This window comes from Methylomonas methanica (assembly GCF_001644035.1).
GTDB classification, from domain to species: Bacteria; Pseudomonadota; Gammaproteobacteria; order Methylococcales; family Methylomonadaceae; genus Methylomonas; species Methylomonas methanica_A.
In genome coordinates this window covers 1-57,547 of record NZ_LUUG01000139.1, presented here as the reverse complement: position 1 = coordinate 57,547, position 57,547 = coordinate 1, and the positions used below count along the sequence as shown (strand labels likewise).

At 50.4% G+C, this 57,547-nt stretch carries 56 protein-coding genes; 24 read left to right on the top strand and 32 right to left on the bottom strand.

Features of this window, described 5'->3' with window-relative positions; genetic code table 11:
• The first annotated feature begins 15 nt into the window (after positions 1-15).
• The 7 genes from A1332_RS24280 (at position 16) to A1332_RS26405 (ending at position 6,655) form a co-directional block, all read left to right on the top strand.
• Positions 16-810 carry an outer membrane protein OmpK gene (locus tag A1332_RS24280; RefSeq protein ID WP_064010955.1) on the top strand — a complete coding sequence of 265 codons (795 nt, stop codon included), beginning with the start codon at positions 16-18 and terminating at the stop codon, positions 808-810.
• A gap of 84 nt (positions 811-894) precedes the next feature.
• A complete protein-coding gene (gene pssA, locus A1332_RS24275) occupies positions 895-1,635 on the top strand; it encodes a CDP-diacylglycerol--serine O-phosphatidyltransferase (protein WP_064010954.1) in 741 nt (246 codons plus the stop codon).
• A gap of 3 nt (positions 1,636-1,638) precedes the next feature.
• Positions 1,639-2,514: a CHAD domain-containing protein gene (locus A1332_RS24270; RefSeq protein WP_064010953.1), complete on the top strand. Its 876-nt coding sequence runs from the start codon at positions 1,639-1,641 to the stop codon at positions 2,512-2,514.
• 214 nt (positions 2,515-2,728) lie between these two features.
• Entirely contained in the window at positions 2,729-4,273 is a 1,545-nt protein-coding gene (locus A1332_RS24265) for a 2-isopropylmalate synthase (RefSeq protein WP_064010952.1), read from the top strand.
• Between the two features lie 13 nt (positions 4,274-4,286).
• Positions 4,287-5,093, top strand: a complete 807-nt coding sequence (locus tag A1332_RS24260; protein ID WP_064010951.1) for a uracil-DNA glycosylase — start codon at positions 4,287-4,289, stop codon at positions 5,091-5,093.
• 4 nt (positions 5,094-5,097) lie between these two features.
• Positions 5,098-5,652, top strand: coding sequence for a ribosomal protein S18-alanine N-acetyltransferase (gene rimI, locus A1332_RS24255; RefSeq protein WP_064010950.1), 555 nt, complete (start codon positions 5,098-5,100; stop codon positions 5,650-5,652).
• A gap of 874 nt (positions 5,653-6,526) precedes the next feature.
• A complete protein-coding gene (locus tag A1332_RS26405; RefSeq protein WP_269454677.1) occupies positions 6,527-6,655 on the top strand; it encodes a hypothetical protein in 129 nt (42 codons plus the stop codon).
• A gap of 607 nt (positions 6,656-7,262) precedes the next feature.
• On the opposite strand, the gene A1332_RS24245 is transcribed toward A1332_RS26405, so the two are convergent.
• Positions 7,263-8,873, bottom strand: coding sequence for an alkaline phosphatase (locus tag A1332_RS24245; protein ID WP_331709889.1), 1,611 nt, complete (start codon positions 8,871-8,873; stop codon positions 7,263-7,265).
• Complete coding sequence (gene lnt / locus A1332_RS24240; RefSeq protein ID WP_082879865.1) at positions 8,815-10,338, bottom strand: apolipoprotein N-acyltransferase; 1,524 nt, start codon at positions 10,336-10,338, stop codon at positions 8,815-8,817. The genes A1332_RS24245 and lnt overlap by 59 nt, the downstream gene beginning before the upstream one ends.
• Before the next feature lie 237 nt (positions 10,339-10,575).
• Here lnt and A1332_RS24235 point away from each other — a divergent pair, with 237 nt between their 5' ends.
• Positions 10,576-11,979 (top strand): hypothetical protein, encoded by a 1,404-nt coding sequence (locus A1332_RS24235; protein ID WP_157204112.1) that lies wholly within the window; start codon positions 10,576-10,578, stop codon positions 11,977-11,979.
• Here the strand turns inward: A1332_RS24235 and A1332_RS24230 are convergent.
• From A1332_RS24230 to A1332_RS24215, 4 genes are all read right to left on the bottom strand, one after another.
• The gene (locus A1332_RS24230) at positions 11,957-12,856 is read right to left on the bottom strand and encodes a 5'-nucleotidase (RefSeq protein WP_064010946.1); all 900 of its coding nucleotides are present in this window, start codon (positions 12,854-12,856) and stop codon (positions 11,957-11,959) included. The genes A1332_RS24235 and A1332_RS24230 overlap by 23 nt on opposite strands.
• 2 nt (positions 12,857-12,858) lie before the next feature.
• Complete coding sequence (locus A1332_RS24225; protein ID WP_064010945.1) at positions 12,859-14,580, bottom strand: SPOR domain-containing protein; 1,722 nt, start codon at positions 14,578-14,580, stop codon at positions 12,859-12,861.
• 62 nt (positions 14,581-14,642) lie between these two features.
• Positions 14,643-15,374, bottom strand: a complete 732-nt coding sequence (locus A1332_RS24220; RefSeq protein ID WP_064010944.1) for a class I SAM-dependent methyltransferase — start codon at positions 15,372-15,374, stop codon at positions 14,643-14,645.
• The gene (locus tag A1332_RS24215; RefSeq protein ID WP_064010989.1) at positions 15,371-15,676 is read right to left on the bottom strand and encodes a DUF1244 domain-containing protein; all 306 of its coding nucleotides are present in this window, start codon (positions 15,674-15,676) and stop codon (positions 15,371-15,373) included. Before A1332_RS24215 ends, A1332_RS24220 begins: the two co-directional genes overlap by 4 nt.
• 136 nt (positions 15,677-15,812) lie before the next feature.
• On the opposite strand from A1332_RS24215, the gene A1332_RS24210 reads away from it, so the two are divergent.
• From A1332_RS24210 to A1332_RS24190, 5 genes are read left to right on the top strand one after another with little or no spacing between them, the layout of a single operon-like run.
• Positions 15,813-16,118: a hypothetical protein gene (locus A1332_RS24210; protein WP_064010943.1), complete on the top strand. Its 306-nt coding sequence runs from the start codon at positions 15,813-15,815 to the stop codon at positions 16,116-16,118.
• A gap of 27 nt (positions 16,119-16,145) precedes the next feature.
• A complete protein-coding gene (locus tag A1332_RS24205; RefSeq protein ID WP_026601926.1) occupies positions 16,146-16,688 on the top strand; it encodes a septation protein A in 543 nt (180 codons plus the stop codon).
• Positions 16,688-16,990, top strand: a complete 303-nt coding sequence (locus tag A1332_RS24200) for a YciI family protein (RefSeq protein ID WP_064010942.1) — start codon at positions 16,688-16,690, stop codon at positions 16,988-16,990. Before A1332_RS24205 ends, A1332_RS24200 begins: the two co-directional genes overlap by 1 nt.
• Positions 16,987-17,250 carry a BolA family protein gene (locus tag A1332_RS24195; RefSeq protein ID WP_020482975.1) on the top strand — a complete coding sequence of 88 codons (264 nt, stop codon included), beginning with the start codon at positions 16,987-16,989 and terminating at the stop codon, positions 17,248-17,250. Before A1332_RS24200 ends, A1332_RS24195 begins: the two co-directional genes overlap by 4 nt.
• A gap of 14 nt (positions 17,251-17,264) precedes the next feature.
• Complete coding sequence (locus tag A1332_RS24190; RefSeq protein WP_064010941.1) at positions 17,265-18,245, top strand: peptidylprolyl isomerase; 981 nt, start codon at positions 17,265-17,267, stop codon at positions 18,243-18,245.
• Positions 18,246-18,332: 87 nt separating this feature from the next.
• Here the strand turns inward: A1332_RS24190 and A1332_RS25155 are convergent, their stop codons facing one another.
• Positions 18,333-18,524 carry a (2Fe-2S)-binding protein gene (locus tag A1332_RS25155; protein ID WP_082879864.1) on the bottom strand — a complete coding sequence of 64 codons (192 nt, stop codon included), beginning with the start codon at positions 18,522-18,524 and terminating at the stop codon, positions 18,333-18,335.
• A gap of 238 nt (positions 18,525-18,762) precedes the next feature.
• Between A1332_RS25155 and A1332_RS24185 the strand changes: the two genes are divergently transcribed.
• The 5 genes from A1332_RS24185 to A1332_RS24165 are packed head-to-tail and all read left to right on the top strand — an operon-like array spanning position 18,763 to position 24,727.
• Positions 18,763-19,239, top strand: a complete 477-nt coding sequence (locus tag A1332_RS24185) for a formate dehydrogenase subunit gamma (protein WP_064010940.1) — start codon at positions 18,763-18,765, stop codon at positions 19,237-19,239.
• The gene (locus tag A1332_RS24180; protein ID WP_064010939.1) at positions 19,239-20,783 is read left to right on the top strand and encodes a formate dehydrogenase beta subunit; all 1,545 of its coding nucleotides are present in this window, start codon (positions 19,239-19,241) and stop codon (positions 20,781-20,783) included. The genes A1332_RS24185 and A1332_RS24180 overlap by 1 nt, the downstream gene beginning before the upstream one ends.
• A 22-nt stretch (positions 20,784-20,805) precedes the next feature.
• Entirely contained in the window at positions 20,806-23,658 is a 2,853-nt protein-coding gene (fdhF, locus tag A1332_RS24175; protein WP_064010938.1) for a formate dehydrogenase subunit alpha, read from the top strand.
• Positions 23,659-23,671: 13 nt separating this feature from the next.
• Positions 23,672-24,511, top strand: coding sequence for a formate dehydrogenase accessory sulfurtransferase FdhD (fdhD, locus tag A1332_RS24170; RefSeq protein ID WP_064010937.1), 840 nt, complete (start codon positions 23,672-23,674; stop codon positions 24,509-24,511).
• Between the two features lie 3 nt (positions 24,512-24,514).
• Positions 24,515-24,727 (top strand): formate dehydrogenase subunit delta, encoded by a 213-nt coding sequence (locus A1332_RS24165; RefSeq protein ID WP_064010936.1) that lies wholly within the window; start codon positions 24,515-24,517, stop codon positions 24,725-24,727.
• A 134-nt stretch (positions 24,728-24,861) separates the two neighbouring features.
• Here A1332_RS24165 and A1332_RS24160 read toward each other — a convergent pair whose 3' ends face one another.
• The 16 genes from A1332_RS24160 to accA all read right to left on the bottom strand — a co-directional run bounded on the left by A1332_RS24160 (position 24,862) and on the right by accA (position 41,387).
• A complete protein-coding gene (locus A1332_RS24160; RefSeq protein WP_064010935.1) occupies positions 24,862-26,154 on the bottom strand; it encodes a TolC family outer membrane protein in 1,293 nt (430 codons plus the stop codon).
• 32 nt (positions 26,155-26,186) lie between these two features.
• Positions 26,187-26,834: a response regulator transcription factor gene (locus tag A1332_RS24155; protein WP_064010934.1), complete on the bottom strand. Its 648-nt coding sequence runs from the start codon at positions 26,832-26,834 to the stop codon at positions 26,187-26,189.
• 21 nt (positions 26,835-26,855) lie between these two features.
• Positions 26,856-28,214: an HlyD family type I secretion periplasmic adaptor subunit gene (locus tag A1332_RS24150; RefSeq protein ID WP_064010933.1), complete on the bottom strand. Its 1,359-nt coding sequence runs from the start codon at positions 28,212-28,214 to the stop codon at positions 26,856-26,858.
• A 1-nt stretch (position 28,215) separates the two neighbouring features.
• Positions 28,216-30,366 carry a type I secretion system permease/ATPase gene (locus A1332_RS24145; RefSeq protein ID WP_064010932.1) on the bottom strand — a complete coding sequence of 717 codons (2,151 nt, stop codon included), beginning with the start codon at positions 30,364-30,366 and terminating at the stop codon, positions 28,216-28,218.
• A 111-nt stretch (positions 30,367-30,477) separates the two neighbouring features.
• On the bottom strand, positions 30,478-31,515 hold the full coding sequence (gene truD, locus A1332_RS24140; protein ID WP_064010931.1) for a tRNA pseudouridine(13) synthase TruD: 1,038 nt from the start codon (positions 31,513-31,515) through the stop codon (positions 30,478-30,480).
• 139 nt (positions 31,516-31,654) lie between these two features.
• Positions 31,655-32,128, bottom strand: coding sequence for a 2-C-methyl-D-erythritol 2,4-cyclodiphosphate synthase (gene ispF, locus A1332_RS24135; protein ID WP_064010930.1), 474 nt, complete (start codon positions 32,126-32,128; stop codon positions 31,655-31,657).
• Complete coding sequence (gene ispD, locus A1332_RS24130; RefSeq protein ID WP_064010929.1) at positions 32,125-32,820, bottom strand: 2-C-methyl-D-erythritol 4-phosphate cytidylyltransferase; 696 nt, start codon at positions 32,818-32,820, stop codon at positions 32,125-32,127. Before ispD ends, ispF begins: the two co-directional genes overlap by 4 nt.
• Before the next feature lie 5 nt (positions 32,821-32,825).
• Entirely contained in the window at positions 32,826-33,095 is a 270-nt protein-coding gene (locus A1332_RS24125; RefSeq protein WP_026146944.1) for a septum formation initiator family protein, read from the bottom strand.
• A gap of 104 nt (positions 33,096-33,199) precedes the next feature.
• A complete protein-coding gene (gene eno / locus A1332_RS24120; protein WP_064010928.1) occupies positions 33,200-34,483 on the bottom strand; it encodes a phosphopyruvate hydratase in 1,284 nt (427 codons plus the stop codon).
• Positions 34,484-34,492: 9 nt separating this feature from the next.
• Entirely contained in the window at positions 34,493-35,326 is an 834-nt protein-coding gene (gene kdsA / locus A1332_RS24115) for a 3-deoxy-8-phosphooctulonate synthase (protein WP_064010927.1), read from the bottom strand.
• 12 nt (positions 35,327-35,338) lie between these two features.
• Entirely contained in the window at positions 35,339-36,976 is a 1,638-nt protein-coding gene (locus tag A1332_RS24110; protein ID WP_064010926.1) for a CTP synthase, read from the bottom strand.
• Positions 36,977-37,105: 129 nt separating this feature from the next.
• The gene (locus A1332_RS24105) at positions 37,106-38,578 is read right to left on the bottom strand and encodes a diguanylate cyclase domain-containing protein (RefSeq protein WP_064010925.1); all 1,473 of its coding nucleotides are present in this window, start codon (positions 38,576-38,578) and stop codon (positions 37,106-37,108) included.
• A gap of 13 nt (positions 38,579-38,591) precedes the next feature.
• Entirely contained in the window at positions 38,592-38,789 is a 198-nt protein-coding gene (locus A1332_RS24100) for a hypothetical protein (RefSeq protein ID WP_064010924.1), read from the bottom strand.
• A 2-nt stretch (positions 38,790-38,791) separates the two neighbouring features.
• A complete protein-coding gene (locus A1332_RS24095; protein ID WP_020482996.1) occupies positions 38,792-38,986 on the bottom strand; it encodes a hypothetical protein in 195 nt (64 codons plus the stop codon).
• 31 nt (positions 38,987-39,017) lie between these two features.
• Entirely contained in the window at positions 39,018-40,346 is a 1,329-nt protein-coding gene (gene tilS / locus A1332_RS24090; protein WP_064010923.1) for a tRNA lysidine(34) synthetase TilS, read from the bottom strand.
• 66 nt (positions 40,347-40,412) lie between these two features.
• Entirely contained in the window at positions 40,413-41,387 is a 975-nt protein-coding gene (gene accA / locus A1332_RS24085; RefSeq protein ID WP_064010922.1) for an acetyl-CoA carboxylase carboxyl transferase subunit alpha, read from the bottom strand.
• Between the two features lie 88 nt (positions 41,388-41,475).
• On the opposite strand from accA, the gene A1332_RS24080 reads away from it, so the two are divergent.
• Positions 41,476-42,786 carry a replication-associated recombination protein A gene (locus A1332_RS24080; RefSeq protein ID WP_064010988.1) on the top strand — a complete coding sequence of 437 codons (1,311 nt, stop codon included), beginning with the start codon at positions 41,476-41,478 and terminating at the stop codon, positions 42,784-42,786.
• A gap of 229 nt (positions 42,787-43,015) precedes the next feature.
• Here A1332_RS24080 and A1332_RS25800 read toward each other — a convergent pair whose 3' ends face one another.
• Complete coding sequence (locus A1332_RS25800; RefSeq protein ID WP_197491552.1) at positions 43,016-43,177, bottom strand: hypothetical protein; 162 nt, start codon at positions 43,175-43,177, stop codon at positions 43,016-43,018.
• Positions 43,178-43,556: 379 nt separating this feature from the next.
• Here A1332_RS25800 and A1332_RS24075 point away from each other — a divergent pair, with 379 nt between their 5' ends.
• Positions 43,557-44,204, top strand: a complete 648-nt coding sequence (locus A1332_RS24075) for a DUF2959 domain-containing protein (protein ID WP_064010921.1) — start codon at positions 43,557-43,559, stop codon at positions 44,202-44,204.
• 103 nt (positions 44,205-44,307) lie between these two features.
• Here the strand turns inward: A1332_RS24075 and A1332_RS24070 are convergent, their stop codons facing one another.
• From A1332_RS24070 to A1332_RS24055, 4 genes are all read right to left on the bottom strand, one after another.
• The gene (locus tag A1332_RS24070; protein ID WP_064010920.1) at positions 44,308-45,015 is read right to left on the bottom strand and encodes a dinitrogenase iron-molybdenum cofactor biosynthesis protein; all 708 of its coding nucleotides are present in this window, start codon (positions 45,013-45,015) and stop codon (positions 44,308-44,310) included.
• A 10-nt stretch (positions 45,016-45,025) separates the two neighbouring features.
• A complete protein-coding gene (locus A1332_RS24065) occupies positions 45,026-45,334 on the bottom strand; it encodes a rhodanese-like domain-containing protein (protein ID WP_020483003.1) in 309 nt (102 codons plus the stop codon).
• A 36-nt stretch (positions 45,335-45,370) separates the two neighbouring features.
• Complete coding sequence (locus A1332_RS24060; protein WP_064010919.1) at positions 45,371-45,946, bottom strand: hypothetical protein; 576 nt, start codon at positions 45,944-45,946, stop codon at positions 45,371-45,373.
• A gap of 254 nt (positions 45,947-46,200) precedes the next feature.
• The gene (locus A1332_RS24055; protein ID WP_064010918.1) at positions 46,201-47,010 is read right to left on the bottom strand and encodes a TOBE domain-containing protein; all 810 of its coding nucleotides are present in this window, start codon (positions 47,008-47,010) and stop codon (positions 46,201-46,203) included.
• Positions 47,011-47,268: 258 nt separating this feature from the next.
• Here A1332_RS24055 and A1332_RS24050 point away from each other — a divergent pair, with 258 nt between their 5' ends.
• From A1332_RS24050 to A1332_RS24035, 4 genes are read left to right on the top strand one after another with little or no spacing between them, the layout of a single operon-like run.
• Positions 47,269-48,765 carry an alginate export family protein gene (locus A1332_RS24050; RefSeq protein ID WP_064010917.1) on the top strand — a complete coding sequence of 499 codons (1,497 nt, stop codon included), beginning with the start codon at positions 47,269-47,271 and terminating at the stop codon, positions 48,763-48,765.
• A 36-nt stretch (positions 48,766-48,801) separates the two neighbouring features.
• Complete coding sequence (gene modA / locus A1332_RS24045) at positions 48,802-49,575, top strand: molybdate ABC transporter substrate-binding protein (protein WP_064010916.1); 774 nt, start codon at positions 48,802-48,804, stop codon at positions 49,573-49,575.
• Between the two features lie 30 nt (positions 49,576-49,605).
• Positions 49,606-50,034: a TOBE domain-containing protein gene (locus A1332_RS24040; RefSeq protein ID WP_064010915.1), complete on the top strand. Its 429-nt coding sequence runs from the start codon at positions 49,606-49,608 to the stop codon at positions 50,032-50,034.
• 56 nt (positions 50,035-50,090) lie between these two features.
• Complete coding sequence (locus A1332_RS24035; protein WP_064010914.1) at positions 50,091-51,272, top strand: molybdenum ABC transporter ATP-binding protein; 1,182 nt, start codon at positions 50,091-50,093, stop codon at positions 51,270-51,272.
• Between the two features lie 12 nt (positions 51,273-51,284).
• Here the strand turns inward: A1332_RS24035 and A1332_RS24030 are convergent, their stop codons facing one another.
• The 4 genes from A1332_RS24030 to A1332_RS25150 all read right to left on the bottom strand — a co-directional run bounded on the left by A1332_RS24030 (position 51,285) and on the right by A1332_RS25150 (position 57,163).
• A complete protein-coding gene (locus A1332_RS24030; RefSeq protein WP_064010913.1) occupies positions 51,285-52,052 on the bottom strand; it encodes an HAD family hydrolase in 768 nt (255 codons plus the stop codon).
• 268 nt (positions 52,053-52,320) lie between these two features.
• Complete coding sequence (locus A1332_RS24025) at positions 52,321-54,108, bottom strand: S8 family serine peptidase (RefSeq protein WP_082879863.1); 1,788 nt, start codon at positions 54,106-54,108, stop codon at positions 52,321-52,323.
• Positions 54,109-54,351: 243 nt separating this feature from the next.
• A complete protein-coding gene (locus A1332_RS24020) occupies positions 54,352-56,169 on the bottom strand; it encodes a S8 family serine peptidase (RefSeq protein WP_231890407.1) in 1,818 nt (605 codons plus the stop codon).
• Between the two features lie 286 nt (positions 56,170-56,455).
• Positions 56,456-57,163 carry a PEP-CTERM sorting domain-containing protein gene (locus A1332_RS25150; protein ID WP_157204111.1) on the bottom strand — a complete coding sequence of 236 codons (708 nt, stop codon included), beginning with the start codon at positions 57,161-57,163 and terminating at the stop codon, positions 56,456-56,458.
• Between the last annotated feature and the right edge of the window lie 384 nt (positions 57,164-57,547).

Genomic DNA, 57,547 nt, shown 5'->3' with positions numbered 1-57,547 from the left:
GCAGGGTTTTGCCAAATGCCTAATCGCTATCGCTTAAACCGGTTTTATCTCGGCATCGTAACCGCAGCCCTGGCATTAGCTGCATCACCCCCCTGCTTCGCCGAATTTTTTGACTGGAGCAGCAGCGAGATTCAATATCTGCACGGCAGCAATTACGCCGAACCTTTCAATCCCAAAGACGTTAGCCAGTCTATCATCACCGTCACCCACGTCCATGGCTGGGCGTATGGCCGCAACTTTATCTTTATGGATGCGCTGTTTACCGAATCGGGGCAACCCTCGCAAACCAATCTTTACGGCGAGGCATACAGCACCCTCAGCTTGAGCAAAATCAGCGGACTGAATCTGTCATATGGCATATTCAAAGACTTTGGAGCCACCGGCGGCATTAACTTGGGCGAAAACATGGATAGCCCGCAGAGCGGCACGCGGGCGTGGCTGTATGGTGTCACATTGGATTTCGATCTACCCGGCTTCGATTATTTCAATGTAGACTTCTTACGAATGCGGGTAACGGAGCCAGCGGACATCGGCACCTCCTGGCAAATCACGCCAACATGGAAACTGCCGTTCGAAATCGCCGGCAGCAAATGGAGTTTTGAAGGCTTCGCCGACTTCATCGGCAAAAAAGGCGACCGCGCCGATCGCCAGGCCTTGGCGCAACCACAGTTACGGCTGGATATTGGCGATTTATGGGGCAACGGCAATCATCTATATTTGGGTATCGAATATCAATACTGGCACAATAAATACGGCATTAAAGGCCTGCACGACAACGTGCCGCAAGCCTTGCTTTTGTGGAAATTTTGATGCCAATCGCCCGGTATTTAGTTAAGCAGCTGTCATATTCAGCATGTACAATGCCGCCAACTTTTCAACCTTTGTAGACACATTATGATCAAGAAGCAACCGCTTACGCGTCATCGTGGCATTTACCTACTGCCCAATCTGTTCACCACGGGCGCCATGTTTGCCGGGTTTTATGCGATCACGTCAGCGATTAACGGCCGGTTTGAAACAGCGGCTATTTCCATGTTCATCGCGATGGTGCTGGATGGGCTGGACGGCCGGGTTGCCCGTCTGACTAACACGCAAAGCGAATTCGGCGTGCAGTACGATAGTTTGTCCGACATGGTCTCGTTTGGTGCCGCTCCTGCTATCGTCATGTATCTTTGGACCCTATCCAGTATGGGTCAAGCCGGCCTGTTCGCCGCATTTGTACATATGGCCGGCGGCGCGTTACGCTTGGCGCGTTTCAATACCCAAGTGGAAGTGGCTGATAAGCGTTATTTTCAAGGCCTACCCAGCCCGGCGGCAGCGGCTATTCTAGCCGGCGGTTTATGGTTCTGCGTTGAAAACGGCTATGACGTGGAAAACATCAAATATCTGGTCTTGCTGACCACCATCAGTACCGGCTTGCTGATGGTTAGCAATTTCCGCTATTCCAGTTTCAAGGAAATCGATTTTAAAAACAAAGTACCGTTCATTGTTGCCATCATCGCCATGCTGGTGATTAGTTTCATATTGGCCCAACCACAGCGAATGCTATTTCTGTTGTCGGTCGGTTACGCCGCATCCGGCCCCATCGTGACGTTGGTGATGCGTAAACGTAAGCTGCAAAGCCGTAAAAGTTAGCTGATGCAAAATACTGGCGGCGAACCCTTGCTCGACGCGCTGGAAAGGCACTGGGGCCAGTATCGCAAGCGGTTGAGAGCCTGCCGCCAAACTGCCAACGAAGATAACGTCCACGAATTACGCGTCAGTACCCGGCGCTTAATGGCGCTGATCGAATTGCTTCACGCTTTGGCACCGCAGGCCACGCTGCTAAGAATCCGCAAATCCCTAAAAAAACAGCTCGACGGTTTCGACCAATTGCGCGACACCCAGGTTATGCTGTTCGAATCAGCCAAGTCCCTGCCTATACTTCCGGAGCTAGAACCTTTTTTAGCGCAAATGCATTGCTGCGAACAGCGCTTATTGCTGGAAAACCAGTCGTTCATCGTCAGCTTGTATCAACCCAAGCTGCGGCGCAAGCTGAAAAAAGCCGGTAAACACTTCAAAACTCAAACAGCCGACATCGATCTCAAACAAGCATTGCCAAGCGCCATTGACAAGATTTATAGCGTGGTGATCAATCGCTATGAAGCGCTGGACCCAGCCAATCCTGCCAGCATTCACCACCTGCGCATCGCCGTTAAGAAATTGCGCTACACCCTTTTGGCGACACAATCCATTGATTCCGCCCTACCTGAAACGAACTCAAGCCGGCTGAAAAGCTATTTAACTCGCATGGGCGATATTCAAAATTCGGTGGTAATGTTGCAAACGTTGGAGCTATTTTTTGAGCACCGGATACCGGCGGAAATAGCGCAGCATTATCGGCATCAACAGCAAGAATTAATCGACGCATTTATGAAATGCTGCTCGGAGATTTTGGAGTTTCGGCAAAAACCCGGAAACGAACTGTTCAGCTCAAATGTAACGCATCAATCTGCAACAACATCGGACGCTTGAGCCATAGTCGGCAATCAAGTATAGTTTCCGACCATGAACAATCAGACGATCATTTTTCATCAAATCTTAGTTTTCATGCCAGCCATTGGCAGACGGTTGTTCGGCCTATCTTTAAGATTGCTGCCCTGAGGGGCGCACTCTATCCTCATCTAAACAATACAACCCTTTTCTGTTTCTCGGCCTTAGCGCCGAACATTTCATGAACGGAGTTCTCATGAAAGACAAATTAATTATATTCGACACTACTTTGCGCGATGGTGAGCAAAGTCCCGGCGCATCCATGACCCGCGATGAAAAAGTCCGCATCGCCCGGGCGCTGGAGCGCATGAAAGTAGACGTCATCGAAGCGGGTTTCCCGGCAGCCAGCCAAGGCGATTTCGAAGCAGTGCAAGCCGTGGCGGATGCGATCAAAGACAGCACAGTTTGCGGTTTGGCACGGGCGCTGGATAAAGACATCGACAGAGCCGGCGAAGCCTTGAAAGGTGCGAAGCGCTCCAGAATCCATACGTTTATCGCCACCTCGCCGATCCATATGCAAAAGAAGTTGAATATGCAGCCGGATCAGGTGATCGAATACGCAGTACGAGCGGTAAAACGCGCCCGTCAGTTCACAGATAATGTCGAGTTCTCGCCGGAAGATGCCGGCCGTTCAGAAGAAGATTTCTTGTGTCGTATCCTGGAAGCGGTTATCGATGCCGGCGCGACGACGCTGAACATTCCGGATACGGTCGGTTATAGCATGCCGCAGCAATTCGGTGCGACCATTGCCAATTTGATCAAACGGATCCCCAACTCCGACAAAGCGATTTTCTCGGTGCATTGCCACAACGATTTGGGCTTGGCGGTTGCCAACTCCTTGTCGGCGGTAATGAACGGTGCTCGGCAGGTGGAATGCACCATCAACGGTTTGGGCGAACGCGCCGGCAATGCTTCATTGGAAGAAGTGGTGATGGCCGTGCGCACCCGGCAGGATTTCTTTGGTTGCGATACCGGCTTGGATGCGCGTGAGATTGTCACCTGCTCGAAGCTGGTTTCGTCTATTACCGGTTTTCCGGTGCAGCCCAACAAAGCCATCGTCGGCGCGAACGCCTTTGCCCACGAATCCGGGATTCACCAAGACGGTGTGCTTAAAAATCGTGAAACCTACGAGATCATGCGTGCAGAGGATGTGGGTTGGACAACTAACCGGATGGTGCTCGGCAAGCATTCCGGCCGTAACGCGTTCAAAACCCGGATGGCGGAGCTGGGCGTGGACTTTGCCGGCGAAGCCGATTTGAACGATGCGTTTTTTCGCTTCAAACAATTGGCCGACAAAAAACACGATATTTTCGACGAAGACTTGCAGGCCTTGATTTCCGAGCAAGGTTTCGAATCGGAAGACGAGCATATCAAGTTGGTAGCCTTAAAAGTCTGTTCCGAAACCGGCGAAGTGCCGAACGCCACCGTCACGATACGCGTCGACGGCAAAGAAGTAACCGGCTCAGGCCAAGGTGGCGGCGCAGTGGATGCCAGTTTGAAAGCCATCGAAAGCCTGGTGAAAACCGGCGCGACTTTAGCGCTGTACTCGGTTAACAACATCACCACCGGCACCGATGCCCAAGGCGAAGTGACTGTCAGACTGGAAAACGCGGGCCGGATTGTCAACGGCTCCGGGGCCGACACCGACATCGTTATCGCCTCGGCCAAGGCTTACATCAACGCGGTTAACAAACTGCAAACACCCGACCAGCGTCAGCATCCGCAAAAAGGCGATGTCTGATTCTTGAGCCGGAATGGATAACGCGACCCGCTTGCAATATTTGGAGGCGATGGGTATTGATGTCTGGGTACCTAGGCATCGACCTGTCGCCTTTCCGCCAGCGTCCGATCATGCTGAAAATACTGTCGAAAACGTAGGATGGGTTGAACCACGTGAAACCCGTCAAGATAAGCTTAGCAAGCAAGGTCAATCAATTCCCATCGAAACCGCTAATACCGGATTCTCGCAACATTCGGGTTCATTGCAATCTTCCCACACCAATGATCAGATTTGGAAAGACCTGCAACACGAGGTTTCACTGTGCCAAGCCTGCTCGCTGTGTAAAACCCGCACCCAAACCGTGTTCGGTGTAGGTAATAGACAAGCAAGCTGGATGCTGATCGGTGAGGCACCCGGCCAGAATGAAGATTTACAAGGCGAACCGTTCGTCGGCAAAGCCGGTCAGTTGTTAACCGAAATGTTGCGGGCGATAGGTTTAAAGCGGGAAGAAGTCTATATAGCCAATATGTTGAAGTGCCGGCCGCCGAACAACCGCGATCCGCAAGCCGAAGAAGTCGCCGCTTGCAATCATTTTCTGCAACAGCAAATCGAATTGATACGGCCGAAAATAATTTTGGCCGTGGGCAGGATTGCCGCACAAAACTTACTCGCCACCCAACAACCGTTGGCAAAATTGCGCGGGGTTCGGCACCAATTGCACGATATTCCCCTGATTGTCATTCACCACCCGGCTTACCTATTGCGCTCGTTACTGGAAAAGGCTAAAGCCTGGAGCGACTTGCAGTTTGCATTGTCGGTTTATCAAAAACTAGAAAAATAAAACCATGTGGAAGCTGTTACATAAACTGAAAGATGCTGTGATTTACGATGCGGACCGCGAATTTTACGCCAAGGTGTTTCCCGATTCGGTAGATAGCAAAGACTTAATGCGGATACGTAAAATGGATCATGCCGATTTAGTCAGCGTTCTGAAGATCGAAGAGTTAAATTACGAATTCCCTTGGTCGGAAGGAATATTTAAAGATTGTTTCCGCACCATGACTTACACCAGTTGGGTTTGCGAGGCACCAGACGACAACATAGTCGGCTATTGCATCATCAATGTGGCCGCTGGCGAAGCTCATATTATGAACATCAGCGTAAACCCTCGCTTTCAACGCCAGGGAGCCGGCCGAAAAATGTTGGAACACTTAATCGAATACGCCCGACCTCGCGCGGAGAAAATATTCCTTGAGGTGCGTCCCAGCAATCCTGGCGCGATCAATTTATACCGAAAAACCGGCTTTCGCGAAATCGGCACCCGTAAGAATTATTATCCCGCAAAAAACGGTCGCGAGGACGCGATTATGTTTGAATTGGATCTGGTTCCTATGCTGTAAGCCGGATTTTGTCGATTGACTATCCGATTGAATTGTCCGCCAACACCTTTGCTTGGAAACGGCAACTGACTCGATTAATGCAGTACCTAGAGATTCATCGGGCCTTTGCAAAGGCCTTATGCTATTGGATATTTTTTCAATCTATTTTGCAATTGTTGAATATCTTGCTTTAGCCAATTTGCGGTTTGGACTCTCAGATCAATTTCGTAAAGATAAATTGGGTTTACTTGAAAACCAGCATTACGGGTTTTAAGCGAGTTGGATTTGCCGAATTTAGTTATCATTATAATCCCCTAATGTGCAGTTTATCTATAAAGGCAAAAAACTTGTTCAAATCTTATAAACAATTGAATTCGTTAGCTTACAAACACTGGTCAAACGAGTATCTAGCTGTACCGGAATGTATGTCGCTAGCATTTGGCAATAGATACAAAGCAAATAGCGCACCATTTTCCAACAACGGAATTTTGTTCGCCTCTTCGAACGATCTGTCCGGAAATGACTACTTTTTTGTCAGCACAGTATTGCCATAATTGACAGTCATCTGACATTTTTGGTCAATAACGGAAAAGATCGTTTATCTCTGTCCAATACGGCGATGCGTCATTATCAAAGGTTAATCTGTTAGCCCGTTAGCCGAGCCAATAAGCAGATATTTCCATTGTGCATGCACAGCGACACCACCAAGCTCCGGCAGTTAAAATGAAACATTTGTAAAATTTAATTGACTTTAAGAAAGTGAATCAAGGTTTTGTTTTGGATGATTTTGTTTAACTTTTTAGAAGCGCCCCGTCTAAGAGAGGGACCAAATCACTATTGAGTTTTAGTAAAAAGATGGCAGAATCCGGTAAGGCTTGAGCTTTTGGGAGGTCTTATGAAAATACTTGCAGTGCTGATATTCGCCGCAATTGCTTATGGTTTTGCGTTGTTCTTACTCGGAATACTCAAAGAACTGGCGCAGTTCGCCGTTGAGGCATGGCGGGACATTGAGATCGGACGATAAGTCTATTTAATTCACTTAAACCAGAATACTTAATTTGCGAAAATCGACCAAATTATCAATTGGACAATCAGAGCCGGGAATAATACCCGGCTTTTTTGTGAGCGTGGTTTTCTACTGTACGTGCCTAAACTATAAATACTGGCAATCTTAAAGGTGACGTGGTTTTTATTGACGCGGCATTCGGGACCGATGCTATCTGCCGGGTGGCCGATGTGGATAATAGTCGCCCACATTCCATACAGATAAAATTCCCGGTTGGCGACCCATAGGCGAATTCCATGGTCAAGGCGGGGTGGTCACAATAAGTAACGTCAGTATTGTTGGCTATTGGTATCGCTTTTATATTGTCCATAATTTTTTCCTTATAACCGTCTAAGCTAGATTTGTGTGTCGTTACTTTATTCAGACTTCCTTAAATCTAGATTATGTGCAAATTAAGATTTCATTATTAATGGCCCAAGCAAATCCGGCCAAACGGTAATTTGCCATGAATTTTTAAATTTGCCGACATAGCTCGGTTCGTACGCTTAACAAGTACCACGGTCTTAATGCCTTATCTTAAGCTTAAATTTGCGCTGAGAACCCTATATTCACAATTGGTGAGATTTTACCGCCCGGCCTTAAAATTCAAAGCATGCGCCATCACCTGATAGATGTAACTTTGCTCTTGTACTCCATGAAATAAGTGCGCTTTGGGACCGAACGCGAAAATCGCCACATCTTCGGCACCGTGAGTTTCATTGCTAAGCGGTACGATGGCTTCCTGCAGGAAATCGGGATGCGTGGTATCGACAGTGCTTAGATCGGGGCGACCATTTTGACCTCGATACCCCGGACCATTGGCATATCCCAACGTCGCGTAAGGCAATCCGTTACTGTCTTTGGCAAAACCGGTTTCACCAGTTTGTTTTACCAAGCCCATGATCGGATTACCGCGTTGCGGGTAACCGGCAATGGTAAAGGTATGACTGTGATCGGCGGTAACGACAATTAACGTATCTTTAGGATTAGTTTTTTCCAGCGCCTTGCGCACAGCATTGGATAGCTGGATTGTTTCCGTCAAGGCTCTGTAGGCATTACCGGCGTGATGGGCATGATCGATGCGGCCGGCTTCCACCATCAGCACATAGCCTTTTTTATTTTTCGACAATATGTCTATGGCTGTTTCGGTCATCTCGGTCAAGGACGGCTCTCCGCCTTTATCGTTCGGTCTATCATGTTCATATTCCATGTGCGAACGTTCGAACAAACCCAGTAAATGCTCGGTTTGCTTAGGATCTATCGCGTCGAAGCCGGCTTTGTTATAAACGTAGGCCGATTTCGGATATTGGGCTAGCCAACGCCGGGTCAAATCCATACCGTCTTTGCGACCGCCAAATTTGTCGCTATCTTCCGGATCGGGTGTGGTATCGGGCAAAAACATGCTGCGCCCGCCACCCAAAACCACTTCCAGGCCATTACCGTAACCGAACTCCAGCAGTTGCTTGGCAATATCGCTGACAGTGGCGCCAGCTGGAACGTGCGCATCGGACTCCCAATCACGCTCGGAGGTGTGGGCGTAACAAGCTGCCGGAGTAGCATGAGTGACTCGTGCAGTAGAGACCACTCCAGTCGATAGGCCTTTTTCCTCGGCTTGTTCGAGTAAGGTTTTCACCTTGTAGGTATTGATAACATCTGCGCTTTTTTCCTGGCGAGCCACCTGTATCCCCACCGACAACTCACCATCGTTGGTTTTTACACCGGTAATCATGGCAGACATGGTTGGTGCGGAATCCGGGGTTTGCTGATTGGCGCTGTACGTTTTCGACAGCGCCACATAAGGCGCTGTTTCGAAACTCAGCGAATTCTCCTCGCCGCCACGATTACCCGGTTTGCGTTGCCCTTCCAAAATACGCGCGGCGGTAATAGTCGAAATGCCCATGCCGTCGCCGACAAACAGAATCACGTTTTTGGCGAATGCTTGATTGGCTTTAAGCCGCTCAGCAGCCTTGATGCTGTTTTGCCCCGATTCCAACCAGAACGCGGGCGTTTCTAAAACTTGTTCTGCCTGAGATGTTCCAAAAGCTAAGATCAGCGTACCAATCAGAATTACGGATTTACATTGCTTAAAGGCCATAAAATTCCATGCAGTGGTTTTTTCAAAATCAATCGGCGCGATTCTAAACGGCTTCAGCACCTTGCTTGAAAAAGCCCGCACTGAACCAGCGATTCCAGGCATACGTCAGCAGCTGCAATACCGCCAACACCCCGAAAAAACCTTTATCACCCAAGATGACATAAGGCGTAAGACCACGCATCGGCACTATATAGTCGGTTAAAGTAGTCGTAGTAAACAAAGGCGCCTGCTTACGTAATGCACCGTCCGGACCTACAAACCCGGTCACACCAGTATTGGTGGCTCGTGCCAAATAGCGGCCGGTTTCCAGCGCCCGCATTTGCGCCATTTGCATGTGTTGATGCGGCTGCGACGAATCGCCGAACCAGGCGTCATTGGTCATATTGACGATGTAGCCGGCATCCGCAACCTGCCTGGCAACTAACTCGCCGAAGGCATCTTCATAACAAATAGTAGTGACAAACGCATGACCGCCCGCCGTCAACAACGTTTGCCGGTCGCCACCGGCAGCGAAATCGCCCAGAGGTATTTGCAATTTATCCAATACCCAGCCCGATAACGGCTGAAGCGGTAAATATTCGCCAAAAGGCAGTAGGTGATTTTTGTGGTAAAGGGCTTGATTTTCGCCCAAGGTCATGACGCTGTTGTAATAATCCTTGCCCTGCCCGCTGCTGGGTAGTCCTACCACCAAATCAACCCCATGCGCTTGCGCGGCTGCTTGCAGCGGATCAATGTAAAACTCTTTCACTTGCGATAGAAAGGCCGGAATCGAGGTTTCCGGCCAGATAATCACATCGGAATCCCAATGCTGTTCTGTGAGCTCTTGATAAAGCCTGAGCGTGTTAAGTTTCTGATTTTTTTGCCACTTCTGATCCTGGCCGATATTACCTTGCACCAATGTTACCTTGATCGGCGCGCCGGCTGCTTGAGTCCATGACACGGTTTGCAAATAGCCACCGCCAGCCCAAATTAACCCTAAAACGAGCAAGCCCTGTAGCGCCGGCAATTTGCCACGCAGCATCTCCACGACTGAAAAAGCCGATACAGTCAACAAAAAGCCTACCCCATAAACCCCGGCCAATGGCGCGTAACCAGCCAAAGGCGTGGAAAGTTGACTGTAGGCGATTTGCAGCCAGGGAAAACCGTTCAACAACCAATAACCGCGAAAGTACTCGACCGCTACCCAAGCAATAGCGGCGGCTATTATTCGTAACCATTCCCCGGACCACACCGAGGTTTTGGCGATAAACCAGCCGGTTAACGCCGGGAATAAAGCCCAAACCGCTACCAGCAAAGCCGTCAGCGCTATCGAGCTATACGGGTCGCCGCCGCCAAAATCGTGAATACTGATATAGGTCCACCAAATACCGGAACCGAACAAGCCCAAGCCAAACAAATAACCACTGAGCGCCGCCCTCTTCGGCACCTGCCGCTGCCAAACCCAGTAAATGAAAACTAATGCGACGATTGCGGCGTAGACATAATCGTACGGAGCAAAGGCCATGGTGAGCAATGCCCCAAAAACCGGTGCGGCAAGTTCCCATTTACAATTCAATATTCGCTTCATTACTCTGCTGTGTTTATTCGATGGAATCGGCATTTTATGCAGCTGCCGGGGTTTCGTAAAATTGCCAGCTGCCTATAGCCGCCAATCTGAACTAAACTGAGGTAATGTTTTCAATACAACTTAACTCGCAAGTACATGACCGATAACGCATCGCTGCCTTTTGAGCTGTCAACGGAATCCCTCGGCGGATGGATTAATTCATTAAGCGCGCTACCGGCGGCGAATGCTGCAAATCAGTTGAATCTAGTCCTTAAACAACTGACTCGCAGCAGCGCCACAGCCGCAAACGTGTTGCCGATACTCGTCAATTTAACGCCGCTGACCTTGCATTTATCCAACGGTTTAACCAACGCGGCGCGTTCCGAAACAGACATAGCCACCAACAGCAAAGCGCTTAAAATCGCGAAATTAGCCATCCAGTTACTCAGGCACTTGAGCCTGGCCTTTTGCCGTACTGTCGAGACCAAACAACTCGATACATTGCTGACCCAACAAGCGATATTTTATGCCTTGCAACTCGTGGGGTATTGTCTGCGCAGCACGGCGCTGTTTTACGAAATGCCGTCCACAACCTTGTGGAAAAAGAGTGGCCTGCTTTACACCATAGCCGGCGAACTGCAACTGTTAAAAAAGCCGATTTCGCCCAAACCTCAGGAGTTCAAGTTACAAAACACCATTGAAGCCGTCGTCAAACGCAATCTATTGTTTGCACTCAGCACACCCAACCGCTACTCAACAACTGAAATCAGTCAATTATTTCAGTTGGTCAATCGACATCAGGATCGCCTGGAGATCAGCAAAAACCCTAATCCAGATTGCGGTTTTTTTTGGAATCTGGGCAGCGAACCAAGCCCGGTACCGCGCACTAACGGCACATTGCCGCGCGGCTCGGTATACATCAACTGCTTAAGTTTCGGCCATGCCTTGCAACTCGGCGAAATCGAGACAGAGCTGAATTCCAATATGCAAACCAAACTGGCCTCGCACTTAACCGGATACAGCAATATTTTCGCGTCGGTAGCTATCGGTCCGCCAATGCCGGCCCACCTTCTTGAAGGCTTCGTTGCGGTCAGCGCCCATCTGCAAGGTGAAGAAAAATTATCGAAAATCATGAACCTTAGCTCGCAATTATCGCGCGGTAGGTCCCTGGCCCGCGATATGTCTTTGGTGCCGTTGGAACATGAAAAAAGTTTCTACAAACCGCTCAATGCCAGTATTGTCAGTTTCCCTGAACACGGCACTAGTCTGAGTCTGTTACGCAACGTCAGCAAACAATTTTTGGTGGCGGAAAGCCCCGCGCCCAATTGTTCAACCGGCGATATTGGCTTACTGTGTAGGGAGCAACAACCCGCCAAACTGGTAATAGTTCGCCAGCAAACCCTATACGAAGATGTGACGCTAATTTTGCTGGAACCCATTATCGGCAACGTCGCAATCCACGACATCGAAAATGCCGGCGGCGGCAGCCAAAAAGCAATAGTCATCGGGATGGAAACCGATCACCCCGAGGTGTTGTTAGCTAACAGCAAATACACGGTAGGCAGTAAAATCAGTCTACTGTACGGCCACACCCTATATTTGAAAGCTTGCGTGGAAAGCACACCCTGGCTAGTGCGCTTCAGGGTCGGTGTTGATTTGTGACACCATGAGGGACGTGGGCGGCAGCGATTTGATGGGACTCTGCGGAATCGCAATGACCTTTTTGATCATCGAAGAAAATATCGGCCCCAAACGCTTTTAAAAACGCACCCTTGGGCATGCCGCCTAAAAACAAGGCTTCGTCTATTCTAATCCCCCAGGCCCGCAAGGTTCTCACCACCCGTTCGTGAGCGGGAGCGGCCCGAGCGGTGACCAACGCGGTGCGGATCGGCGACAACTCCTGGTCAAAATGCGTCTGAATGCGGTGTAAGGCGCTTAAAAATTCTTTCAATGGTCCGTCGGATAGCGGCCTATGCGCTTCACTGCGCTCGTTAGCGGCAAAAGCTGCCAAACCGTGTTGTTGATAAATCCGCTCGGACTCGTCTGAAAACAACACCGCATCGCCATCAAAAGCAATCCGCAACTGCGGCGACGGATTGGCTACCGCGCCGGAGACAATGGTCGCTGCGGCATAACCGGCCGCCAAGGCTTTTCTGACATCGTCACCGTTAGCGGATAAAAACAGATGCGCTCCAAAAGCCGGTATGTATTCGTAGGGTGACACGCCACTGGTAAATGCCGCCCGGCTAATCGCCAGTTCGTAATGATTAATCGAGTTAAAAATGCGCAAGCCGGTATCGGCGCTGTTTTGCGACAGCAGGATAATCTCTACCAGCGGGGCGCCGGGAAAAGCTTTGTTAATATCCAGAAACTTCTTCACCAAGGAAAATCCAAAACCCGGCGGCAGAATTTCGTTTTCGTGCTCGATCTGATAACGACAGAACGCTTCCTTGCCCTGGGTTTCGAAAATCGCATGCGATTCATCCAGATTGAATAAGGCCCTGGACGATACTGCAACCACAAGTTTCTGATTATCCATGGCTATTCTTTATTGCGGGTAACCCAGACCGAATCGAGATTGAGAGTTTTCTTGATTTTCGCCGCATAAGCTGCCGCTTCGTACTGGGTTTTAAATCCGTCCACAAACAAACGATACCAGTTTTCGCCCTTGGATTCGGTTTTGATTACTTTGGCCGGCACACCTTTGCCCGCGAACTCTTGGGCTTTGCTCTTGGCATACCAATCCTGTTTAAACGCTATTAAATTGACCGCCCAATTTTCCTCGACCGGTACCGGCTTTTTCTTCTCCGGCTTAGGGGCCGGCGCGGCAGCTACCGCTCGACCTTTTTCCAAGGCGCTCACCTTGTTTTGCAACGTTTCTATGGCAGCGCCGATTTGCATGATCTGGCTGCCGATTTCGGCAGAAGGCTTGGCCTGATCGCCGTTCACTTTTGCCGCACCAGTATCAGCATGCCCCGCCTTACTTAGTTCCGCAATCTGAGTGGCCATCACCCCATTGCTCACCGTCAATTCGTCCAACTGCTTGCGCAACATCTCCTTGTCAGCCGCGTCGCTGGCAGGCGCGGCATTCACTTGTTCCTGCAATTTCCCGATAATGGTGACCAACTCGCCAACTTGCGACTTGGCAATCATGCCTTGTATTCCTAATCCGGTGCCGATCAGCAGCGCCGCAGCCGCGATTCCAATGGCCACATAGGCAGCAACCGGCTTTTTAGCGGCCAGGGCATCCAAGGCCCGCTTGGTTTTTTTCTGTTCAGTCTGCAGGCTTTCCAAACTATCCAGGCAAGCGAGCAACTCATTCTTGCCTGCTGCCTCGGTCAGGTCGTGGCGAATCTGCTGTTGATGTTTCTTGAGGTCGACGATATTCCGATTCAACGCGGCAATTTCGCTACTATGATCGATGACTTGGATCGGCGCCGCCGGGGCAGCCCGAACTTGTTCGACTACCTCAATCGGCGCTACTTCCGGCTCATTGCTCTGGACTACGACTAATTCTTCTTCGCTATCTTGCTCACTGACCGCTGCCGCAAATATCTGATCCAAATCTGGCTCCGGTTCCGGCGCACTTGCTTGGACGCTGTTATCGGGTTCTTCCAAATCGGCAAAATCATCGACGATTGGCGGTGGCGCTGGTGCATATTCGTCATCAGCCGAAATATCGAAATCCGCGATTAGAAAATCGGCATTGCCACCAGCCAACTCAGCGTCATCGGAAAACTCGTCTATCTCGGCCATATTCTCCAGTTCGTCCACCACGGTTTCCGGCAAATCCACTGCTGCGACCGGGGTGTCTTCGGGGAAATCGTCGATTTGACCGACCCGCTCTAACTCTGCTACTTCTTCAAATACATCATCAACCGGCAAATCTAAAGGGTTCCCCTGATTTTCGGCATCGACGATATCGGCAAACTCATCGTCGATAACTTGCTGCTCGCGTCCGGGATTAATGCCGATGTCGGCGTTGAAATCGTCGCCAAACTCATCAATATCGTCGGCTAAACTCGATACTGCCTTAGGCTCATTTGCACTCAGCAATTCATCGATATCCGCGAACTCGTCAATCTCCTGTTGCGCCTCAGGCTCGAATGTCTCGTCGCCCACCAGCAAACGGTCAATGGCTTCGTCATCGTCTATCGTGCCAACCTGTTGTTCGGAGGGATCGCCAATATTGAGCATGGCATCCAGATCGTCGGCGAACGCATCCAAGGTTTTTTTGTTTTTACTACCAGTCGATTCAGCCATGTTTTTTCTCGTTTAAGCCGCACATAGTTCAGTAAATCCTGACTCGCAAGCACCGCAAGGTATCATTTAACCGCAGTTACCAAGGCATTGACCTCCATGCGTTGCTGCAAATCGATGTCCCGAAAACCGGCCTCAGCCATCTGCGCCAACGCGACGGATTCGCGCATAACATGATTTTCCGACTCGTCGTTAAACAGATGGACTATCCAATGCTCAAGTAAATCCAATCGGTTGATTTCGGTCAACACCTTAAAATAGCCGCCGACTTCTTGCTGAATGCTGCGGGTATGCGCGCTGATATCATCCAAGGCATAACGGTCACCGTTGACGAATTTTCCACCCGGCTTTAACACCCGATATATTTCTGCCAACACTTGACGCCGGTAATCGATATGGAAATTATGCAAAGTATATGCCGACGCCAAAATATCGACACTGTCACTCGTTAACGCTTGCAACGCCGCCAGCGCATCTTCGCCGGAAAAACTCAATCTGCCTGCTGCAACCCAATCCCGCAAACTCTGCTTCGCCTGGTTTTGCATGGTGGGTTCGTTATCGACACTTAATATATTCAGGTTGTCCGCGGCAGACAGGATCGCCAGCGTGGTGATACCCGTACCGCCCCCGAGCTCAACCACTGTCTGGGGCGTGTTCCGCCCCTCACAGTAAGCGCCAACCATTTCACCGACTAAGCGGCTCATTTCCGTCGCAAATGGGCATATCAAGTTTAGCATTTGATATTCTTGACCAATCACACTGGAGAACATCGCGTCGAAAGGTTTTTCATCCGTCATGATTGCGCTTTCAGTTTTTGTTTTGCGTCGTACGCCGCCAACTGCTCTGGAGTGGCTTCGCGTTGATATTTTTCCTTCCATTCGCTGTAAGGCATGCCGTAGACAATTTGCCGCGCTTGCTCGTAATCGATGTCGATTGCGCGTTCTGCGGCTGCCGCTGCATACCATTTCGCCAGGCAATTCCGGCAAAAATCGGCGAGCACCATCAGTTCGATATTTTGTACTTCGGTATGTTGTTGCAAATGAGTAAGCAATTGCCTGAAAGCCGCGGCTTCCAGCTCGACATTATTAGACTGAACCATGAAATCCTCCTTTAAAACCGGCATTTTAGCAGCAAAGCCGCGAGGCTCATGTACAATTGCTGCCAAAGATTCTACAATGAAGTAATTGATACTTGGGCTCTAATAACGCTTCGTGAACACCATACACAGTTCATCTTTGGCTTTTTATCCGGTCGGTTATAACCAGCCGAGAGCCGTACGGCCAGATAATAATCTTGAACAAAAGCAAAAGCCTAATAGTGACGAAACCGGAATACCCAGGCAGAATCCTGATTTACCTAAAACCTCATCAACCGCGCAAATTAAGGCAGCTTTGGCAGATAACGGGTTGACGGTAAGCAATAACGACCAACCAAGCAATTCGCGTACGTTGAAAGCATTGAACGCCTACACAGAAAACCGCAATCAACCCGCCCAAACACGGGTTGCCGAAATGATTTCCGGTATCGATCTTTACGTCTAACCTCCCTCCCATCTTTAAACGTCAATCATGAAACCGCTTTTAGAGTTTTTCCCTATCGTTCTATTCTTTGTCGCCTACAAACTGTACGACATTTACATTGCCACTGCCGTCGTAATCGCCGCCACGGTTGTGCAGGTCATCAGCTATTGGCTGCTATATCGCAAAGTTGAAACCATGCAGTGGATTACACTGGGATTAATTTTGGTCATGGGTGGTGCGACACTATATTTGCAGGACGAGCAATTCATTAAGTGGAAGCTAACCATCATTGAGTGGCTATTCGGCGGTGCATTTTTGGTCAGCCAATTCGTCGGCAAAAAAACCTTTATAGAACGTATGATGGGCGCAAACCTCGAATTGCCTGACCGTATCTGGAAACGCCTTAACCTTAGCTGGTCCATGTTTTTTATCGGGGTCGGCTGTTTAAATTTATATGTGATGGCGAACTACAGCACCGACGACTGGGTCAGCTTTAAAACTTTCGGCGTTCCCGGTCTGATGCTTATTTTTATTGCCGTACAAATAGTGTTCTTGTATAAGTTTATTCCCGCTCCAGAGGCTAAAGAGTAATGTTATATGCCATCATGGCCGAAGATGTCGCGGGCAGCCTCAGCAATCGCCTAGCCGCCCGTCCGCAGCATCTGGAACGCTTAAATAAATTGCAAGACCAAGGCCGCTTGGTATTGGCGGGTCCGCATCCTGCAATAGATAGCGACAACCCTGGCGATGCCGGGTTTAGCGGCAGCCTGATTGTTGCCGAGTTTGCCAGTCAGCAGGACGCCCAAGACTGGGCCAATGCCGATCCTTATATCTGTGCGGGCGTATATGCTCGCGTTACCGTTAAACCTTTCAAACAAGTGTTTCCCCAATGACAGCCGACCATATCAGACAGAAGCTGGAAGAAGCTTTTAAGCCAGAATTAATCGAAATCATCGACCATAGCGCCGCACATGCCGGCCACGCCGGTAACAAAGGTGGCGGTCATTTCCATGTCACTCTCATATCCACTCAATTCGAAGGTAAATCGCTGGTACAAAGACATCAGCTGGTTTATCAGGCCTTGGGCGACATGATGAAGGATGAAATCCATGCCCTGGGCATAAACGCTTTAACCCCCTCTGAAAACAGCTAAAGGAAATTCTTAAGATGAAACTGAAACTTATTCCCCTGATACTAGCCAGTAGCGTACTGTTACCCGGTTGCTTCGAAGAAAAAGCCAAGGAAGCGGCTGCACCTGCGGCGCCGGCTGTCAGCAAAGAGGACGCGGTTGCTTCGGTTAACGGCACCTATATCAGCAAGAAAACCTTGGAAACCTTGGAAAAGGAAATTGCAGAACGCAGCCAAGGCCAAACATTCCCAAAAGAACAGCTATTGGAAGAACTGATTCAACGCGAATTGCTGATTCAGCAAGCGGTACAAAAACAACTGGATAAATCGCCGGAAGTGATCGAACGCATGGCGACCGTTAGAAACTCCTTATTGTCGCAAGCAGCCCTGCAAGACTATCTGAAAGCCAATCCAGTCACCGACGAAGAAATCAAAGCGGAATACGACTCCAAAATGGCTAATATGGGTAGCGAATACAAAGCCCGCCACATTTTGGTCAAAACCGAAGACGAAGCAAAAAAACTGATCGCAGAACTGGAAAAAGGCGGCGATTTTACCGCGCTGGCTAAAAAACATTCCATCGACCCGATGGGATCGGAAGGTGGAGATTTAGGTTGGTTTACCGCCGACCGCATGGTCCCGCCCTTCTCTGAAGCAGTTGTTGCGCTGGAAAACGGCAAATTCAGCAAACAACCCGTGCAAACTCAGTTTGGCTGGCACGTAATCCTGCGTGAAGAATCCAGAGCTCTGACACCGCCGCCATTTGATTCAGTTAAAGAACAAATTCGTCCAATGTTACAGCGCCAAAAAGCGCAAACCATGATAGAAAATTTGCGCAAAAATGCTAAAGTTGAAGTCTTGTTGCCGCCGACACCGCCAAAACAAGAAGAAGCTCAACCGGCAGCACCAGCTGATCAGGCTGCACCTGCGCCTGCTGCTGAAGCTACTCCTGCGGAACCAGCCAGCGCTGCGCCAAATGCAGACATAAAACCTGCCGAACCAGCAGCTACTGCTAAGTAATCTTTCAACACAAAACAGGGCGGCGTGTTCGCTCTGTTTTGTGTAATTTGAACCATCAAATCCCGATAAGCTCAGCTAACAAACTGGCTATGCCGCGTGAGCTTGCATCGTCCGATTCTGCGTATTTTCATCCAGCAGCGCTTTAATACTCGCGGTGCATTTTCCACACACACCACCCGCGCCCGTGCATTGCATCAACTGCCTACGATTACATACACCTTGACTAATTGCCTGCGTAACCTGTCTATCGGTGACTGCTTTACACACACATACGTACATAACACCCTCTCTTAATTCATATGCGCATTAATGATAACAATTATCATTTAAAAGTAAAGCATCCACCATCACATTTTTTCCACGCGAACTTCCCAAACTAATCAGAGTCCGATGTTGCAATTACCTTGCTTTGCTTAGGAAATACGCGGGATTGAGGCACGAACCCGAATTGCAAATCCAGGTTTGTTCATGATTAAATAGGACGATAACCTTTTCGTCATTTATTACAGAGCCAATGATGCAAGACTATCAAACCCAAAAACCCACCGTGTTGGAAATACTGAACACTCATCAAGCAATGCCGGGTAATCTGTTGCCCATTTTGCATGGTATTCAGGACACTCTGGGCTACATCCCGCCGGCCGCCGTAGTAGACATTGCCAAGGCGCTCAATCTTTCACAAGCGGAAGTCCACGGGGTTATTAGTTTTTATCATTATTTTCGGGAGACACCGCCCGGAGAGCACACGATACGAATTTGTCGAGCCGAATCATGCCAAGCCATGAACGGAAAAGCTTTGGAAACCCATGTTAAACAACAACTTGGCATCGATTTTCACGAAACCACAGCCGACGGAATTTTTTCACTAGAACCTGTTTATTGTTTGGGTAACTGTGCTTGTTCGCCATCAATCACCATAGACGACGAGGTGATGGGTCGCGTCACAACTGAAAAATTTGATCGTTTGCTAGCCACTTATAAAGGTGCCAAATAATGACACGCGTATTTATTTCTCGTGATTCCACCGCACTTTCTCTCGGTGCTGAGCAAGTTGCCAAGGCCTTGGATCAGCAAGCTAGCAGCAAAGGCTTATCAGCTGAAATCGTCCGCAATGGCTCTCGCGGATTGTTCTGGCTGGAGCCCCTCATCGAAGTCGAAACCAGCCAAGGCAGAGTTGCCTATGGCCCCGTTCAAGTGGAAGATGTGGCCTCTTTACTCGATGCCGGCCTGCTGGACGGCAAGCAACACCCCCTCTTTTTAGGTAACATTGAAGAAATAGCTTATTTCAAAAATCAAAACCGTCTTACCTTCGCCCGCGTAGGCTTAACCGACCCGGTTAACATCGACGACTACTTGGCTCACGACGGATATCGCGGTTTGAAAAATGCGTTGGCCTTGCAACAAACCGAGATCGTCAAACAAGTGACTGACTCAGGCTTGCGCGGTCGTGGCGGCGCGGCGTTTCCGACCGGCATCAAATGGAATACGGTGTTAAACGCTCCTGCGGATCAAAAGTACATCGTCTGTAATGCGGACGAAGGCGACTCCGGTACATTTTCCGACAGAATGATCATGGAAGGCGACCCCTTCGTATTGATTGAAGGCATGACTATCGCCGGCTTGGCCGTGGGCGCTACCCAAGGTTATATTTATCTGCGCGTCGAATACCCGCATGCCAAGATTGCCCTAAATCAAGCCATCGAGGCAGCTTACAAAAACGGCTATTTGGGCGAAAACATCCAAAACAGCGGCAAAACATTCCACCTGGAAGTACGCAGCGGCGCCGGAGCCTATATTTGCGGCGAAGAAACCTCCCTATTGGAAAGCCTGGAAGGTAAACGCGGATTGGTGCGTTTTAAGCCGCCACTACCCGCTATCGTTGGCCTGTTCGGCAAACCCACCATTGTCAACAATGTCATTTCGCTGGCCTCGATTCCGGTGATCCTGGACAAAGGCGGCGAATATTATAAAAACTATGGCATGGGCCGCTCTCGCGGCACCCTGCCTCTGCAACTCGCTGGAAATATCAAGCACCCCGGTCTGTTTGAGGTGGCTTTCGGCATGACCTTGCGCGAGCTGCTTTACGATTACGGCGGCGGCTCAGCCAGCGGCCGACCGATACGCGCGGTGCAGGTCGGCGGACCGCTGGGTGCTTATCTGCATGAGGGCCAATTCGATACACCGTTGGATTACGAAGCCTTCGCGGCTATTTCAGCGGTATTGGGTCATGGCGGCATTGTGGTTCATGACGACACCGTCAACATGGCCGACATGGCGCGTTATGCTATGGAATTTTGTGTGGAAGAATCCTGCGGCAAATGCACACCTTGCCGAATAGGATCAACACGTGGCGTCGAAGTAATTGATCGCATCGTCGAGGGCGTGCAACAGGACAAAAACACCGTGTTGTTGCGCGATTTATGCGACACCATGACTTACGGATCTTTGTGTGCAATGGGCGGCATGACACCTTTCCCGGTGTTAAGCGCGCTGAATCATTTCCCTGAAGACTTTGGCTTACTATCCGCCAAAGCCTGATCGCGATTACCAGGAGATAAATATGTCTGCCAATAACGAAATAGATTACGGAACTCCCGCAAGTTCGTCTGCAAATCAAGTCACTCTGGAAATCGACGGCCACAAGGTCACTGTCAATGCCGGCAGTTCCGTGATGCGCGCCGCCGCCGAAGCGGGGATCAGCATTCCTAAATTGTGCGCCACCGATAGCCTCGATCCGTTCGGTTCTTGTCGGATGTGCCTGGTGCAAATCGAAGGCGCGCGCGGCTACCCGGCGTCCTGCACGACCCCAGTTGCCGAAGGCATGAAGGTCTGCACCCAGAATGACAAATTGGCCAGCATCAGACGCGGTATCGCCGAACTGTATATCTCCGATCATCCTTTAGACTGTTTAACCTGCGCCGCCAACGGCGATTGCGAATTGCAGGATACCGTCGGCCAAGTCGGCTTGCGCGAAGTGCGTTACGGCTTCGACGGCGAGAACCATCTGGATTCCGAAAAAGACACCAGCAACCCTTATTTCAGCTTCGACCCGGCAAAGTGTATCGTTTGTTCGCGATGCGTACGCGCCTGCGAAGAAGTACAAGGCACCTTCGCATTGACCATCGACGGCCGCGGTTTTGACTCTAAAGTCTCTCCAGGGCAAAACCAGCCATTCATGGAATCGGAATGCGTGTCCTGCGGCGCTTGCGTACAAGCCTGCCCGACCGCAACCTTGATGGAAAAATCGGTGATCGACAACGGTGTACCGGAACACAGCACCATCACCACCTGCGCCTACTGCGGCGTCGGCTGCTCGTTCAAAGCCGAAATGAAAGGAGAACAACTGGTGCGCATGGTGCCGGACAAAAACGGCCAGGCCAACCATGGACACTCTTGTGTTAAGGGCCGTTTCGCGTTCGGCTATGCAACCCACAAAGACCGCATCATCACACCGATGGTCCGCGAAAAAATTTCCGATCCTTGGCGCGAAGTCAGCTGGGAAGAAGCCATCGGTTTTGCCGCCAACAAATTGAAAGGTATCCAAGCTAAATACGGCAAAGACTCAATCGGTGGCATTACGTCTTCGCGTTGCACCAACGAAGAAACCTATCTGGTGCAAAAACTAATCCGCGCCGGCTTTGGTAACAACAATGTCGATACCTGCGCCCGTGTCTGCCATTCACCTACCGGCTACGGCTTGAAAAGCACTTTTGGTGAATCATCCGGCACCCAGACCTTTGACTCGGTAATGCAGTCCGATGTGATTATGGTGATAGGCGCCAACCCGACCGACGGCCACCCGGTATTCGGTTCGCTGATGAAACGCCGCTTACGTCAAGGCGCGAAACTGATCGTGGTCGATCCGCGCAGTATCGACTTGGTTAGTAACAGCCCACACGTGAAAGCCGACTATCATCTGAAACTGCGCCCCGGCACCAACGTTGCTGTGGTAACCGCCTTAGCTCACGTGATCGTTACCGAAGGCTTGGCCGATGAGAAATTCGCGTTGGAACGTTGCGATGTCGAATCATTTGGCAAATGGAAAACCTTCGTTGCCCTACCCGAACATTCACCGGAAGCCGTCGCCGAATTAACCGGTGTACCCGCTGAGACCATGAGAGCCGCGGCTCGCCTTTATGCAACGGGGGGTAACGGCGCAATCTATTACGGCTTGGGCGTCACAGAACATAGCCAAGGTTCTACAACCGTCATAGGCATCGCTAATCTGGCAATGGCCACCGGCAATATCGGCCGAGATGGTGTTGGCGTCAACCCGTTGCGCGGTCAGAACAATGTCCAAGGCTCTTGCGATATGGGCTCGTTCCCGCATGAATTCGTCGGCTATCGCCATGTTTCCGATTCGCAAACCCGCATGCAATTCGAGTCAGCTTGGGGTGTAACTCTTTCATCAGAGCCAGGCTTGCGCATCCCCAATATGTTTGGCGCCGCTATCGACGGCAGCTTCAAAGGCCTATACGTACAAGGCGAAGACATAGCCCAATCCGACCCCGACATCACCCACGTACATCACGCACTGCGTGAATTGGAATGTTTGGTAGTACAAGACATTTTCCTGAACGAAACGGCTAAATTTGCCCACGTATTTTTGCCAGGCTCCTCGTTCCTGGAAAAAAACGGCACCTTTACCAATGCTGAGCGGCGGATTTCACCGGTCCGTAAAGTCATGACCCCACTGGGCGGCAAGGAAGACTGGGAAGTAACGCAGGACTTGTCCAACGCACTGGGTTATCCGATGAATTACAGCCATCCTTCGGAAATCATGGACGAAATCGCGGCGCTGACTCCACAATTCGCCGGTGTCAGTTACGAAAAAATCGATGAAATGGGCAGTATTCAATGGCCTTGCAACGACGAAACCCCTGACGGCACGCCGATTATGCATGCAGACCATTTCGTGCGCGGTAAAGGCCGATTCATGCTGACCGAATACGTTGCTACCGAAGAACGTACCAGCAGTAAATATCCGCTGATTCTAACTACCGGCCGGATCTTGTCGCAATACAACGTTGGCGCCCAAACGCGCCGCACGGAAAACGTCGCCTGGCACGAGGAAGACCGCCTGGAATTGCATCCGCACGATGCCGAAGTACTGGGTATCAGCGATGGCGACTGGTGCGGCGTGAAAAGCCGTTCCGGAGAAACCGTTTTGCGAGCCTTGATTACCGACCGCATGCAACCGGGTGTGGTTTACACCACGTTCCATTTCCCGCATTCAGGCGCTAACGTCATCACCACCGACAACTCGGATTGGGCAACCAACTGTCCGGAATACAAAGTTACTGCGGTGCATGTCGCCAAAGTCGCACAACCGTCGGCATGGCAGCAGGAATACCAAGACTTTTCCGACAATCAGTTATCTTTGCTGGAAAACCGCATCGCGGTCAACGAGTAAACAGCAACACGTTATGGATGCAATCTCAAGCGAACTGGGCTGGACCAGCTATCGAACCGGTACGTTCGATAGCTGGCGAGGGCCTGTGCATACCGCGAAAGAAGATTATGTAGCCGAAGAAGTGCCGGTGGTGTTGGTGTACAACACTATTCCGCATGTGGTGATGCTGACGACTCCTCTGAATCTGGAAGATTTTGCATTGGGTTTTAGTCTGACCGAGGAAATCATCGGGCAACCATCAGAATTGCAATCGGTACGCGTCGTACAACGCTCCAAAGGCGTAGAAGTTAGAATGACGATTCCAGAAGAGCGTTTTGAGAAACTGCACGGCAAGGGAAAAAACATGACCGGCAGAACCGGTTGCGGTTTGTGCGGAGCCACCACACTGGAGCAAGCCATTCGGCGTCCGCATCATGTCGGCCAAGGTTTGGCTTTAAGCGCAGGTCTATTGAGCGGCGGTTTCGCCGATATGGCGCAAAAACAATCCCTGAACTTACTGACCGGAGCCGTCCATGCGGCGGCATGGCTGCATCCGGAGCGCGGCATCGTTACTGTAAGGGAAGATGTCGGCCGCCACAATGCACTGGATAAACTAATCGGCTCATTAGCCAAGGCCAACTGCGATTTTGAAAATGGCTGGCTACTAGTGACCAGTCGCGCCAGTTACGAAATGGTACAAAAAGCAGCCAGCGTTGGCATCACCTTGCTCGCGGCCATATCGGCACCTACCGCCTTAGCGATTCAATTGGCGGAAGAGTGCGGACTGACCCTGGTCGGCTTCGCCCGCCACGAAAATCACATGATCTACACTCACCCTCATCGTTTACAACATTACCAAGAATCAGCCGCATAAATCATGGATACCCAAAATCTCATAAAAATGGCCAACAACATAGGCGCTTTTTTCAAATCCGAGCCTGACCGGGAATTGGCTATTAAAGGCGTTGAACAACATATCAGAAACTTTTGGGAACCACGGATGCGTAAAGCTATTGTGGAGTATGTGCAACAAGGCGGTACGGAGTTGATGGATATCGTGTCGGAAGCCGTATTGCATATTGCCAAATAAGGCTTGAGATCAACGCCTTTGATGGCTTAAATTTCTTGAATCATTTTCCGCTGAACTAGAGACGAAGCTAATCCGAAAATCCCCCCCGAATACAACCACTTCGGGGGGCTAGTTAAAAGCCTTAGCCGTTCGGCTTAATTGGCGGAACTAAGAGGTTGAACTTCAGTTGGCAAAGTCGTACCCAAATACTTATTCAGTTGGCCTTTGCTAGCTAAAATCCGAAATTGCGAAAACAGCTCGTCGTATTTGGCGTTGATATACGAGCTTTTGGCGATATAGGCCTCGTTGAAGGTATCCAACAAGTCTAATAACGTCCGTTGACCGATATTGAATTGCTGCTGATAAGCACTGATGGTCTTCTCACTTGAATCGACGTGCTGTTTAAAAAACTCTAGCTGGCTTTTCACGGTTTGATGAGCCACCCACGACAAACGCATGCTCTCGATCACCTGCCTATGGGTATTATCGCGAATATCCTTGGCCTGATTGATTAACTGCGCGGTTTGTTCGCGGCGGGCTATGTCTTTGCCGCCATTAAAGATGTTGTAGCGCATACGCAGCATTGCCGTCATATCCGAGTTGGTGCCACGAATCCCATCCAGGTTGTAATTGTGACTGGCACCGGCCTCAATATCGAAACGCGGGAAATAAGGCGCCATAGCCGTAGCATGTTGGGCAAATGCGGAATCAATATCGGAATTGGCGGATTTCAAAATGGGATGGTCGGCCAACGCTTCTTCTATCGCTTGATCCAGCGACTGCGGCAGCGCGGTTCCCGGCGATTGAATCGGCTGAATACCCTCCGGCAATATGCCGATGACTCGCAAGAAACTGGTCTCGGCGTCTTTCAAATTACCGATTTCGGACAACACGTTTTTTTCCGCCAAGGCTACCCGGCCCATAGACTGGTCGACGTCGGCCCGCTTACCGACGCCTCGGTCGCTACGCAGTTTGATTTGATCGTTAGTACCTAGATGTCGTTGCAGGTTTTCCTTAGCCAGATTCAACAACTCCTGACGCCGCAACACCTTGATATAGGCTTCAACACCATCGAGCGCGGTAATTTCCGATTGGCCGAATACCGTGTAAGCCCTAGAGTCGGTTCGTGCTTCCTGCCTCTCCACTTCGTTGGGCGTAGCCAGGCCGTCAAACAACATTTGTCTGGCTAGAATCGCCCCTTCCTCTCTATGATAAAAAACTGATCCGTCACCGCGGCCACGGGTGGTAGGGTTATTCGATTCTTCCCAGCCGATGCCCGCCGTGACATCCACCGTAGGGAAATAACCGGCCTTGGCTTGCCCGATTTCCTCTTCAACGGCGCGGCGTTCTGATTTGGCAGCTTGGATTTTGGGATTTTCATCCAGAACTTTCTGAATAGACTCTTGCAAACTCAACGCCTGACTCGTTGACACACAGGCCAAATGCATTGCTATTCCTAAACTCAAACTCCTGCTGACTCTCATGACATTCCTCTCTGATATTGGTCGATTTCTTTTAACAATATGGCTAGTCTTAAGCGGTCATCGACATTTAATTTCCTGAAAATCGACGACAAATGCGCTTTCACCGTCCGTTCGGAAATATTCATTGCCAAGGCGATACGCTTATTACTTTCTCCCTGCCGTATCATGTCCGCCACTTCCACCTCCCGGGCGGATAAACTAGCAAGCTTCTTTAGCTTTAATTCGGTGTCGACAGTATTTGGCGCAAGTTGCGGACGCCTGGCACTGGTCAACACACCAATTACTTTGGGCACTAACGCCCGACGAATCCAAATATCGCCCGCCAAAATACAGGCTACAGCCCGGGTTAAAAGCTCCGGCGCTTCCGATTGGTCGCAATAGCCGGCCGCGCCGTTAATCAACACCTCTATCTGCTTGTTCTCCGGCCAATCCGAGCCCATGACCAAAAATCGGGCTTTTTTGTTGGCAAAAACCGATAACAAACTGGCATCGTCGTCCAGTTTTTTGGCATCGAAAATCACTGCGTCAGCCGTATAATCACTGCGAATACTATGCAGCATACTTACGTTATATTCCGCGATCAGCGCATGAGTCCACTGCGCCGTCAGCTGAGGATTGTTGGAATAAATCAGTATGTTAGCCACAAATGTAATTGTTGTTATGAGTTATCGTTCTCTTAAAGCCCTATCCCTGGCTTTCAATATCGGCTTCAAGAGGTAATCAAGCACTGTTTTTTTTCCGGTTAAAATATCAACTTCCGCTGTCATCCCGGCAATGATCTCCAAGCGTTCGCCACCTTTTTCCAGATAATTTTTGGCGGTGCGCAAACGAATCAAATAGTAATTGTCCTCGTCTTTTTTCTCGCCGGGTATGCTGTCTGCGCTGATATGTTCCAAAGCGGCATCCAGGCCGCCGTATATCGAAAAATCATAAGCGCTTAGTTTTACCACAGCTTTCTGCCCAGGGCGAAGAAAAGCAATGTCCGCCGGCCGAATTTTAGCTTCAATCAACAGTTGATCTTCCAACGGCACAATTTCCAACAAATCCATGCCCGGTTGAATCACGCCGCCGACAGTTGCCACTTTGATGCGTTTTACCGTACCTTTTACCGGCGACAACACTCTGGTACGGCTAACCCTATCTTCCAAAGCCACCGCTGACTCGGAGGTGCGATCCAGCTCCGCCTTGACTTCGTTCAATTCTTTCAAGGCCTCGGTTTTATAGCGAATTTTGATCTCCGCTAGTTTATTGCGCGCTTCGTCCAATGACGAACGCAGACGAGGCATCGCTAGATTCGCGGAATTCAAGTCGCCCTTCAAATCGTTGGCGGCACGTTGCAAGCGCAGTAATTCAACCTGCGACATTGCCCCATCAGCCACCAGCGGTTCGGACATCTTCACTTCGTCCTGCAATAATTTGTAGCTACGCGCCAACTGGTCGCTTTTCGACTGAATTTCGATAATTTCCTGCTCTTTCTGCCGCACTTGCTCGGCAAAAATGTCGCTATTCGACCTTATTTCGTTCTGCTTGGAAACCAGCAATTGTCTAACGTTCTCGGCGATTTGCGGTGCGTTCTTCATAACCTCTTCCGGAATCGCCAGGGGCGTGCCGTTGATCTCGGCGTTCAAGCGCGCGGTATTCGCCAACAACTCGTAATACTTTAACTTGGCTTCCTTAAACGAGGAAGCGAAACGGACTTGATCCAGTTGCAGCAACACCTGATCTTTGTCCACCAACTGGCCTTCTTGAACCAATATTTCCGAAACAATCCCGCCCTCCAGGTTCTGCACCACCTGCACTTGACTGGACGGTATGGTCTTACCTTCGCCGCGCGTGACTTCATCCAAGCTGGCAAAACCAGCCCAAACCATGGATACCGCAACAAATGCCGCAGCAAACCACAGGATCAAATGGCTTTGCAAGGGTAATTCGTACAGGTTGGCGGCGTTGACGTCGCTTAAAAATCGCTGATCTTCGGCTCGATACCGATGCTCGGCTCGCCAATCGGCTATTTTTTTCAACATATTAGATAGCCACCTTGATCTGACCTTGGCGCAAGGCTTCCAGCACATGCTCCTTGGGGCCGTCTGCGACCATATGCCCGCCGTCCATCACGATCAGCCTGTCCACCAAGCTGAGCAGCGACATGCGGTGCGTGACCAGTATCAAGGTCTGTTCCGCCAGTTGCGCGGCAAACCGCTGTTTAAACGCCTCCTCGCTACTGTTGTCCATCGCATTGGTCGGCTCGTCCATAATAAAAATCGACGGCGACAACAGCAAGGCTCTGGCTAGTGCAATACTTTGCCGTTGCCCACCCGACAAGGATGCGCCGCGTTCACCGACCTGCAAATCAAAACCGGCGGGATGTTTACTGACGAACTGATCGACACCGGCAATCGCCGCCGCCTTTAACACCGCAGTGTCATCGGCGTAGCGCGAACCCAAGACGATATTGTCCTTCACGCTACCGAACATTAAGGAAATATCTTGCGGCACATAGCCGATTTGCCGGCGTAAATCGGAAGGATCGATTTGGCGAATATCGGTGCCGTCTATCAAGATCGAACCTTCTTGAACCTGATATAAACCAAGCATCAATTTTTCCAGCGTGCTCTTGCCGGAACCGATTCGGCCGATAAACCCCACGCGTTCGCCAGCCTTGATTTTAAAAGATATGCCGTCCAAGGCCTTAACCGGCTGCTGCGGATAGCTGAAGCGGACATGCTTAAACTCGATTTCGCCGTTAAAGCGCGGCCTATGCAAATAGTCCTTGCCGCTCTCGCGCTCCACCGGTAGAGCCATCATCCGGTTAAACGATCCCAAGGCGGTCACCGCCTGATGGTAGCGGGTCAATAGTGCCGCGACTTGCCCGACCGGAGCCAACGCCCGCGAGGTCAGCATGGTGCAAGCCACCAAGCCGCCGGTCGTCAAATCGCCGTCGGTAATCCGGTAGACGCCGGCCACCACCACCAATACCGCTGCCAATTGCTGCAAGAACGCGGTCAAATTAACGGTCAAGCCGGCATAAAACCGCGACTTTAACCCCAGCCGGGCGATTTCGCCGACATTCTGCTCCCAACGGCGCTGCAATTGCCCTTCCGCGCCAGCCGCTTTGATAGTTTCCAGATTGGACAACGCTTCCACCAGCGTGGCATTTTTCTCGCCGCCGAATTTGAACATGGCGTTGATCGTGTTTTTCAACGGCGCCTGCAAGGCAATACCGATCATCATCGCCAACGGCAAAATTGCCAGCGGAATCAAAGCCAAATTGCCGCCGACACTATAAATAATCAGTAAAAACAAAAACAAAAACGGCAAATCAATCAACGTCACCAGCGTTGCCGAGGTCAAGAACTCGCGAAAGGATTCGAATTCGCTTAAGTTGTTAGCAAAAGCGCCCACCGATGGCGGCCGGGCTTCCATGCGAATATTCATCAGTTTTTCGAAAATATTCGCCGACAAAATAATATCGGCGCGCTTGCCAGCCGCATCGATAAAATAACTTCGCAGCAGCTTCATCGCCAATTCGAAGCCAAACACGATCAGCACACCTACCGTCAGTACCCACAAGGTTTCCAACGCGTGATTAGGCACCACGCGGTCGTAGATATTCATGAAAAATAAGGGTGCCGCCAAAGCAAACAAATTGATTAATACCGAGGCCGCCAGCACTTCCGCATAGATAGGCCAGGACTTATAAAGCACATCCCAAAACCAATGTTTGACCTTGGGCACAGCCGATTCCGCAGTACGCCCGTCAAAGCGATGCTGTAACTGCACGAAAAAGGCCGAACCGCTGTAGTTTGCTTGCAGTTCTGCAACGCTAACGGTCTTTTCGCCGCTCTCGGTTTCCGGCAACACTACCGTATAGCTTTCAGCGTTCTTGGCAAGCAAAACGCAGGCGTTGCCATCTTTAAGCAACAGCACAGCAGGCAGGACTAAATTGGAAATTTTCTGTAAGGGCCGGCGCAACAAGCGGCTGGTCAAACCAGCGCGTTCAGCGGCGCGCACGAACAAAGCCGGTGTTAATTTATTGTCGACTAAGGGCAGTCCGGCCACCAAGGCCGTTGCAGTTTGCGGGATATGTAATAACTTGCAGACCGACAGCAAAGCCAACAATAAAGGATCGTCAAACGTGGAATCTGCTGGTCCGGATATCTGGCCGCTATCAGGCATGGAGGATGTAAGTAGAGGTTATAGTTTTTAGAACGCTATAGCGCGCTATTGTACTTAAGTATTATAAGTTGATGCGATTACAACCCAAAAAGCATTTTTATGAAAGCGAATTTAAAAACTAGCGCCAGGTGCATCGCCAATAATTTCCCGTAACAAGGCCGTGGCATAGCTGCCGGCGGGCAGAGTGAAGCTCAACTTTAGTTGATTATCCAACCACTGCCACTCCAGATCTTGCGGCAATGTCCGCAAGGCCCGACGATCTGCTTCCAGATCAAAGGCAAGCAAGCCGTCGGCTAGGGATGCGTTAGCGGCAATAACGGTATTTTCTATCGCACCGGCCTCAGCCGTGGCAACCTTACCGCCTCGGCCCCACATAATCCCGGTGGGATGAATATCACCCTGCTCGAGGCGTGCCGGCAGACTGGCGTCGTCGCTATCCCCGGCAAAACAGCTATTACTGCCGTCTAGCTTAAATACATCGCCATTTAATGCCCGATGCCAATTGGCTTGCGCGACGCGCTGGGCCAAGATCAGATTGAACAAATACGAACGCGCCGCCGAGAAATACAAAGAACGCTGCTCGCGCTTGACCTTAGCGCCGGCAAACATTGCCCGCGCGCGATTGATATTTTGGCCGTGATGCCCGAAACGTTGCGGGCCGAAGTAATTCGGAAAACCTTGGGTTTTGATCAGTTGCAACTGCTTTTCAGCTTCTTCTTGGTTGCCCGTCCAATTGCGGATCAGCAACGTAAATTTATTGCCGGCCAATACGCCGCGCTTCAGCTTCCGAGCGTGACGAACCGTTTGCAGTATTTTCAGCTGCTCGGTTTCGATAGCTGACCAATCCGGATCTTCCTTACCCGGTAGCCACACACTAAACCATTGCCGAGTGCGGCCATGACGGTCTTTTAATCCGGCATAGCTGACGTCGCGCTGGCGGATACCGGCATGGCGGGCCAGCAGACGAGCGACATATTCGGTGTTTTCGCCGGTTTTTTCGATATGCAGGAATATATGCTCGCCGCTGCCTTCCGGCTGGAAAGACAGGATTTCTTCGACGACAAAATCCTCGGGTTCTGTTTTGATGTCGCCGGTACCGGACGGGCCACCGCAGGCGTAGGGCCATTCGGGTAAACTAAAATCTGTCATGGGGTATGTAAAATATCGTAGGTCATGTTGCCGCGATATGACTGTATTGATGCCGTAAAATTGTCAGGGAACGCTACGCGCACCCTGACCTACCTGACTTAGCAGCTATAAATTCGGGCAAAGTTTGAACTTGTGTGAGTTACTTCTCAATCAACACCACCGCCTGCACGGCGATGCCTTCCTTGCGGCCTTCAAAGCCCAGTTTCTCTGTGGTGGTGGCTTTGACATTGATGAAATCGACATCGACAACCAAGTCGGCAGCGATGTTGGCTCGCATGGCCGGCACATGTGGCAGCATTTTCGGTGCCTGGGCAATGATGGTCACGTCGGCGTTGACTAATTTGTAACCTTTTTCCTGGACGATTTTATACACATGCCGCAGTAATACACGGCTGTCGGCACCCTTGAATTCGGGATCGGTATCAGGGAAATGCTTGCCGATGTCACCTAAAGCCGCAGCACCGAGAATCGCGTCAGCCAAGGCATGCAGCACCACATCGCCGTCGGAATGGGCTTCCAAACCTCTTTCATAGGGGATTTTCACGCCGCCCAAAATGATGTGGTCGCCGTCGTTGAAACGGTGGACGTCGTAGCCTTGGCCGACTCGGATCATGCTTGTTGCTCCATATAGAAGTGTGCCAGCGCCAGATCTTCGGGCCGGGTGATTTTGATGTTATCGGGGCGGCCTTCAACGATCTTCGGCTGAAAGCCCAACAGTTCCAGCGCACTGGCTTCATCGGTAACGGCCGGATTGCCTTCGGTTTGCTGCAAAGCATCGCGAAGCATGCCGTATTTGAACATCTGCGGCGTTAAAGCGCGCCAGACATGTTTGCGATCTATCGTCGCGGTAATCGTATCGCCGTCGACGTGTTTTAGCGTGTCGTGGGAGGACAGCGCCAGAATGCCGCCGACTGCATCGTCTTTTAGTGTGTCGATTTGCAGATGAATATCAGAAGCTGTCAGACAGGGTCGTGCCGCGTCATGCACCAATACCCAATCGTCTTCAGCAGCCTGGCCTTGCAAAGATTTCAGTGCCGACAGTACTGAGTCAGCCCGCTCCTTGCCGCCGGGCGCGGTAATTACATCTGGATGTTTAGAAACGTCCAATTCGGGCCAATACGGATCTTCAACTGAAATCGCCACCGCCACCGCTTGAAACGCGCCGGATTGCAACACGCGGTTTAAGGTATGTTCGATGACGGTTTTGCCGGCCAGCGGCAGATATTGTTTAGGGCGATCGGCTTGCATGCGTTTGCCAACGCCAGCTGCCGGGACAACTGCCCAGCATTTGAGAATTTGCTTCATGCTCTCTACTCAAGCACTTGAAAGAAAGTTTCGTTTTCCTTGATCATGCCCAGTTCGTAACGAGCGCGTTCTTCGATGGTTTCCAAACCACGGCGCAAATCCAGCACCTCGGCATACAAGGAATCGTTGCGTTCCTTTTTTTCCTGCGCTTCCTTGGTCAGGGTATCCAGGCGTTCCCGATAATCGCTAATCTGCGAGACGCTGGCATCACCCAGCCACAACCGATACTGGAAGTGAACAATTAGCAGAATGATGATGGCGATCAGGGTTTTAATGGCTGTTCTCGATCTGTAGGGTGGGTTGCGCCCGGAAAAACGCAACTCACCTTTTTAGGCCAACGCGTTGGGTTACGGCTTGTGCCTAACCCAACCTACGCTTTTTATTTCAGCATTTTGAACGCGCTGCGACCGGCATATTTGGCTTTGTCGCCCAACTCGTCTTCGATTTTCATCAGACGGTTGTATTTGGCAACCCGGTCGGAACGGCTCAATGAACCGGTTTTGATTTGACCGGTGCCGGTCGCAACTACCAAGTCGGCGATGGTAGTGTCTTCGGTTTCGCCGGAACGGTGAGAAACCACGGCACTATAACCCGCAGCAGCAGCCATATCGATAGACGCTAGAGTTTCGGTCAAGGTACCGATTTGGTTGACTTTGATCAGGATGGAGTTGGCGATACCTTTCTCGATACCTTCTTTCAGGATGGCAGGGTTGGTGACGAACAAATCGTCGCCGACCAATTGGATTTTGCCGCCCAATTTTTCGGTTTGATATTTCCAGCCGTCCCAGTCGTTTTCGTCCAGGCCGTCTTCGATGGAGATGATGGGGTATTTATCAACCCACGCTGCCAAGAAATCGACCATCTCTGTGGAGTTAAAGCTACGGTTTTCCGCAGACAGAACGTATTTACCGTCGTCGAAATATTCGGAAGCAGCAGCATCCATACCCAGATAGATATCAACACCTGCTTTGTAACCGGCTTTTTCGATCGCTTCCAGGATCACTTCGATGGCTTCTTCGTTGGAAGACAAGTTAGGCGCAAAACCACCTTCGTCGCCCACTGTGGTAGCCAAACCCCGGCTTTTCAATACTTTAGCCAGGTTATGGAAGACTTCGGCGCCGTAACGGATCGCTTCGCGGAAGGTTGGCGCGCCGACAGGCAGAATCATGAATTCTTGCAAATCAACGCTGTTATCAGCGTGCGAACCGCCGTTGATGATGTTCATCATCGGTACAGGCAGGATAAATTCGCCGGACTTGTTCAGGAATTTGTACAACGGTACGCCGGCTTCTTGAGCAGCGGCGCGTGCGGCAGCCATGGAAACGCCCAGGATAGCATTGGCGCCAATGCGGCTTTTGCTAGGCGTGCCGTCCAAGGCAATCATTTTTTCGTCCAATGCGGCTTGGTTGTTGGCATCCATACCCACGACGGCTTCGCGAATTTCGGTATTGACGAAGTTAACGGCATTCAATACGCCTTTGCCCAGATAACGGGATTTATCGCCGTCGCGCAATTCGATCGCTTCGCGTTCGCCGGTGGAGGCACCGGATGGCACCATTGCGCTGCCGATGATGCCGGATGCCAAATACACTTCCGCTTCAACGGTCGGGTTACCGCGTGAATCCAGAACTTCTCTTGCCTTTACGTCTACTATTCTTGCCATTATTTTGCCCTATAGTGTGGTTTCAATCAGGCTGGTGGATTTAACAGCCCGGTCTATCGTTACTAACATTTCCAATAATTCTTTCATGCGGTGCAAGGGCCATGAATTGGGACCGTCACTCAACGCTTCTTCGGGTTTGGGATGCGATTCCATAAACAGACCAGCAATACCCACTGCGACTGCGGCGCGAGCCAACACCGGTACATGTTCACGCTGACCGCCGGAGACATTGCCTTGCCCGCCCGGTAACTGCACGGAATGGGTGGCGTCGAATACCACCGGGCATCCGGTGTTGCGCATCACGGCCAAAGAACGCATGTCCGAGACCAAATTATTATAACCAAACGACACACCGCGCTCGCAAACCATGATTTGCTGATTGCCGGTGGCCTTGGCTTTGGCAGCGACATTGGCCATATCCCACGGCGCTAAAAATTGCCCTTTTTTGATATTTACGGGTTTGCCCAAGGCGGCGACACTTTGAATAAAATTGGTCTGGCGGCACAAAAACGCCGGGGTTTGCAGCACATCAACCACCGCCGCCACTTCTTCTAACGGTGTGTCTTCATGGACATCGGTCAAAACCGGCACATGCAATTGCTGTTTTACTTTTTCCAAGATCTGCAAACCTTTTTCGACACCCGGACCGCGAAAACTGCCCAGTGACGAACGGTTGGCTTTATCGAACGAGGACTTATAAATAAATGGAATATTCAACTCGTCGGCTATTTCTTTCAATTTACCGGCGGTATCCATGGTCATTTGTTCGCTTTCGATCACACAGGTGCCGGCGATCAGGAAAAACGGCTTATCCAGGCCGACTTCGAAATTACATAATTGCATGTTTAACCTTGTTTATGCCTTTAGAGGGTGCTTCTTGTGTTTGGCGGCCGCTTCGACAAAGCCTGAGAACAGCGGATGACCGTTGCGCGGTGTCGAGGTGAATTCGGGATGGAATTGGCAGGCCAAAAACCAGGGGTGATCGGGGAGCTCGATAATCTCCACCAAGCGGCCATCCAGCGATTTACCGGAGAAGCGCATACCGGCGGCTTCCAACTGTTTCAAATACTGATTGTTAAACTCGTAACGGTGGCGATGCCGCTCGGTGATGACATCTTTTTGATACAACTCGAACGCTAAGGAATCCGATTTTAAGCGGCATTTTTGCGCACCTAAACGCATGGTGCCACCGATGTCCGACCCTTCGTCACGCACGTTCAACTGCCCGGCCTCATCCATCCACTCGGTAATCAAACCGATAATGGGATGCGGGCTATTCGGTAAAAACTCGGTGCTGTGCGCGCCTTCCAAACCCACCACATCGCGAGCGAATTCGATCACCGCCGACTGCATGCCCAAGCAAATGCCCAGGTAAGGAATCTTGTTTTCGCGGGCGAAACGTACTGTAGAAATCTTGCCTTCCACGCCACGTTCGCCAAAGCCACCGGGTACCAAAATCGCATCGACATCTTTCAGCTTTGCCGTACCTTCGGCTTCGATGGTTTCAGAGTCGATATAAGTGATTTGTACTTTGTGACGGGTGTGGATACCGGCGTGAATCAAAGCCTCGTTCAAGGATTTGTAGGCATCGGTGTGATCGACATATTTGCCGACGATGGCGATGTTGACTTCATCGGTCGGGTGAGTCAAACCATCGACCACTTTCTCCCACGCCGACAAATCTGCCGGCGGCACATCGAGACGCAACTGGGCTACGACGATGTCGTCCAAGCCTTGTTCGCGCAGTAATAACGGGATGCGATAAATGGTGTCGGCGTCAATCGCGGAGATGACCGCTTTTTCATTGACGTTGGTGAACAAGGCGATTTTCTTGCGTTCGCTGGCCGGGATCGGCTGCTCGGAACGGCAAATCAGGATATCCGGCTGGATACCGATGGTGCGCAGTTCTTTGACGGAATGCTGGGTTGGTTTGGTTTTAATCTCGCCAGCCGACTTGATGTAAGGTACTAAAGTCAGGTGGATAAATACCGCCCGGTCCCGACCTAATTCAACGCCCATTTGCCGGATGGATTCCAGAAACGGCAAGGATTCGATGTCGCCAACCGTGCCGCCAACCTCTATCAGCGCCACATCGGTCCCTTCGGCACTGGCATAGACGCGGCGTTTAATTTCATCGGTAATATGCGGAATCACCTGCACCGTCGCGCCCAGATACTCGCCTTTACGCTCGTTGCGTAAGACTTGCTCGTAAACCTGGCCGGTGGTGAAGTTGTTTTTCTTGGCCATCGTGGTTTTTAAAAACCGCTCGTAATGGCCTAAATCCAGATCGGTTTCCGCGCCATCCTCGGTCACAAAGACCTCGCCGTGTTGAAACGGACTCATGGTGCCGGGGTCGACGTTGATGTAGGGATCGAGTTTGGTGAGAGTGACTTTCAGGCCGCGATCTTCCAAGATAGCTGCCAACGATGAAGCGGCTATCCCTTTTCCCAAGGATGAAACCACTCCGCCGGTGATGAATATGAATTTTGTCATGAACGTTTGGCGCCCTGTTTAGCGAATAGCAAGGGGGTCGAAAAGCGGCAAATTCTAACAGTTTTATAGCGCAATTGCCTTTTTAATTGCCAAAGCAAGCTCAGCCGGGGGCTAGATAACCGAAAAATATCAACGACATTTGGTCGTAAACACCAACTGATTTTTGCCGCGCTGCTTGGCCATATACATCGCGTCGTCGGCGCATTTAATCAACAATTCGGCTTCGGAATGATCGGTGGGATACATGGCAATGCCGATGCTGGCCCCTATTTTGACGGTCTCATTATGAATTAAAAACGCTTGATTAATGGCTTTCAACACATTTTGCGCCACTTGCTTGGCCGCCAATACCGAGTGTAGCGAGGTCAGAACAAATACGAACTCATCGCCACCCAAACGGGCGACGGTATCGACTTCGCGGCAACAATGCTCAAAACGCTTGGCCACTGCTTGCAGTAATTCATCGCCGGCATCGTGCCCCATTTCATCGTTTACATCCTTGAAACCGTCCAAGTCAAGAAACAGCACCGCCAAAAATGTCGAATCACGTTTGGCGCGCAACAAGTCTTGCCGTAAGCGCTCGACCAACAAACCGCGATTGGGCAAACCGGTGAGCTGGTCATGAAACGCCAGATACATTAATTGTTTTTCCTTACGCTCCTGTTCGCTGACATCGGTAATCGTGCACATAGTGATCTGATCGTTAAACTCGAACAGGGTTTGGGTGTTGATTTTCGCGACAAAGGTAGAGTTGTCGCGCCGTAACCCCAGCATTCGGGTGTTGTCCGCGACGATCAATTGCTTTAAAGGTTTACCGATCAAGACCTGCTCGCCGTATCCGAATAACTGACTGGCCGTCTTATTGGCGGAACGCACACATTCGTCACGACCATACAAAACGATGCCGGTCTCGATGGAATCGATGATATTGCGCAAGGCTTGAACATTGCCCTGGGATTGCTTGATTTGAGCCAACAGGCGTTTGCAGACCAGGGCAAAATTCAGCAATGCCAGCAGCAGCAAACTGGCTTGCAAGCTGCGCAAATAAAACACTTCCCTGGTAGCATTTAGCTCCAACGCGGTGGTCAGATCATTCATCAAAGCCAACAGTTGGGTGTTATGCATCAACAATGTCCGCAATGCCGACCGCAAAACCTCGGTATCAATCCCTACGCCACCCAACTCAACCGGCAATAAGCGTTTGTGGATCAGTGCCCAAAGCTGGGACGCCGAGCCGGTAATCATTTGCGTATTGGAAGCTTGGGCGGCAGCCAAGTAAACCGGTTTGCCATCACCGCTACTGGTAATACCGCCTTGCAAAAAACCGTTTAAGGTTTTATCGAACAAGTCGACGGCATTGGAAAATTCGGTAAAAGCGCTGAGCTTTTCCGTATCGGTTTGCGCGACATGCAACATCAGCAAAGATTTGGTCATCCGCTGTGACAACATGCGTTGGCGGCCGGATAAATTAATAGCCACCGCACTCTTTTCCAGCTTTGCGGAAATCCAAAAATTAAGCCCCAGCGCCACCGCATCAAACACGATGAATAGCACCACCGGAATGAAAATCGCCGGAAGTTTGCCGCGTGTCTTTTCGGTCATGTCAGGGTGCCGCTTAAAAGCCCTGGTCTACGCCATTTTGTAACTTGGGCCACGTGCTAAATGCAAACACCCAAATCATGATGATGTTAAGCACCGGCACCAATAAAACCAGCGTCCAGCGCCCGTCGAATCCGGCTTTTTCCAAAATTCGATAGCCCAGCCACAAGCAAAACAGCATGAATACCGGCAACAACACGAAAAATAGTTCCATGACTAGCCCTCCTTTTTTGCATTCGGCCATTCTTGGAAAGCCAGTTGCAAAAACACGATCAGCAATCCAAAGACCGGCAAAAACACCAATGCCGCCCACGCCGGATTCAGACCGGCTTTTTTATAGATCAAGATCGCCGGGATTGCGATCATCATGCCCACGATCATGGCCTGAAGTATCTCGGGAAACATCAACATGACACCTCCTAACGGTTTTCGTTACCTATCATTACATGCTTTCGGACACTCGCCAATCCAATTGGTAACAACTGTCCGCCGCGCTGAGCCACGCCCATTCGGCAATCCATAAGTCGGCGACCGCCGCCAGACGACCATCCAGATAAATCAAGGGCCTAATGTCTCTTTCCCAAGGCGGAACCCCAGCCTCCTGGTAGAGTTTTTTTAGACAATGATGGCCGGCTCGACCAGGCAATTTAAGCTTTTCCCCGCCTCGCCTTGGCTCCACCGTCACTTCCGCATTATTCCACAAGTTTTTGGATAGCCCAGCCGATGCAGTGTTTCTGGACAACACATAGCCATTGCTTAAGATTATCCGCTCCTGCTCTTGTATCCACGGCTTTGTCTGAGTTTCCTTTTGCAAGCATTGCTCAGGGATGCAATACAATTTTTGCCGATATTTTCTGATGATGCTGCCCTGGATACATACTTGCGCCGCTGCATCGCCCCGCCCACAGACCAGCTGCTCGACCAGCGTTTGCAACACCGCCTGACTCGGCGGCTTCACACCCATGCGGCGCAACCAGTGTCGCAAGAGACAATTCAATTGCGTCGCCGTGATCGCTGATAAATCGGCGACATTGAAACTGCCATCGGTCGGATCGAAAACCGTCGGCAAGGTCTTTTTCGCCCAAGCCTCTATCATCTGTGCCGCGTCGCCACAGTGCTTGGCCGAACGCGCAACCGTTTTATCCAGCGCCGGCCAGCGCTGTTTCAATACCGGCAGGATTTCGTTACGCAGGTAGTTGCGGTCAAAATCGCTACTTTGGTTGCTGGGATCTTCCACCCATTGCAAACCATGTGCTTGCGCATACCGCTGTATATCGACCTTGGCCACATCCAACAGCGGCCGCAGCATTTGTCCCTTCCCAAAAACACTGGCAATCGGCATGCCGGCCAAGCCTGATACACCGGCGCCTCTGAACAATTGCAGCAACAACGTTTCCATCTGGTCCTCGCGGTGCTGGGCCAGCAGGATAATATCGTCGACACCTAATAGTTGCCGCAGCGCCCGATAGCGCGCCTCGCGGGCCGCGGCTTCCGGGCTTTCGCCGCTACCGGCCCGCGCATCCACCGTTAGCAATTGAAAATCTGCACCTAAGCTTTCTGCTTGCCGGCGACAATGTTCGCCCCATCCCGCTGACTCAGCTTGCAAGCCGTGATCGACATAAACGGCGACGATCTTGCCGGCGAGCGCAGGCAAGCCCACGCATAAATCCAGCAGCACAGTCGAGTCCAAACCGCCGCTATAGGCGACGAACACTTTCCGGCACGTGGCAGGCAATAAAGCAGCAACAGTCTGCGGATTGAGATCGGGCATGGTTTACTCACAAAAAAGGCCGATTTGACTCGGCCTTTTATTGAACAACTAAATTGACTGACAGTTTTATTTGACTGGCTCTTCGATGTAGGAGCCAAATCGCATAATGCGTTGATAGCGCCTTTCCAACAGCAAATCCATATTTTCCGCCTGTTGCTGCAGATCGTTAAGATGCCTGACCAACGCGTCTTGCAGATTTGCGGCAATCTTTTCGAAATTGCGATGACCACCACCAACCGGCTCGCGAATCACTTCATCCAGAAATCCTTGCTCACGTACGCGGTCCGAGGTAATACCCATCGCTTCCGCCGCCAATTGGGCTTTGTCGGCGCTTTTCCATAGAATCGAGGCGCAACCTTCGGGAGAGATAACCGCATAGGTACTGTATTCCAGCATCAATAATCTATCGCCCACACCGATAGCCAAAGCCCCACCGGAACCGCCCTCACCGATCACGGTGCAGATAACCGGTGTTCGCAGTTTGGACATTTCGAACAGATTACGGGCGATAGCCTCGCTTTGCCCCCGCTCTTCGGCGCCAATACCCGGATAAGCGCCTGGAGTATCAATTAGACAGATGATAGGCAGTTTGAAACGCTCGGCCAGCTTCATCACGCGTAACGCTTTACGATAACCTTCCGGACGCGGCATGCCGAAATTACGATAAATTTTTTCTTTGGTATCCCGGCCCTTCTGATGGCCGATCACTACAACCGGCTGCCCCAGCAAACGCGCCATCCCGCAGACTATCGCCGGATCGTCGGCATATGAGCGGTCACCGTGCAGCTCGTGGAATTCCGTGAATATCAGATCGATATAATCCAAAGTATACGGCCGGCCGGGATGCCGGGATAATTGCGATATTTGCCAGTCCGACAAATCCGCGAAAATACTTTCGGTCAAACTCTCGCATTTCTGTTCGAGTTGCTTCAAGGTTTCGGAAATGTCGAAATTATTGTCCAGCTCTACCTTACGCAGCTCTTCTATCTTGGCCTGGAGTTCGGCAATCGGCTGTTCGAAATCTAAGAATTTTAAATCCATGTCAATCCGGCATTAGAATCAATAAAATGGCCGGCAATTCTAATGAAAAATGCCGTCATTGCCTATTTGTTTTACCGAGCCCCTGCAAATGAAGAATGCTACCGCCTTTGATAATACCGCCTATGCGCCGCTTGCGGCCAGAATGCGGCCGACTACGCTGGACGATTTTATCGGTCAGCAGCATCTGCTGGGCAAGGGCAAATCGCTGCGCGTGGCTATAGAACAAGGTGCACCGCACTCGCTAGTGTTTTGGGGCCCGCCGGGCGTTGGCAAAACCACTTTGGCCAAAATCATCGCCGCCAACGCGCATTGCCATTTCATCGAATTGTCGGCGGTGATGGCTGGCGTGAAGGAAATCAGGGCGGCGGTAGCCGAGGCGGAAGAGGTTAAACACAGCCGCAATCTGAATACCGTGGTGTTTATCGACGAAATTCACCGCTTTTCCAAAAGCCAGCAAGATTCGTTGTTGGCGCCCATCGAAAGCGGCGCGATTATTTTATTCGGCGCCACCACGGAAAACCCTTCCTTCGAATTGAATAACGCCTTACTGTCCCGACTGCGGGTCTACGTGATGCGCAGTATCGAATCAGAGGATCTGGAAACCTTGCTGCATAACGCTTTGACCGACACAGCACGCGGGCTGGGCAGCCGCAATTTGCTGATTGACTCGGAAGTGTTGACCATGATCGCCAAGGCCGCCGACGGCGACGCCCGCCGCTGTTTAAACATCCTGCAAATCGCCGCCGATCTGGCGGAAAACATCGACGGCCGGGAAACCGTGAATCGCGATATATTGGACGAAGTGTTATTGGGCCATGCCAATCGCTTCGACAAGGGCGGCGATATTTTCTACGATCAAATCTCTGCCTTGCATAAATCGGTGCGAGGTACCGACCCGGACGCCGCGTTGTACTGGTTTGCCAGAATGCTGGACGGCGGCTGCGATCCTTTGTATATCGCCCGCAGAGTTATTCGGATGGCATCCGAAGACATAGGCAACGCCGACCCGAGAGGCCTGGAATTGGCGTTGAATGCTACCAACGCTTACGAGCGGCTGGGCAGTCCCGAAGGCGAACTATCGCTGGCGCAAGCCATCGTTTACCTGGCCTGCGCGCCGAAAAGCAATGCGGTTTACGTGGCCTACAAAGCCGCCATGGCGGACGCTCGCAACAGCGGCTCGCTGGAAGTACCCATCCATTTACGCAATGCGCCAACCAAGTTAATGAAGGAACTGGGACACGGCGCGGACTATCGCTACGCCCATGACGAGAAAAACGCTTATGCCGCCGGCGAAAACTATTTCCCTGAATCCTTAAAAGCCCGGCAGTATTATTTTCCGGTGGAACGTGGTTTGGAAATAAAAATAAAAGAGAAGCTGAGTTTCTTGCGGAAATTATAAGAATTGAAGCCTGGATGCAATCTTTTGGCGTCGATAATTTTAACTACAGCGAAACAACGTTAAGAACTCGATTATAACTGGAATATATGGATAGCGAAATTAGCTGATTCGCTCCGCGCTTATGGTAGCGAGCAAAAAAAACTCCCGTAAACCAGGGAAGCTACGGGAGTATGGAAGCAAACGAATGATGGAAGATCGTTTGCAAGTCTCTGACTATAGGAGAAAACTTTCAATTCTTAACTGCTTGAGCACGATTATTTAATAAAATCGTGCTCCATACTGCGGCCACCCCAAACATCATTGTTGACAATATAAATTGTCCTGAAACAAAAGCAACTATACCTAAAAAAGATACAGAACCAATAAACATGTCTTTTTTTAATTCGTTCATTTGCGCCACCTAATATAAAAAATAATAATTAAAACTGTTAATAATTTTTTAAATCATCCCAAAACTTCTTCAAAGCCCTGTTCGAAAACGTGGCTTAAGTAAAACTCAAAATCGAACCATCCGCCACCGGCAATAGATAAATTTTGAATAGCAATCGCATTATTTAACTTTAGATATTATTGAGATCCGCTGTAACCCTGATTAACTCTGACGTTTGCTTGTCTATGTTTATTGCGTTTTAAAACTCAATGCCGAATATGTGATTTTATTCACAATCGCATACTTGCACGCTGTCTACCTGCTAAGAACCCAGCAACCGAGCTAAGTTGAACTACACCGACTCCAGCTTATAATGCACCCATCAATCCAAGGAGCTTTTATGAAATTCAGTTCGCGTTTTATGTTGTTTTTGTTGACGTTTGGCTTAGCAGCCTGTTCCAGCGCGTATTACAGCGGCCTGGAGAAAATCGGCATTCCCAAACGCGAAGTGATGGTGCATCGCGTGGAAAAAGCCCGCGATACCCAGGAGGAAACCAAGCAACAATTTAAGTCGGCGCTCGAACAATTCACCGTGATGACCAATTTTAAAGGCGGCGATTTAGAAGCCACCTACAATAAACTTAATGGTGAATATGAGGCCAGTGTAAAAAAGGCCGAGGAGGTTAATAAGCGCATCGCCGATATAGAAGACGTCTCCAGCGCACTGTTCAGCGAATGGGAAACCGAGCTGAGCCAATACAGCAATGCCTCGCTAAGACGAAACAGTCAGCAAAAGTTGACTGCCACCAAAGCGCATTATCAACAACTGATTGCGGCAATGCGCAAAGCCGAAACCAAAATAGAGCCGGTACTCAGCGTGTTTCGAGACCAGGTGCTGTATCTGAAACACAACCTGAATGCTCAAGCCATCGCCTCGCTAAAAGGCCAGTTGGACTCGGTTAAATCGGATGTATCGGCTTTGGTGGTGGAAATGGAAAAATCGATTAATGAGGCGGACGCGTTTATCAAGACCATGGAAAAGCAATAGCGCTTCGCTATCGAACTATTCTGATCGAAGCTAACCGGGACTATTTCCGCCCCGAAAAACTTACCCTCTCAGCGGAGAGGGTAAGACGCACAATTTTCGAATCTTATTCCTGATGAGCAAACCGCTTCCGCTCCTCGGCACTTTTACCGAGGGCTTTCGCCATCCAAGGCGGTGCGGCATCGAACACTTTCTGAAACTCGGTGAGTTTCTCCACCGCGTCGATTACATCGGGTTCCTTAATCGGATAAATATCGGCACGAATCACCTTGGCCGCTGCCGGTCCGCCGATCGACTGCACGAACAGTACATGGCAATCCTTGATCATATTGGCCCGAAATAGATTTCTGTCGTCCGCACTATCGGCTTCTACAGTAGAGCGAATGTCGATCAAGCGCATATCGCTTTTGGACAATTGATAGACCAAAAAGCGAATGCAGGAACCAAAATGCCCATTCAATAGCTGACCGCTATTAGAGGCTATCGCCACCCGAATCGATTCCGGAATATCGCCCTCCTTGTAAGGCATGATTTCCGGCAAGCCTTCATCTTCATCTTCCTCGCCCCACAAATACCTGACCGCCAGTTTGATGTTTTCCAGGCCGATGCCAATATCTTCGCCGTCTTCCTCGCCATCCAGACTACCGATGCCGGTCTTCAGGTTGGTGACGGTAATCGATTTCAGTTTCTCGTCGTCCAACGGCGAGCCGACTTTCTCGTGCAACACACCGATCAACTTCGGCACATCCACTCCCGGCAAAATCCGCGAAGCCAGCGCGATACGCAAAGCCAGATCTCGTGATAATTGTTCCATAGCGTCACCCTTAAAGTTTGTGCTGTTCTTTCCAGTCGGCATAACCGCCGGCCAAGCTGTAGACTTGTTGAAAACCGAAATCGCCAAACATTTCAGCCAAATGTTCGCTGGCATGGCCGTAATAGCAATAGATCAGCAAGGGCTTGGCCTTGTCGGCTTTTTTCAGCAGCGAATCGCGCAATTGCTCGTGGACATGCATGGCATTTTCGATATGCCCCGCCCGGTAATCCTTAAGATCGCGACAATCCAGAATCATCGGTTGCTGCTCCGCAATCAGCTGTTCGGAATCGGCCGTGGAGATAGTTTTGAAATTTTTCATAGCACTAACATCCTCACAAGGCTCAAGACACCAAACCTAAACCGGACCACCGGCTAAATCTTTTTTAACTTCGATAGTTTGCGAAAGAGCAGTCTCCAAACTGATAGGCTCGGCTTTGATTTTATAGCCCTTAGCCGCCTCGTATGCGGTGATGACCTTGTCTTCGCCGGACTGGCCCTTCAGGTCGGATTTTTCAATATAAAGCTCTTCCAACATCAAGTTCCAGATCATACCTTCCTGATGAGGCAATAAATTGAAAACCACGCCATCTAAAACGATTTGCATCGGCTTAGCGATGTTTTGCACGTAAAACAGGGTGGCGGTTTCCGGGGTCAGCGCCTCTTTATATTTTTCGACGAATACCGGTAAGTCTTCCAATTGGAAAAACAGGCCGTTGATGAACAAAATCTTGTCGGCATCGGCCAAAATCGCTGATTGATTAATCACCATCTCCGGGGTTTTCCGGTCACGGATATTCGTCGACCCTTCACGCAACTCACCTTCGACTAACACCAAGTCGCCGCGAAACGCGGAAAGCCCGGCAGTGCTGGTTTTGCCGACTAAGGTGGTAATCCATAAAAGCCCTTGGCTGTCGTATTTTTCAAGTAGCATTTGCTTAAATCCCCAATGAAAGGTAATGAATGAAAAGTATTTAACAGCTTGCAAGCAAAACACTTGCCAGGACGATTAAAACCACATCAAAGCCATGGTTGATACGGTTTTTACTCGGTTTTTAGATGCGAATAGTTCGTAGAAATATGCAGTTTGGCAGCGGCGCGATCCGACAATGTCGTAAACACGACAATTATCGAATGATGATTATTTAAGATTTGTAGGATTTATAACGAATATTCTTATCGACCTAGCTAACGGTCACCGGCAGGCATCGCCGCAGCCAGGATCACGGCATTACTCTTAAATACCGCTGTAGCAGTGGCACCCGGTTTGAGCGCAAGAGCCTCAGCACTGACCTGCGTAATACTAGCGGCAATGGTTTCGCCGCTGGGCAGTTGGATGATCACTTCAGAATCCACACCATCAAAATGGATGCGAATCACACGGCCAGCCAGACGATTCCGCGCCGACAGTCCACTAAGCCCGCCATCATCACCCAACACCAAAATATCCGGCGCATTGACCAGCACCACTGCGTCGCCGCCTATCTTCAATTTCAAGTTTACGAACGTTGTCAACGGCACGCTGGCGACAACTTGCTCTCCACCCTTCAATGACACAAACACTTCGGCGTTTACCGCGCCAGAGTTGATCCGTGCAATCGTACCGAACAGCTGGTTTCTGGCACTGGTTTTGATCACCTGTCGTTTCAACAAAAGCATTACATCCGGATCGTCGATCAAGCTTTGATTGAGTTGCTGCAAAAGGGCGCGATGCTGATCCTCTAGGCGGGTGAATAACTTAAGCAAGGACAAACCCGCCGCCGTGAGCGTGGTACCGCCTCCCTTGCTGCCGCCCGTCGCGGTGGCTATTAAAACCTTCGGAGCCAGGTTATTTGCACGCTCTATCATCTGCCATGCGCCTTTGTAGCTTAATCCGGCCTGCTTGGCGGCTTGATTGATCGAACCGCTTTGCTCTATTGCACGCAGCAAGCTGATCATGCGTTTATCCAAGATGCCAGCTAGGCGTAATTCGCCTTCAAGCCAAGGTGGCTCCGGCATGTTTCGATTTTTCTCTACTGTAGACATTATTCAATTGATCTATCTAATTTTTAATGGCCTATTTAAAGAACGCACTGCCGACTACCATTATTTCCCCAAATGAAATAAGTTATTTTTGCATTTCGTTATTTACTTTTGTACATAACGAAAAGTAGACTGCAAGCACTCCCTGGTTGCGATGAACACCCCAGCAAAATCTCCCAACAGCCGGGACATTATCATAAACCCAACACATTTAACCGGCTTAATAGGTGAACTATGTTCCGCAAAAACTGCAATCGCAAAGCATCTTTACTCGTTGCACTGAAAGTGATCGCAGCGAACAGTCTTGACATTGGCGTTAGTGAGGCGGCGGAAAGTAAAACCTACAGCAAGCCCCCCATGGCCGCCTTTTCCAGTCAGATGCCGGATGCCTTGCTGGGCAATGATAAATTCGAAAAGCCGGTCTGGAATCTACATGACACGCTTAATCTTCCGAAATGGCTGGATGCATCTTTAGAGCAGCGCACCCGCTACGAAACCATGGACGGTAATTTCAAGGCGAACGGCCGAGGCGGCGATCAGCAGATTGCCTTACAAACCGCGCTGTGGCTCCAAGCACATATTGCTAAGTTCAGGATCGGCGCAGAATTTTTGGACGCGCGCGCGTTAGGCGCCGACAGCGGTTCCGGTGTGAATAACACCCATGCTGATGAAGCGGACTTCATTCAAGGTTATGCGGCGTGGGCAGACCAAAATCTGTTTTACAGCGGTATCGGCGCTGAAATTGTGGCCGGCCGACAAACGCTAAACCTGGGTAGTCGCCGTTTAATCGCCCGCAATGCGATGCGCAACGATATCAACAGCTTTACCGGCGTAAAGCTGCGGCTGCTGAATTATGACACTTGGCAATTCACTGGTTTTGTGACAATGCCGGTCAACCGCTATCCGACCGCCGCAGTAGATATTCTGAACGAGGTCCATGAGTTCGACGAGGAAGATACCCACACCTGGTTTTCCGGTGGTTTCTTGGAGCTTTACAACCTGGCCTGGGGCATCAACAGCGAGGTTTATCTGTACAACCTTGACGAGGGCGACAGTATCCGCAACCCAACCCGCAATCGCCGCTACTTCACGCCCGGCGTGCGTTTTTATCTGAAACCCAAGAAGGCTAACTTCGACTTTCAATTGGAAACTATCGGTCAACTCGGCACCGTCCGCTCCAGCACCGCCGCCAACAATGGCCGCGATTTGGAGCACGCCGCCTGGTACCAGCACGCCGATGTCGGCTATACCTTCGACGCCCCTTGGTCTCCCCGTTTCGCGTTGGAATACGACTACGCCAGCGGTGATGAAAACCCTAATGACAATCAAGACCAGCGCTTCGACACCTTGTACGGTGCCCGACGCTTCGAGTTTGGCGCGACCGGTATGTATGGTGCGTTCGCCCGCAGCAATATCAGTAGCCCCGGCTACCGAATCGTCGCTGCGCCGCGTAGCGATGTGCAACTCGGTGTAAGTCATCGCTTCTACTGGCTGGCATCCGACCGGGACAGTTGGACCACGGCCGGTTTGCAAGATACCAGCGGCCGTAGCGGTGATTTTGTCGGCCAACAATTGGAATTGACCGCGCGTTGGGATTTTAACAGCAGCCTGAATTTCGAAACCGGCTGGGCGCATTTATTCAAGGGTGAATTTGCTAAAAGAGCGCCGTCGGCACCGACTATTAAAGAGGACGTCGATTATGTTTACGTGCAGAGCCAATTACGGTTTTAGCCACTACCGATCAACTTTTCATTGAGGAGAAATACCATGTCGTTTATCGCTTTAAACCGGATTATTTTAGCTTTATCGCTACTGTCGAGCGCGTTTGCGCAGGCCGATACCACGTTGGTTGCAGTGGCCTCGGATTTCACCAAACCGATGACCGAAATTGCAGAGGCTTTCGAGAAAACCACCGGCCACAGTGCCAAGCTGTCTTTCGGATCATCCGGCAAAGCTTTCGCACAAATCCAAAGCGGCGCTCCGTTTGAAGTTTATCTATCGGCTAGCGAAAAATACCCTTTGGAATTGGAAAAATCCGGTCATGCCGTGCCAGATAGCCATTTTGTTTACGCAATCGGTAAGTTGGTGCTGTGGTCACCGAAACCAGGCTATGTCGACGAACAAGGAGCAATTCTGAAAACCGGCACCTTTAAACATATCGCTCTGGCCGACCCTAGTCACGCCCCATACGGTGTTGTCGCCGAAGAAGTAATGAGCCATATCGGGGTAGTAGACAAATTACGCCCTCTATTTGTGATGGGGGAAAACATCTCGCAAACTTACCAGTTTGTCAGTACGGGTAACGCCGAACTGGGTTTCGTCGGATTGGCGCAAGTCATTGACGTCAATACAGGCAAAATCGCTAGCGGGTCAGGTTGGGTCGTACCTGATAATCTGCATAGTCCCTTCAATCAAACGGCCTCTCTGCTAACAACCGGGGCAGACAACCCGGCGGCATCAGCATTGCTAAATTTCCTTAAATCTCCAGCGGCATTGTCAATTATCGAAAAATACGGTTTTGGCATACCCAAACAACCCTAAATCATCATTTATAACTCTACAGGAATCATCATGAAAGCAAGCGCACGTAACCAATTTTCCGGCACCGTCACGGAAGTCACCATCGGTGCAGTCAACGCCGAAGTGCATGTCGGTTTGAAAGGCGGCGAAACCATAGTCGCCTCGATTACCAAAGACTCCGTCGAAACCTTGGCGATAGAAACCGGCAAGAAAGTCATCGTGTTGGTAAAAGCGCCCCAAGTCATCGTTGTCACCGATTTCGGCGGCTATCGGATTTCGGCGCGTAACCAATTGGCAGGTACGGTCACTGACGTTAAGGCGGGCACGGTCAACACCGAAGTGGATATCGCCCTGCCCGGCGGCGACAAAATCGCAGCAACCGTTACTAACGATAGCGTGGAAACCTTGGGACTACGCAAAGGCAAAACCGCCACGGCAGTCTTCAAAGCCGGCGCGGTGATTCTCGGCGTGCAGGGTTAATATTGCGATCGGCCCGGCCAACGGGGCCGGGTCGGCTTTAACCACCGGAGGTGGTCATGCTGCTGGAAATGAATGTCAAACTGCGTCGCGGTCATTTCGACCTCAGCACGCAGTTATCGGTCGGCGAGATCAGCGTCGGTCTGTTCGGACAATCCGGTGCCGGTAAAAGTACCTTACTAGGCTTGATCGCCGGTACCATTCAGCCGCAAAGCGGACATATTTCGCTGGACGGCAAAATCTTGTTCGACAGCCGCAAGGGCATCGTGATGCCGCGCGAACAACGGCCGATAGGCGCGGTATTGCAGAGCGATTGCGCCGACGCCACGGAAACCGTGCGCGACAATTTGACCGCCAGCTATTACCGCACCCTCAAGCAGCGCCGGCTGTTCAAGCCGGACTATTTAATCAATTTACTGGAACTGGTCGCCAACCTGGATCAACCCATCGAACGGCTCTCGGTCGGCGAACGCCAGCGGGTGGCGCTGGCCCGTTCTCTGCTGAAATCGCCGAAGTTGTTATTGCTTGACGAGACTTTCGCCGCTATCGGCCACGGTTACCGCTCGCAACTACTGCCGATTTTGAAACGCCTGCAAGACGAATTCGGCTTGCCGGTACTGTATGCCAGCCAGTCGCTGGGCGAGATTCTGGAATTGACCGATCAATTGATCGTGCTGGAGCACGGCCAGGTGCTGCGTAGCGGCTCCTTGCGCGAAGTGGCTAAACATCAAGGCATCTTGCGCTATCTGGGTATCCGCCAAATCGACAACATCCTACCGATCAGTATTCGCAATCACGATTACCAGGCGGGTTGCAGTATGGCGGATAGTTTCGGTCTGCCGCTGGCATTGCCGCTGCGTCCGCAATTTGCAATCGGCAGCCAGAGCCAGGTATCGATACGCGCCAACGACATTGCGCTGTCGCGAGCTTATATCGATGGCATCTCCATTCAGAATCAGTTAAAAGGTCGAATATGCGCTATCATCCCCAGCGGCGAAAGTTTAATCGTGCAGGTTGATTGCGGTGGTACCTTGTTGGTGGAAATTACGCCGGGTGCCTGTCAGTGCATGGCTTTGCGGGAAGGCGACGTGGTGTATTGCCTGATTAAAACCCACGCCATCGTCTATCTGTCCGAACTGGACGCCCTACCCTATCAACGTATTGTCAGCCACGGCGACGGTTACTACTATTTGAACGATGCCGACGCCGAAACCAGCCGTGTTTTGGAATACCGTTACTGAACTCGGTACCGCCTATACGGCACCCAAACTGTCGCTGAGAAAAGTCTCTAACTGCTGTAGCACGATTGCTTGCTCCGCTGCAACAGAGTGGTCTGCGGCAAGGTTATAACCCCATAGCGCGAAAAATAACTTCACATCGGCCAGCTCCGGGTGTTTTTTTACACCCTCCAGAGCCGGTAGGCGATCCTCGGTAAAATAAATCGGCTGGCCCGGATGCTGGGCTTTTAAACCTTTCAGGATGTCAGGTTTGCTAAGCTTGCGGTCCATCCCGAAAATTCGTTCGTCGGCCAACTCAATCTGGTTGGCGCTAAGAATTTCCTTCACGAAGCGCTCTTGTTTGGTGGTAATCACGCACCAAAAATGCCGTTGTCCCAAGTCACGCAGTTTTTCCGCAACACCGGGATACAAGGGATTCTTGGCTATCCAATCGGCACGATCACTGGCAATCCAGTTATCACGGGTTTCGCCGAACAGCTTTTTCAAATCGTCGATGCTTAAATGGATTTCGTCCAACATCCTTTGCACTTTAGCGGCGTAATTGGCGTAAATAGCGGCAGTACTTTTGCCCAGATACATGAGGCGAATGATCAGAATCGCTTCGTAACCCGTCTCTATAATCGGCCGCACTTCGCGAAACTGCTCGACGATAGCCTGAGGTACTGCGTCAGGCATGTCTTTCCAAATAGTTGTGCCGGCTTTCCAGCCGGTGATCGCGGTTTCAATCGCGCTGTCGCAGACAACGCCATCAAAATCCAGCGCATAAATAATCGAATGGTTCATTTGAAAGGGAAGCTTAGGTTCACGGAAGATGGCGGCTATTGTAACGGATGGCGCTGCGGATAATCTTGATTGCGTCGCAAAACCCGCCGGGAATCACGCCACTCGCAATCATCAAAACTAGAGTCGATGCCGAGTGTGATTCAGTCGCGTAACTACCAGCACTTGCCTTTCACTGGTCCAATCCTGGGCGGCGTGGATTTGCCGTCTGCCACCAGTTTGAGCGAAATATTGCTGGCGGCAGGCGATACAAATCCCCTGAGGTGTGAGCTTATTTGGTCACTTGTATACTGGCAGTGCCTGAATTACCAGACGTATCCGTCGCAATCACTTTAATACTATGGTTACCCGCCGAGGTTTTTTTGGCGTTCCAGCTATAACTCAAACTGCTGCCGGTCGTTGAAGCAACCAACTTCGTATCGATATAAATCTGCACCTTGGCAACCGCCACATTATCTTTTGCCGAAACAGAAACCGCTACCAAGCCACTAACTTTAGTACCGTTCAATGGGTTAGAAATATTAACCGTGGGCGCGATCAAATCAGCAGATGTCGTATTGCCAGTAGACCCGCCGGTAGCGTTTTGATTCTGTACGCTAACAGTCACGACAGCAGATGAACCAGTATTTCCAGCCGAATCGATTGCGCCAGCCGTTAAAGTGACGTTGCCATTGGCTAGGCTACTGGTATCCCAGCTAAATTGATAGGGTGCGACGCCGTCGGTTCCGACCAACTTACCATTGGCAAACAGTGAGACTTGGTTGACTGCAACATTATCGCTGGCTGCCACCGCCACTGAAACCAGACCACTAACCACAGCGCCAGCAATTGGGGATAGAACAGCAGTCGCCGGAGCTTGGGTATCCAACGAGACGGTATTGATGGCAGCCTTGATTGCGTTGGCCGCGTTAACGCGCCCGTAGCCGTAGTTCGGGTCAAAACTAACACCAGTTACCTTATCCGCAGAACTTTTCAATATTTTTTCGACATTATCAGGCGTAAGTTTCGGATTGGCAGCCTGAATCAGTGCCACCACACCAGCAGCGACCGGCGTGGCAAGCGAGGTACCGTACCAAGCAGCATAGGTGCCGCCATTGTTGGTCGTCGGAATGGATACGCCCGGCGCCGCAATATCGATATATTTGCCGTAATTCGAGAAGCTGGCTTTTACGTCATTAGCATCCGTAGCGGAAACGGCAATCAAGTTCACGCTATCCGCAAGCCCCGGATCCGTGCCAGCATTGCCGGCAGCCACCAATACCAAACCGCCTTTACTTCGCATGTATTGAGCAGCTGAGATTACCGTGGCACTGTCGCTTGCGGCATAGCTGAGATTCGCGACGTCGGCACCGTTATCGGCGGCCCAGTTCAAACCGCGGGCAACGTCACTCCAATACGCATAACCACCGGCATCATTGGTAATCCTGATAGGCATGATTTTGGCGTTCCATGCCACACCTGCGACACCGCTGGCATTATTGGTGACGGCAGCGGCGGCACCCGCCACGGCAGTACCATGTCCATTAATGTCAGTAGTGATCGAACCACTGTCTACCGCGTTCCATCCCGGCACCATATGCGCCGCTAAATCTGGATGTGAACCATCCACACCGCTATCAAGTATCGCAATAGTAATACCGTCTGCTTTTGAGACATCCCATGCACTAGGGCTCTGGATTTTGGATAAATGCCAGGCATTGGCAAATTGTGGATCGTTGGGAACGGCGCTCAGTGGCATAGCCATATCCAATTCGGCAAACTCGATATGGGGATTTTTTGATAAGGCCCGCACCACGGCAGTCTCAGCATGTTCAGGAACACTGATAATATGGATAGCCGAACTACCGATTTTTTCAGCAATACCACTGCCATTGAAACGCAGAATTTTTTTAAACTCGGCGTCAGGCAGTCCAGCTTTGGGCTGGACTAATATCTGTCCGGACTTCCAAGCTTTGCCGGCCGGTAAATTCGCTACAGTATTCGGAAGTGCTTGCCCATAAGCGAATCCGATAGGCAAACTGAACAAACTTACAACCACAATATCCTTAACTCTAAGCATCACAATCCCGTCTATTGAATAAAATCAAGCAAATCGATTATTGTAAGAGGCTCGGACTAAAAACTTTATTAAGAACAGATTAAAACTCCTGCCCATCTTTCGCGAATAGCCTCGCCAGAGTTGATCAAGCGATCTGTTTATGGCGACTTGTCGCGATAAAAAAGGGGCGGAATACGCCCCTTGTACAGATTGGCTTGCAGAATGCTGCCAACAAAATTGTTGGCAGCATTCTGGAGACAAACGCTACTTACTTACTAGGATGCTCACGGTAGCCGTTTTATTAGATGTATCGGTAGCAACCGCTTTGATCGAATGACTGCCAGCAGCCACTTTCTTGACGTTCCAGCTGTAACTCAAGGTTTTGCTGGTTGTAGACGACACCAGCTTGCTGTCAATATAAAGTTGTACTTTAGCGACGGCAATGTCGTCATTAGCAGCAACAGAAATATTCACTACGCTTCCACTCACTTTCGCGCCATTAACCGGGTTGGAAATGGTCACGGTTGGAGCGGCTTGATCCGTGTTGGTTACGGTGGTTTGATTTTGTACGTTCACGGTCACGGCACTTGATGAGCCTTGGTTTCCGGCAGAATCGGTAGCTACTGCGGTTAAATTTATATTACCGTTTGCCGCAGTGGTTGAATCCCAGCTGAAGGTGTAAGGCGCAGTGCCGTCTGTGCCGACCAGTTTACCGCCCGCATAAAACGAAACCTGACTGACTGCAACATTATCGCTGGCGTTTACAGCTACAGAGGTCAAGCCACTGACCACAGATCCGGCGCCAGGAGATGCAATGATAGCCGCAGGTGCCAGAGTATCTTTAGCCACTGTATTAAGCGCCAATTGCACGGCTGCACTAGCATTGATACGTCCATAGCCAAAGTTTGGATCAAAATTAAGGCCTGATACTTTATCGGCAGAATCCTTTAGCACTTTTTCGACATCCGCAGGAACCAAATTGGGATTTGCGGCTTGAATCAACGCGACTACACCGGCTGTCACAGGACTAGAAAACGAGGTCCCGTTCCAATTGGCATACCCACCACCTCTAAGAAGCGTTGCTATATAGGTGCCAGGCGCGGCGACATCTATAAAAGCGCCATAGTTGGACCAACTGGCTTTAGCATCATTCCCGTCGGTTGCTGAAACAGAAATCATGTAGGGGTTATTGGTATAGCCCGGATCTACGCCGTCATTAGCGCCCGCGACGACCACTAATCCGCCTTTGGAATTCATATACTGGGCCGCCGATGACACCGCCGAGCTACCACTCACCCCATAACTGATATTTGCGACATCGGCTCCATTGTCAGCCGCCCAACTCAGACCACGCGCAACGTCACTCCAGTAAGCGTATCCCGTTGAATCGTTGGTAATTCTGACGGGCATTATTTTAGCGTTCCAGGCCACTCCAGCAACGCCAACAGAGTTATCGGTGACAGCCGCTGCCGTACCCGCAACCGCAGTACCATGACCATTGATGTCGGTAGTGTCGGAGCCTCCATCCACGGCATTCCACCCCGGAATCATATGATTAGCCAAATCCGGATGCGAACCATCAACGCCACTGTCCAGAATGGCAATCGTAATGCCATCAGCTTTGGAAACATCCCATGCGCCAGGCGTTTGTATTTTTGCTAGATGCCAAGCACCAGCAAAGTTTGGATCATTTGGAGTAGTCGCGCTCATTGGCTGTGCCATATCCAACTCAGCAAACTCAATATGGGGATTTTTTGATAGCGCCCGCACCACCGCTTCTTCCGCTTGCTCAGGAACGCTAACAACATGAACCGGCAAATTACCTATTTTTTCGTTACTTTTACCTTGATTACCGCGCAGAATTTTTTCAAATTCCGCATCAGTCAAACCGGCATTGGGCTTAACTAAAATTTGCCCTGGTTTCCAGGTTTTTGCGACGTTACCAGCCGATGCGGGCATCTGCTGCATATCTTGGTTTATCTGCTGGACTTCTTGCTCAAGCAAGTATTTGTCAAGATAGATGATGGCGGGCACTGCTAGAAGTGCAACGCCCAAGGTTATGTATAAATTTTTTTTGTTCATGACTGTTTCCCTGATTTTATTTTAAATATCCAATTCTTAAAAAGCTCTTCCTTGGATTAAGTCTTTCAAGACGTCAGCTGATTTTTATTTTGAATTGAATTGCTAAATCAGCTGTTTGCTTGGAAGAAAGTCTAAAAAAACTGGGCTGCCATTACTGTGATTTTGCTTTCAGAATCACAATGGCAACAACGGGATAACACACATTGTTCAAACTACTAGACAATTACTGGATAAAAAAAACGCCGGTTAAACCGGCGTTTTTTATGCGTCTAAAAAAATCAGACCGTCAGACTTTGGATTTACGTGTTAAGCCCATGCCCAACAAACCCATCCCTAACAAAGCCACAACGCTTGGCTCCGGTACGCTACCTTGACCGCCGCCGCCGCCATCGCGAGTGTAGTTACCGACCAGGAAGCCACTATCAGAACAACCACTACAACCAGCAGTATTTAGTGACTGCAAGTGGGCACCTAATTGGCCGGCAGGCAAAGTAGCTTCTGTGCTTTGCAATGCTGCAGCCGAATAAAAGTCGTCTAAAGTCCAATTGCGGTTCAACGTTGCGGTAAACAACAAATCCACAGCATTAGTTACATTGTTTGTATTGCCTGGTGGATCAACAGCTTCGAATATAAATGTAGGATTGAAGTTCCCCCCTCCGACCGTTGACGCTGGGTTGTTGATAACCCACCCTGTCGGTGAGAATCCACCAAATGTCACATTGCTAGGGTTGACTGAGGATGCCAAGTTGAAATAAAACTCATCAAGCTTTGCATTTGGATGCAGAGGCGATGCGACATCTACTGTCCAGCTGGCTACTGTATCAACTACACTGATTCCAACGTTGATGAATAAATTATCCGGGTTTGCAGTTCTGGGATCGCCAGTTAAGCTGCCCGTCACGCTGAAGGAAGCCGCTTGAACGCCTCCCCCGAAAATTGCAGTTGACGATAAAAACCCCGCCAAAAGCATGTGTTTAATAATTTTAGTTTCCATAATCCCCCCTATATAAACTTGTAACAACTTTGAATGGTCCCATTGGCTCCGTCTTGGTAAAAACGCCACTAGATCATGGAATAACTAAAGCAAACAATGAGCCAAAAAAAATAATTCAAATTAAAAACAAGCATTTAAAAAAAATACATCATTTCTAAACAGTCTGAAACAACGTTAACTGTAAATTTTTACGTCAGCATTTGATTACATTGACTACATATCAATTAATAGCTCGTCTCAACGTAAATGACGAACATCTAAGTCAAATCATCAACTTAACGACTTCACAGTAGCTATTGACCTCAGCTGATTACTTGACAAATCCAGCATTAAATAGATCTTGCAAAGCTCTTTCCAAGAAAAATACGAGAAATAGTCAAATCT

What these genes read in the sequence shown, in the direction of transcription:
- fdhD (WP_064010937.1), top strand. Translation starts at nt 23,672, where the DNA reads ATGGATGCAATCTCAAGCGAACTGGGCTGGACCAGCTATCGAACCGGT.
- A1332_RS24225 (WP_064010945.1), bottom strand. Translation starts at nt 14,580, where the DNA reads ATGGCTGAATCGACTGGTAGTAAAAACAAAAAAACCTTGGATGCGTTC.
- A1332_RS24020 (WP_231890407.1), bottom strand. Translation starts at nt 56,169, where the DNA reads ATGAACAAAAAAAATTTATACATAACCTTGGGCGTTGCACTTCTAGCA.
- A1332_RS24055 (WP_064010918.1), bottom strand. Translation starts at nt 47,010, where the DNA reads ATGCCGGAGCCACCTTGGCTTGAAGGCGAATTACGCCTAGCTGGCATC.
- A1332_RS24165 (WP_064010936.1), top strand. Translation starts at nt 24,515, where the DNA reads ATGGATACCCAAAATCTCATAAAAATGGCCAACAACATAGGCGCTTTT.
- A1332_RS25150 (WP_157204111.1), bottom strand. Translation starts at nt 57,163, where the DNA reads ATGGAAACTAAAATTATTAAACACATGCTTTTGGCGGGGTTTTTATCG.
- A1332_RS24095 (WP_020482996.1), bottom strand. Translation starts at nt 38,986, where the DNA reads ATGTTGATGTTTCCCGAGATACTTCAGGCCATGATCGTGGGCATGATG.
- A1332_RS24245 (WP_331709889.1), bottom strand. Translation starts at nt 8,873, where the DNA reads ATGCCTGGAATCGCTGGTTCAGTGCGGGCTTTTTCAAGCAAGGTGCTG.
- A1332_RS24075 (WP_064010921.1), top strand. Translation starts at nt 43,557, where the DNA reads ATGAAATTCAGTTCGCGTTTTATGTTGTTTTTGTTGACGTTTGGCTTA.
- ispF (WP_064010930.1), bottom strand. Translation starts at nt 32,128, where the DNA reads ATGATCCGAGTCGGCCAAGGCTACGACGTCCACCGTTTCAACGACGGC.
- A1332_RS24150 (WP_064010933.1), bottom strand. Translation starts at nt 28,214, where the DNA reads ATGTTGAAAAAAATAGCCGATTGGCGAGCCGAGCATCGGTATCGAGCC.
- A1332_RS24065 (WP_020483003.1), bottom strand. Translation starts at nt 45,334, where the DNA reads ATGAAAAATTTCAAAACTATCTCCACGGCCGATTCCGAACAGCTGATT.
- accA (WP_064010922.1), bottom strand. Translation starts at nt 41,387, where the DNA reads ATGGATTTAAAATTCTTAGATTTCGAACAGCCGATTGCCGAACTCCAG.
- A1332_RS24035 (WP_064010914.1), top strand. Translation starts at nt 50,091, where the DNA reads ATGCTGCTGGAAATGAATGTCAAACTGCGTCGCGGTCATTTCGACCTC.
- A1332_RS24025 (WP_082879863.1), bottom strand. Translation starts at nt 54,108, where the DNA reads ATGCTTAGAGTTAAGGATATTGTGGTTGTAAGTTTGTTCAGTTTGCCT.
- A1332_RS24205 (WP_026601926.1), top strand. Translation starts at nt 16,146, where the DNA reads ATGAAACCGCTTTTAGAGTTTTTCCCTATCGTTCTATTCTTTGTCGCC.
- A1332_RS24060 (WP_064010919.1), bottom strand. Translation starts at nt 45,946, where the DNA reads ATGCTACTTGAAAAATACGACAGCCAAGGGCTTTTATGGATTACCACC.
- A1332_RS24190 (WP_064010941.1), top strand. Translation starts at nt 17,265, where the DNA reads ATGAAACTGAAACTTATTCCCCTGATACTAGCCAGTAGCGTACTGTTA.
- A1332_RS24160 (WP_064010935.1), bottom strand. Translation starts at nt 26,154, where the DNA reads ATGCATTTGGCCTGTGTGTCAACGAGTCAGGCGTTGAGTTTGCAAGAG.
- A1332_RS24050 (WP_064010917.1), top strand. Translation starts at nt 47,269, where the DNA reads ATGTTCCGCAAAAACTGCAATCGCAAAGCATCTTTACTCGTTGCACTG.
- A1332_RS24100 (WP_064010924.1), bottom strand. Translation starts at nt 38,789, where the DNA reads ATGGAACTATTTTTCGTGTTGTTGCCGGTATTCATGCTGTTTTGCTTG.
- A1332_RS24265 (WP_064010952.1), top strand. Translation starts at nt 2,729, where the DNA reads ATGAAAGACAAATTAATTATATTCGACACTACTTTGCGCGATGGTGAG.
- kdsA (WP_064010927.1), bottom strand. Translation starts at nt 35,326, where the DNA reads ATGCAATTATGTAATTTCGAAGTCGGCCTGGATAAGCCGTTTTTCCTG.
- tilS (WP_064010923.1), bottom strand. Translation starts at nt 40,346, where the DNA reads ATGCCCGATCTCAATCCGCAGACTGTTGCTGCTTTATTGCCTGCCACG.
- fdhF (WP_064010938.1), top strand. Translation starts at nt 20,806, where the DNA reads ATGTCTGCCAATAACGAAATAGATTACGGAACTCCCGCAAGTTCGTCT.
- A1332_RS24260 (WP_064010951.1), top strand. Translation starts at nt 4,287, where the DNA reads ATGGATAACGCGACCCGCTTGCAATATTTGGAGGCGATGGGTATTGAT.
- A1332_RS24270 (WP_064010953.1), top strand. Translation starts at nt 1,639, where the DNA reads ATGCAAAATACTGGCGGCGAACCCTTGCTCGACGCGCTGGAAAGGCAC.
- A1332_RS24080 (WP_064010988.1), top strand. Translation starts at nt 41,476, where the DNA reads ATGAAGAATGCTACCGCCTTTGATAATACCGCCTATGCGCCGCTTGCG.
- modA (WP_064010916.1), top strand. Translation starts at nt 48,802, where the DNA reads ATGTCGTTTATCGCTTTAAACCGGATTATTTTAGCTTTATCGCTACTG.
- ispD (WP_064010929.1), bottom strand. Translation starts at nt 32,820, where the DNA reads ATGAAGCAAATTCTCAAATGCTGGGCAGTTGTCCCGGCAGCTGGCGTT.
- A1332_RS25800 (WP_197491552.1), bottom strand. Translation starts at nt 43,177, where the DNA reads ATGAACGAATTAAAAAAAGACATGTTTATTGGTTCTGTATCTTTTTTA.
- A1332_RS24220 (WP_064010944.1), bottom strand. Translation starts at nt 15,374, where the DNA reads ATGACGGATGAAAAACCTTTCGACGCGATGTTCTCCAGTGTGATTGGT.
- A1332_RS24105 (WP_064010925.1), bottom strand. Translation starts at nt 38,578, where the DNA reads ATGACCGAAAAGACACGCGGCAAACTTCCGGCGATTTTCATTCCGGTG.
- A1332_RS24030 (WP_064010913.1), bottom strand. Translation starts at nt 52,052, where the DNA reads ATGAACCATTCGATTATTTATGCGCTGGATTTTGATGGCGTTGTCTGC.
- A1332_RS24215 (WP_064010989.1), bottom strand. Translation starts at nt 15,676, where the DNA reads ATGGTTCAGTCTAATAATGTCGAGCTGGAAGCCGCGGCTTTCAGGCAA.
- A1332_RS24200 (WP_064010942.1), top strand. Translation starts at nt 16,688, where the DNA reads ATGTTATATGCCATCATGGCCGAAGATGTCGCGGGCAGCCTCAGCAAT.
- A1332_RS25155 (WP_082879864.1), bottom strand. Translation starts at nt 18,524, where the DNA reads ATGTACGTATGTGTGTGTAAAGCAGTCACCGATAGACAGGTTACGCAG.
- truD (WP_064010931.1), bottom strand. Translation starts at nt 31,515, where the DNA reads ATGACAGATTTTAGTTTACCCGAATGGCCCTACGCCTGCGGTGGCCCG.
- A1332_RS26405 (WP_269454677.1), top strand. Translation starts at nt 6,527, where the DNA reads ATGAAAATACTTGCAGTGCTGATATTCGCCGCAATTGCTTATGGTTTT.
- lnt (WP_082879865.1), bottom strand. Translation starts at nt 10,338, where the DNA reads ATGAAGCGAATATTGAATTGTAAATGGGAACTTGCCGCACCGGTTTTT.
- A1332_RS24040 (WP_064010915.1), top strand. Translation starts at nt 49,606, where the DNA reads ATGAAAGCAAGCGCACGTAACCAATTTTCCGGCACCGTCACGGAAGTC.
- A1332_RS24110 (WP_064010926.1), bottom strand. Translation starts at nt 36,976, where the DNA reads ATGACAAAATTCATATTCATCACCGGCGGAGTGGTTTCATCCTTGGGA.
- pssA (WP_064010954.1), top strand. Translation starts at nt 895, where the DNA reads ATGATCAAGAAGCAACCGCTTACGCGTCATCGTGGCATTTACCTACTG.
- A1332_RS24185 (WP_064010940.1), top strand. Translation starts at nt 18,763, where the DNA reads ATGCAAGACTATCAAACCCAAAAACCCACCGTGTTGGAAATACTGAAC.
- rimI (WP_064010950.1), top strand. Translation starts at nt 5,098, where the DNA reads ATGTGGAAGCTGTTACATAAACTGAAAGATGCTGTGATTTACGATGCG.
- A1332_RS24070 (WP_064010920.1), bottom strand. Translation starts at nt 45,015, where the DNA reads ATGGAACAATTATCACGAGATCTGGCTTTGCGTATCGCGCTGGCTTCG.
- eno (WP_064010928.1), bottom strand. Translation starts at nt 34,483, where the DNA reads ATGGCAAGAATAGTAGACGTAAAGGCAAGAGAAGTTCTGGATTCACGC.
- A1332_RS24145 (WP_064010932.1), bottom strand. Translation starts at nt 30,366, where the DNA reads ATGCCTGATAGCGGCCAGATATCCGGACCAGCAGATTCCACGTTTGAC.
- A1332_RS24280 (WP_064010955.1), top strand. Translation starts at nt 16, where the DNA reads ATGCCTAATCGCTATCGCTTAAACCGGTTTTATCTCGGCATCGTAACC.
- A1332_RS24230 (WP_064010946.1), bottom strand. Translation starts at nt 12,856, where the DNA reads ATGGATAATCAGAAACTTGTGGTTGCAGTATCGTCCAGGGCCTTATTC.
- A1332_RS24195 (WP_020482975.1), top strand. Translation starts at nt 16,987, where the DNA reads ATGACAGCCGACCATATCAGACAGAAGCTGGAAGAAGCTTTTAAGCCA.
- A1332_RS24180 (WP_064010939.1), top strand. Translation starts at nt 19,239, where the DNA reads ATGACACGCGTATTTATTTCTCGTGATTCCACCGCACTTTCTCTCGGT.